General features: G+C 73.3%; 52 protein-coding genes and 2 pseudogenes (1 of these 54 running past the window's edge). 30 read left to right on the top strand and 24 right to left on the bottom strand.

All coding sequences use genetic code 11. The features are described 5' to 3' along the window. The 6 genes from VFZ92_RS06490 to VFZ92_RS06465 form a co-directional block, all read right to left on the bottom strand. Positions 1-1,898, bottom strand: partial view of an ATP-binding protein gene (locus VFZ92_RS06490; RefSeq protein WP_330874866.1) — the 5' portion only. 814 nt of this gene lie to the left of the window's left edge; 1,898 of the gene's 2,712 nt are visible here — the first part of the coding sequence; its start codon is at positions 1,896-1,898; its stop codon lies off the left edge, out of view. 62 nt (positions 1,899-1,960) lie between these two features. Next, entirely contained in the window at positions 1,961-2,566 is a 606-nt protein-coding gene (locus VFZ92_RS06485) for a VOC family protein (protein WP_330874865.1), read from the bottom strand. 171 nt (positions 2,567-2,737) lie between these two features. Next, entirely contained in the window at positions 2,738-3,919 is a 1,182-nt protein-coding gene (locus VFZ92_RS06480) for a cation:proton antiporter (RefSeq protein ID WP_330874864.1), read from the bottom strand. 4 nt (positions 3,920-3,923) lie between these two features. Beyond that, positions 3,924-4,397, bottom strand: a complete 474-nt coding sequence (locus tag VFZ92_RS06475; protein ID WP_330874863.1) for a cation:proton antiporter regulatory subunit — start codon at positions 4,395-4,397, stop codon at positions 3,924-3,926. A gap of 43 nt (positions 4,398-4,440) precedes the next feature. Then, positions 4,441-5,091 carry a response regulator transcription factor gene (locus VFZ92_RS06470; protein ID WP_330874862.1) on the bottom strand — a complete coding sequence of 217 codons (651 nt, stop codon included), beginning with the start codon at positions 5,089-5,091 and terminating at the stop codon, positions 4,441-4,443. Then, the gene (locus VFZ92_RS06465; RefSeq protein ID WP_330874861.1) at positions 5,088-6,047 is read right to left on the bottom strand and encodes a HAMP domain-containing sensor histidine kinase; all 960 of its coding nucleotides are present in this window, start codon (positions 6,045-6,047) and stop codon (positions 5,088-5,090) included. The genes VFZ92_RS06470 and VFZ92_RS06465 overlap by 4 nt, the downstream gene beginning before the upstream one ends. 217 nt (positions 6,048-6,264) lie before the next feature. On the opposite strand from VFZ92_RS06465, the gene VFZ92_RS06460 reads away from it, so the two are divergent. The 7 genes from VFZ92_RS06460 (at position 6,265) to VFZ92_RS06430 (ending at position 13,326) form a co-directional block, all read left to right on the top strand. Continuing rightward, a complete protein-coding gene (locus VFZ92_RS06460) occupies positions 6,265-6,435 on the top strand; it encodes a hypothetical protein (protein WP_330874860.1) in 171 nt (56 codons plus the stop codon). Positions 6,436-6,549: 114 nt separating this feature from the next. Then, entirely contained in the window at positions 6,550-7,056 is a 507-nt protein-coding gene (locus tag VFZ92_RS06455; protein ID WP_330874859.1) for a CBS domain-containing protein, read from the top strand. Between the two features lie 107 nt (positions 7,057-7,163). Then, entirely contained in the window at positions 7,164-8,450 is a 1,287-nt protein-coding gene (locus VFZ92_RS06450; RefSeq protein WP_330874858.1) for an ArsB/NhaD family transporter, read from the top strand. A gap of 121 nt (positions 8,451-8,571) precedes the next feature. Beyond that, positions 8,572-9,333, top strand: coding sequence for a dienelactone hydrolase family protein (locus VFZ92_RS06445; protein WP_330874857.1), 762 nt, complete (start codon positions 8,572-8,574; stop codon positions 9,331-9,333). A 533-nt stretch (positions 9,334-9,866) separates the two neighbouring features. Further along, a complete protein-coding gene (locus VFZ92_RS06440) occupies positions 9,867-10,469 on the top strand; it encodes a DUF4956 domain-containing protein (RefSeq protein ID WP_330874856.1) in 603 nt (200 codons plus the stop codon). Further along, a complete protein-coding gene (locus tag VFZ92_RS06435) occupies positions 10,466-11,278 on the top strand; it encodes a polyphosphate polymerase domain-containing protein (RefSeq protein ID WP_330874855.1) in 813 nt (270 codons plus the stop codon). Before VFZ92_RS06440 ends, VFZ92_RS06435 begins: the two co-directional genes overlap by 4 nt. Beyond that, on the top strand, positions 11,269-13,326 hold the full coding sequence (locus tag VFZ92_RS06430) for a CotH kinase family protein (protein WP_330874854.1): 2,058 nt from the start codon (positions 11,269-11,271) through the stop codon (positions 13,324-13,326). Before VFZ92_RS06435 ends, VFZ92_RS06430 begins: the two co-directional genes overlap by 10 nt. 16 nt (positions 13,327-13,342) lie before the next feature. On the opposite strand, the gene VFZ92_RS06425 is transcribed toward VFZ92_RS06430, so the two are convergent. Next, positions 13,343-14,524 (bottom strand): acyl-CoA desaturase, encoded by a 1,182-nt coding sequence (locus VFZ92_RS06425; RefSeq protein ID WP_330874853.1) that lies wholly within the window; start codon positions 14,522-14,524, stop codon positions 13,343-13,345. Between the two features lie 26 nt (positions 14,525-14,550). Then, the gene (locus VFZ92_RS06420; RefSeq protein WP_330874852.1) at positions 14,551-15,633 is read right to left on the bottom strand and encodes a ferredoxin reductase; all 1,083 of its coding nucleotides are present in this window, start codon (positions 15,631-15,633) and stop codon (positions 14,551-14,553) included. Positions 15,634-15,725: 92 nt separating this feature from the next. On the opposite strand from VFZ92_RS06420, the gene VFZ92_RS06415 reads away from it, so the two are divergent. Next, complete coding sequence (locus VFZ92_RS06415; protein ID WP_330874851.1) at positions 15,726-16,898, top strand: helix-turn-helix domain-containing protein; 1,173 nt, start codon at positions 15,726-15,728, stop codon at positions 16,896-16,898. Here the strand turns inward: VFZ92_RS06415 and VFZ92_RS06410 are convergent. Further along, a complete protein-coding gene (locus VFZ92_RS06410) occupies positions 16,884-17,066 on the bottom strand; it encodes a hypothetical protein (protein WP_330874850.1) in 183 nt (60 codons plus the stop codon). The two genes, VFZ92_RS06415 and VFZ92_RS06410, sit on opposite strands and share 15 nt — an antisense overlap. Positions 17,067-17,353: 287 nt before the next feature. After that, positions 17,354-17,845: a metallophosphoesterase family protein gene (locus VFZ92_RS06405; RefSeq protein WP_330874849.1), complete on the bottom strand. Its 492-nt coding sequence runs from the start codon at positions 17,843-17,845 to the stop codon at positions 17,354-17,356. 86 nt (positions 17,846-17,931) lie between these two features. Between VFZ92_RS06405 and VFZ92_RS06400 the strand changes: the two genes are divergently transcribed. The 5 genes from VFZ92_RS06400 to VFZ92_RS06380 all read left to right on the top strand — a co-directional run bounded on the left by VFZ92_RS06400 (position 17,932) and on the right by VFZ92_RS06380 (position 23,071). Continuing rightward, positions 17,932-18,573 carry a TetR/AcrR family transcriptional regulator gene (locus VFZ92_RS06400; protein ID WP_330874848.1) on the top strand — a complete coding sequence of 214 codons (642 nt, stop codon included), beginning with the start codon at positions 17,932-17,934 and terminating at the stop codon, positions 18,571-18,573. Then, complete coding sequence (locus tag VFZ92_RS06395) at positions 18,570-20,231, top strand: FAD-binding dehydrogenase (protein WP_330874847.1); 1,662 nt, start codon at positions 18,570-18,572, stop codon at positions 20,229-20,231. Before VFZ92_RS06400 ends, VFZ92_RS06395 begins: the two co-directional genes overlap by 4 nt. Then, complete coding sequence (locus VFZ92_RS06390; protein WP_330874846.1) at positions 20,228-21,031, top strand: SDR family oxidoreductase; 804 nt, start codon at positions 20,228-20,230, stop codon at positions 21,029-21,031. Before VFZ92_RS06395 ends, VFZ92_RS06390 begins: the two co-directional genes overlap by 4 nt. 481 nt (positions 21,032-21,512) lie before the next feature. Next, positions 21,513-21,890 (top strand): STAS domain-containing protein, encoded by a 378-nt coding sequence (locus tag VFZ92_RS06385; protein WP_330874845.1) that lies wholly within the window; start codon positions 21,513-21,515, stop codon positions 21,888-21,890. An 11-nt stretch (positions 21,891-21,901) separates the two neighbouring features. Beyond that, positions 21,902-23,071, top strand: coding sequence for a glycosyltransferase (locus tag VFZ92_RS06380; protein WP_330874844.1), 1,170 nt, complete (start codon positions 21,902-21,904; stop codon positions 23,069-23,071). 37 nt (positions 23,072-23,108) lie between these two features. On the opposite strand, the gene VFZ92_RS06375 is transcribed toward VFZ92_RS06380, so the two are convergent. Further along, complete coding sequence (locus tag VFZ92_RS06375) at positions 23,109-24,317, bottom strand: GNAT family N-acetyltransferase (protein WP_330874843.1); 1,209 nt, start codon at positions 24,315-24,317, stop codon at positions 23,109-23,111. Between the two features lie 64 nt (positions 24,318-24,381). Here VFZ92_RS06375 and VFZ92_RS06370 point away from each other — a divergent pair, with 64 nt between their 5' ends. Further along, on the top strand, positions 24,382-25,659 hold the full coding sequence (locus VFZ92_RS06370) for a cysteine desulfurase-like protein (RefSeq protein WP_330874842.1): 1,278 nt from the start codon (positions 24,382-24,384) through the stop codon (positions 25,657-25,659). Between the two features lie 122 nt (positions 25,660-25,781). Here VFZ92_RS06370 and VFZ92_RS06365 read toward each other — a convergent pair whose 3' ends face one another. Beyond that, positions 25,782-26,084, bottom strand: a complete 303-nt coding sequence (locus tag VFZ92_RS06365) for a DUF3040 domain-containing protein (protein ID WP_330874841.1) — start codon at positions 26,082-26,084, stop codon at positions 25,782-25,784. A 469-nt stretch (positions 26,085-26,553) separates the two neighbouring features. Here VFZ92_RS06365 and VFZ92_RS06360 point away from each other — a divergent pair, with 469 nt between their 5' ends. The 4 genes and pseudogenes from VFZ92_RS06360 to VFZ92_RS06345 all read left to right on the top strand — a co-directional run. Then, positions 26,554-26,757: a hypothetical protein gene (locus tag VFZ92_RS06360; RefSeq protein WP_330874840.1), complete on the top strand. Its 204-nt coding sequence runs from the start codon at positions 26,554-26,556 to the stop codon at positions 26,755-26,757. A 25-nt stretch (positions 26,758-26,782) separates the two neighbouring features. Continuing rightward, positions 26,783-27,328 (top strand): GNAT family protein, encoded by a 546-nt coding sequence (locus tag VFZ92_RS06355; RefSeq protein ID WP_330874839.1) that lies wholly within the window; start codon positions 26,783-26,785, stop codon positions 27,326-27,328. A 148-nt stretch (positions 27,329-27,476) separates the two neighbouring features. Then, complete coding sequence (locus tag VFZ92_RS06350) at positions 27,477-27,776, top strand: hypothetical protein (protein WP_330874838.1); 300 nt, start codon at positions 27,477-27,479, stop codon at positions 27,774-27,776. 30 nt (positions 27,777-27,806) lie between these two features. Continuing rightward, a pseudogene (locus tag VFZ92_RS06345) lies at positions 27,807-28,130 on the top strand (amidase family protein); the annotation flags it as partial. On the opposite strand, the gene VFZ92_RS06340 reads toward VFZ92_RS06345, so the two are convergent. Beyond that, positions 28,114-31,773 carry a family 78 glycoside hydrolase catalytic domain gene (locus VFZ92_RS06340; protein WP_330874837.1) on the bottom strand — a complete coding sequence of 1,220 codons (3,660 nt, stop codon included), beginning with the start codon at positions 31,771-31,773 and terminating at the stop codon, positions 28,114-28,116. The pseudogene VFZ92_RS06345 and the gene VFZ92_RS06340 sit on opposite strands and share 17 nt — an antisense overlap. Positions 31,774-32,144: 371 nt before the next feature. Between VFZ92_RS06340 and VFZ92_RS06335 the strand changes: the two genes are divergently transcribed. Both VFZ92_RS06335 and VFZ92_RS06330 read left to right on the top strand, forming a co-directional pair. Continuing rightward, positions 32,145-34,463 (top strand): glycosyl hydrolase, encoded by a 2,319-nt coding sequence (locus VFZ92_RS06335; RefSeq protein ID WP_330874836.1) that lies wholly within the window; start codon positions 32,145-32,147, stop codon positions 34,461-34,463. 42 nt (positions 34,464-34,505) lie between these two features. Next, positions 34,506-34,856, top strand: a complete 351-nt coding sequence (locus VFZ92_RS06330; protein WP_330874934.1) for an MmcQ/YjbR family DNA-binding protein — start codon at positions 34,506-34,508, stop codon at positions 34,854-34,856. An 876-nt stretch (positions 34,857-35,732) separates the two neighbouring features. On the opposite strand, the pseudogene VFZ92_RS06325 reads toward VFZ92_RS06330, so the two are convergent. The 4 genes and pseudogenes from VFZ92_RS06325 to VFZ92_RS06310 all read right to left on the bottom strand — a co-directional run. Continuing rightward, positions 35,733-35,891, bottom strand: a pseudogene (locus VFZ92_RS06325) (carboxylesterase family protein); the annotation flags it as partial. Then, positions 35,891-36,796: an MBL fold metallo-hydrolase gene (locus tag VFZ92_RS06320; protein ID WP_330874835.1), complete on the bottom strand. Its 906-nt coding sequence runs from the start codon at positions 36,794-36,796 to the stop codon at positions 35,891-35,893. The pseudogene VFZ92_RS06325 and the gene VFZ92_RS06320, both read right to left, overlap by 1 nt. 74 nt (positions 36,797-36,870) lie before the next feature. Continuing rightward, positions 36,871-37,707 (bottom strand): NmrA family NAD(P)-binding protein, encoded by an 837-nt coding sequence (locus VFZ92_RS06315; RefSeq protein ID WP_330874834.1) that lies wholly within the window; start codon positions 37,705-37,707, stop codon positions 36,871-36,873. Further along, positions 37,700-38,137, bottom strand: a complete 438-nt coding sequence (locus VFZ92_RS06310; RefSeq protein WP_330874833.1) for a nuclear transport factor 2 family protein — start codon at positions 38,135-38,137, stop codon at positions 37,700-37,702. Before VFZ92_RS06310 ends, VFZ92_RS06315 begins: the two co-directional genes overlap by 8 nt. Before the next feature lie 90 nt (positions 38,138-38,227). On the opposite strand from VFZ92_RS06310, the gene VFZ92_RS06305 reads away from it, so the two are divergent. Continuing rightward, a complete protein-coding gene (locus VFZ92_RS06305; RefSeq protein ID WP_330874832.1) occupies positions 38,228-38,827 on the top strand; it encodes a TetR/AcrR family transcriptional regulator in 600 nt (199 codons plus the stop codon). Here the strand turns inward: VFZ92_RS06305 and VFZ92_RS06300 are convergent. Beyond that, a complete protein-coding gene (locus tag VFZ92_RS06300) occupies positions 38,805-39,830 on the bottom strand; it encodes a magnesium and cobalt transport protein CorA (protein WP_330874831.1) in 1,026 nt (341 codons plus the stop codon). The genes VFZ92_RS06305 and VFZ92_RS06300 overlap by 23 nt on opposite strands. Before the next feature lie 126 nt (positions 39,831-39,956). On the opposite strand from VFZ92_RS06300, the gene VFZ92_RS06295 reads away from it, so the two are divergent. Then, the gene (locus VFZ92_RS06295; RefSeq protein ID WP_330874830.1) at positions 39,957-40,664 is read left to right on the top strand and encodes a FadR/GntR family transcriptional regulator; all 708 of its coding nucleotides are present in this window, start codon (positions 39,957-39,959) and stop codon (positions 40,662-40,664) included. Here VFZ92_RS06295 and VFZ92_RS06290 read toward each other — a convergent pair. Further along, positions 40,644-41,489 carry an alpha/beta hydrolase gene (locus VFZ92_RS06290; RefSeq protein ID WP_330874829.1) on the bottom strand — a complete coding sequence of 282 codons (846 nt, stop codon included), beginning with the start codon at positions 41,487-41,489 and terminating at the stop codon, positions 40,644-40,646. The genes VFZ92_RS06295 and VFZ92_RS06290 overlap by 21 nt on opposite strands. Positions 41,490-41,615: 126 nt before the next feature. Between VFZ92_RS06290 and VFZ92_RS06285 the strand changes: the two genes are divergently transcribed. The 7 genes from VFZ92_RS06285 (at position 41,616) to VFZ92_RS06255 (ending at position 46,848) form a co-directional block, all read left to right on the top strand. Then, entirely contained in the window at positions 41,616-41,945 is a 330-nt protein-coding gene (locus tag VFZ92_RS06285; protein WP_330874828.1) for a 2Fe-2S iron-sulfur cluster-binding protein, read from the top strand. Positions 41,946-41,947: 2 nt separating this feature from the next. After that, positions 41,948-42,859: a catechol 2,3-dioxygenase gene (locus VFZ92_RS06280; protein ID WP_330874827.1), complete on the top strand. Its 912-nt coding sequence runs from the start codon at positions 41,948-41,950 to the stop codon at positions 42,857-42,859. Beyond that, complete coding sequence (locus VFZ92_RS06275; RefSeq protein WP_330874933.1) at positions 42,859-43,638, top strand: 2-keto-4-pentenoate hydratase; 780 nt, start codon at positions 42,859-42,861, stop codon at positions 43,636-43,638. The genes VFZ92_RS06280 and VFZ92_RS06275 overlap by 1 nt, the downstream gene beginning before the upstream one ends. After that, on the top strand, positions 43,635-44,552 hold the full coding sequence (locus VFZ92_RS06270) for an acetaldehyde dehydrogenase (acetylating) (RefSeq protein WP_330874826.1): 918 nt from the start codon (positions 43,635-43,637) through the stop codon (positions 44,550-44,552). Before VFZ92_RS06275 ends, VFZ92_RS06270 begins: the two co-directional genes overlap by 4 nt. Further along, complete coding sequence (gene dmpG, locus VFZ92_RS06265; protein WP_330874825.1) at positions 44,549-45,559, top strand: 4-hydroxy-2-oxovalerate aldolase; 1,011 nt, start codon at positions 44,549-44,551, stop codon at positions 45,557-45,559. Before VFZ92_RS06270 ends, dmpG begins: the two co-directional genes overlap by 4 nt. Before the next feature lie 14 nt (positions 45,560-45,573). Further along, on the top strand, positions 45,574-46,545 hold the full coding sequence (locus VFZ92_RS06260) for a zinc-binding alcohol dehydrogenase family protein (RefSeq protein ID WP_330874932.1): 972 nt from the start codon (positions 45,574-45,576) through the stop codon (positions 46,543-46,545). Between the two features lie 87 nt (positions 46,546-46,632). After that, positions 46,633-46,848, top strand: a complete 216-nt coding sequence (locus VFZ92_RS06255; protein WP_330874824.1) for a hypothetical protein — start codon at positions 46,633-46,635, stop codon at positions 46,846-46,848. Here VFZ92_RS06255 and VFZ92_RS06250 read toward each other — a convergent pair. After that, positions 46,769-47,629, bottom strand: coding sequence for an alpha/beta hydrolase (locus tag VFZ92_RS06250; RefSeq protein WP_330874823.1), 861 nt, complete (start codon positions 47,627-47,629; stop codon positions 46,769-46,771). The two genes, VFZ92_RS06255 and VFZ92_RS06250, sit on opposite strands and share 80 nt — an antisense overlap. Further along, a complete protein-coding gene (locus VFZ92_RS06245) occupies positions 47,626-47,994 on the bottom strand; it encodes a DUF1330 domain-containing protein (RefSeq protein WP_330874822.1) in 369 nt (122 codons plus the stop codon). Before VFZ92_RS06245 ends, VFZ92_RS06250 begins: the two co-directional genes overlap by 4 nt. Before the next feature lie 81 nt (positions 47,995-48,075). Here VFZ92_RS06245 and VFZ92_RS06240 point away from each other — a divergent pair, with 81 nt between their 5' ends. Continuing rightward, entirely contained in the window at positions 48,076-48,705 is a 630-nt protein-coding gene (locus VFZ92_RS06240; RefSeq protein WP_330874821.1) for a TetR/AcrR family transcriptional regulator, read from the top strand. A gap of 41 nt (positions 48,706-48,746) precedes the next feature. On the opposite strand, the gene VFZ92_RS06235 is transcribed toward VFZ92_RS06240, so the two are convergent. The 3 genes from VFZ92_RS06235 to VFZ92_RS06225 all read right to left on the bottom strand — a co-directional run. Further along, a complete protein-coding gene (locus VFZ92_RS06235; RefSeq protein ID WP_330874820.1) occupies positions 48,747-49,880 on the bottom strand; it encodes a hypothetical protein in 1,134 nt (377 codons plus the stop codon). 503 nt (positions 49,881-50,383) lie between these two features. Further along, positions 50,384-51,619, bottom strand: a complete 1,236-nt coding sequence (locus tag VFZ92_RS06230) for an MFS transporter (RefSeq protein ID WP_330874819.1) — start codon at positions 51,617-51,619, stop codon at positions 50,384-50,386. Next, positions 51,616-56,609: amino acid adenylation domain-containing protein (locus tag VFZ92_RS06225; RefSeq protein WP_330874818.1), on the bottom strand; the 4,994-nt coding region annotated here is incomplete at its 5' end. The genes VFZ92_RS06230 and VFZ92_RS06225, both read right to left, overlap by 4 nt.

Genomic DNA, 56,609 nt, shown 5'->3' with positions numbered 1-56,609 from the left:
GGGTCGAGGGGCAGTCCCGTGGCCTGGCCGAGCGCGGTGGCCTCGTCCACCAGGTCCGACGCGGCGGTGAACCCACCCGCGAACACCAGGGCCCCGGCGCGGAAGGCCAGTGCCGGGGGCAGCAGCGACAGCGCGCCCGTGCGGCGGGCGACGGCGACGGCCCGCTCGGTCAGGCGGTGCCAGGCGGCGTCGTCCCACACCTCGACCGCGGCGGGCGCGGCCAGCCACAGCAGGTGCGGGTCGTCGTCCCCGGCCAGCGCGCGGCGCAGGAGCGGGACGGCGGGCGCGTACCCGTCCAGGGTCCACGCCGTGAGGCCGGTCAGCAGCGCGCCCGCGGGTTCCTCGCCCTCGGGCACGCCGCGGGCGGCGCGGGCGGCCTCGCGCGGGTCGCCGCCGAGCCGACCCGCGTGCACGGCGGCGCCGAGCGCCGAGAGGTAGGTCTCCCGCGCCGCGGCCAGGTCCAGCTCTTCGAGCTGGCGCGCGGCCGCGAGCAGCGGCGGACCGGCCGCCGCGCCCCGGTTGAGCGCGAACGCGATCTGGGCGCGCAGCCGTTCCGCCCCGGCGCGCCCCAGCGGGTCGAGCGGACCGAGTTCGGCGGCGGCGAGCAGGCCGGTCGCCTGGTCGAGGGCTCCGGTGTCGAACCGGGCCCGCGCGGCGGCCAGCGCACGCGCGGCGCGGGTCTTCGGGTCGAGCGTGAGTTCGGCCGCGCGCTCCAGGAACGACGCCGCCGCGGCGCGGCCACCGCGGGCGAACGCCCGGTCGGCCGACGACTCCAGTTCGGCGGCGACCTCCTCGTCCGGGCCGAGCGCGGCGTGCGCCCGGTGCCAGGCGCGGCGGTCGGGGTCCTGGTCGGGGTCGGTCACGTCAGCCAGCGCGCGGTGCGCGCGGCGCAGGTCCGCGGGCCCGGCCGCGCGGCGGCTCGCCGAGCGCGCGAGCGGGTGGCGGAAGCGGACCGCGGCGCCGAACTCGACCAGTCCGGCGGTCTCCGCGGCCTCGGCCGCCTCCGGTCCGACACCCAGCCGGTCGAGCGCGCGCCACAGCAGCGTCACGTCGCCGGTCGGCTCGACGGCGGCGGTGAGCAGCAGCAGGCGGGTGTCCTCGGGCAGGGCGGTGACGCGCCGCCCGAACTCCTGCTCCACCCGACCGACCACGGGCGTCGCGCCGGGCGAGCCGAACCCGAACGCCAGCTCCGCGGCCGTGAGGCCGTGCGGCAGTTCGAGCAGGGCGAGCGGGTTGCCCCGCGTCTCGGCGACGATGCGGTCGCGCACGCGGTCGTCGACCGGTCCGGGCAGCACCGAGTCGAGCAGCACCCGCGCGTCCGCCGCGGGCAGCCCGTCGACGCGCAGTTCCGGAAGCCCGGCGAGGATCGCCTCGTCACCGGGGCTGCGGGCGGCGCAGACCAGCGCGACCGACTCGGCGTCCAGCCTGCGGGCGACGAAGGTGAGGATCACCTCGGACATCCGGTCCAGCCACTGCACGTCGTCCACGACGCAGACCAGGGGCTGCTCCGATGCGGCCTCGGCGAGCAGGCCCAGCACCGCGAGGCCGACGAGGAGGGCCTCCGGCGGGTTGCCGGGGCTCAGGCCGAACCCGGTGGAGAGCGCGGCCCGCTGCGGTTCGGGCAGCCGGTCCAGGTGCCCCAGCAGCGGTGCGCACAGCTGCTGGAGCGCGGAGTAGGCGATCTCGGTCTCCGGCTCGACGCCAGCCGCCCTGACCACCCGCCCGGTCCGCACGTGCTCGGCCAGGTGGTCCAGCAGCGCGGTCTTGCCCGCGCCGGCCTCGCCGCGCAGCACCAGCACCCGGCTCCGGCCGGACCGGACGTCGCGCAGCAGGCCGTCGAGCGCCTCGCGCTCGCGCCGCCTGCCGCGCAGCACCGGGTTCCCGCTGTCGCTCCGCACCTTTTCCTCCCAGCGGAGGCTACACCGGAGCTGGATCTCCGCCGGGCGGGAGAACCGCCGCCTCAGGGCAGGAGCCCGGCCGCCTCGGCCATGTGCGCGGCGTACCACGCGGGCCAGTCCTCGTCCTCGTGCCCGAGCTCCGCCTCGTGCTCGCCGTGCGCCGCCGCGGCGTCGCGCAGGGCCTGCTCCAGCTCGGCCACCGAGCCGTGGACGACGTGGCTGATCCGGCCGGGCCGCCTCTCGGTGACCTCCTGGAGCACGAACTCGTTGCCGTCCGGGTCCTCGAAGGACAGGAACGAGCCGTAGGACTGCCGCGTCGGGTGCGGCCCCTCGACGCGGGCCAGCTCACCCGCGTGGTGGAACACGCCGCCGCGGTCGTGGAAGACCTCGCTGGTCTTCACGCCCTTGGCGGCGAGGTCGGCCCGCGCCGCGACGATGTCGTCCACGACCAGGTGCACACCGCGCACCGAGCCGGGCGCCGCGTCGGTGACGCCGTCGCCGACGATGATCGACGCCGACGAGCCGGGCGGGGTGAAGTGCACGACCCGGAGGCCGTCGGCACCGGTGAGGTCGACGTCCTCGCGGAAGCCGAGCCTGCTGTAGAACTCCTTCGACCTGTCCACGTCCGACACCGGCAGGACAACGATCTCGACCTTGTAGTCCACCATCATCAGCTCCTCCGCCCACCGGGTCCCGTTCGGTTCCCGGTGACCACAGCATGCGACCGGAGCAGGGCGGTTCGCCCCGGGGTGACCCCCCTGGGCACCCCCCGGTGCCGGTGTCCGGGGGGGTGCCCAGGGGGGTCCGGGCCCCGCTGCGGCGGCGGCGCGGGCCGACCGTCACGGCGTGGCGGTCGCCGTCCGCTTCCGCAGCAGGAACTCGCTGAGCGGCTCCACGTACTTCGCGACGATCGGACCGATGATCGCCATCAGCAGCACGTACGCGGTGGCCAGCGCCGCGAGTTCACCGCTCACGTGCCCGGACGCGACGGCGAGCCCGGCGATCACGATGGAGAACTCGCCGCGCGCGACCAGCGCGGCACCGGTCCGGGCGCGGCCCATCGCGGCGATGCCCTGGCGCTTCGCCGCCCACCAGCCGGTCGCGATCTTCGTGACCGTGGTGACGACCGCGAGCGCGGCGGCGACGCCCAGCACGGGCGGGATGGTCTTCGGGTCGGTGTTCAGGCCGAACACGACGAAGAACATCGCGGCGAACAGGTCGCGCAGCGGCTCCAGCATCCGGGTCGCGTTCTCCGCCGTCGAACCGGAGATCGCGATGCCCAGCAGGAACGCCCCGACGGCCGCGGACACCTGGAGCTGCGAGGCGATGCCCGCGACCAGCAGCGCCGAGCCGAGCAGCTTGAGCAGGAACACCTCGTGGTCGGGACTGTCCACGATGGCCGAGATGAACCGGCCGTACCGCAGGGCCACCACCAGCACGATGGTGACCGCGAGCAGCGAGATGCCCACCGACGTCAGGCCGCCGAGGAAGCTCGCGCCCGCGAGCACCGCCGTCAGCACCGGCAGGTACACCGCCATCGCGAGGTCCTCGAACACGAGCACCGAGAGGATGACCGGTGTCTCCCGGTTGCCGAGGCGGCCGAGGTCCCCCAGGACCTTGGCGATGATGCCCGAGGACGAGATGTAGGTGACGCCCGCCATCGCCAGGGCGCCGACCGGCCCCCAGCCGAGCAGGAGCGCCGCGACGGCGCCCGGCGCGGCGTTGAGGACGATGTCCAGCACGCCCGCCATCCACGACTTGCGCAGGCCGGTCGTGAGCTCGGACGCCGAGTACTCCAGCCCGAGCAGCAACAGCAGCAGCACCACGCCGATCTCGCTGGCGAGGTGCGCGAACTCCTCGATGCCGTGCAGCGGGACCAGCCCGCCGGAGCCGAAGGCGAGGCCCCCGACGAGGTAGAGCGGGATGGGCGAGATCCCGAACTTCCAGGCGACCCTGCCGAGCAGGCCGAGCCCGAAGAAGACCGCACCCAGTTGGATCAGCGCGATTGTGGTCTCCGGCACGCGCTCAGCCGCCTGTCAGGATGTCGGCGGCGGCGTCGAGGCCCTCCACCGTGCCGACCACGACGGCGAGGTCGCCGTTCTCGAACAGGAACTCCGGCCCCGGCGACGGGTGCGCGACACCCACGCGGATCACGGCGACGACCGACGCGCTCGTGCGGGTGCGCAGGGCCGTGTCGCCCAGCGTGCGGTGCGCGAACGCGGTGACCGGCAGCTGGCGGGTGCTGATCCCGCTGATGTCGCGGTGCTGCTCGCTCAGCCGGGCGACCAGCTGCGGGGAGCCGAGCAGACCGGCGAGGGTGCCCGCCTCCTCCGGGGTGAGCGGTATGGACACGCCCGCCGCGTCCGGGTCGTCCTGTTTGGACACCATCAGCTCGAACTTGCCGTCCCGGTAGGAGATCACTCCGACGCGGCGGCCCGCGCGGATGACGAAGTCCTCACGGACCCCGATGCCGGGCAGCGGCGTCACTTCGACGTTCACGGTTGGTCGTTCCTCTTTTCGCACAGGGACTTGCACGCGGGGTCTACGGTTCGATGAGTCCGGCGCGGATGGCGTACCGGGTGAGTTCGAGCCGGTCCTTCAGCCCGAGCTTCTGCAACAGGTTGGCGCGGTGCCGCTCGACCGTCTTCACGCTGATGAACAGCAGGTCGGCGATCTCCTTCGAGGAGTTGCCCTCGGCCACGAGCTTGAGGATCTCCTCCTCGCGGTCGGTGATCGCCTTGGCGGGGATGCTCTCGCCGTCGCGCACGCGGTCCAGGTAGTTGCGGATCAGCGAGGCCACCGCGCCGGGGTACAGGAACGGCTCGCCCCGGATCGCGGCGCGGCAGGCCTCCACCAGGTCGCGGTCGGCGACCGACTTGAGCACGTACCCGGAGGCGCCCGCCTTGAGCGCCTCGAAGAAGTACTGCTCGTTGTCGTACATCGTGAGGATGAGGATGCGCAGGTCCGGTTGCAGGCGCGACAGCTCGCGCGCGGCTTGCAGGCCGGTCAGGCGGGGCATGGCGATGTCGAGGATGGCCAGGTCGGGCCGCTCGGCGCGGGCCATCGAGATCGCCTCGGCGCCGTCGCCCGCCTCGGCGACCACGGTCAGGTCCGGCTCGTTGTCGAGGATCAGCCGGACCCCGCGCCGGACCAGCGCGTGGTCGTCCGCGAGCAGGATGCGCACGGGTGTCACCGGCTCTCCCCCGCGGGCCGCACGACGAGCCTGACCTCGGTGCCCCGCCGCGGCGCGGGCCCGACGGTCAGATCGGCTCCGACCAGGAGCGCCCGTTCGCGCATCCCCCGGATCCCCGAGCCCTCCGCCGAGTCGCCCATCCCCCGCCCGTCGTCGCGGACGCACAGCTCGACCCCGGCCGACGTCGACCGCAGCAGCAGCTCGACCTGGTGGGCGCCGGAGTGCCGCACGGTGTTGGTCAGCCCCTCCTGCGCGACGCGGTACACGACCAGCTCGGTCTCCTTGTCCAGGTCCGGGAGGTGCCGGTCGAAGGTGCGCCGCACCACGACGTCGGCGTGCTCGGAGATCTCCGACACGAGCGCCTTCAACGCGCTGACCAGGCCCAACTCCTCCAGGACGCCGGGTCGCAGGCGGCGCGCGATCCGCCGCACCTCGTCCAGCGTGCTGCGCACCGTCTCCTGCACCTGCGGCAGCTCGTCGCGCACCGGGGCGGGCGCGTGGTCGGCGACCCGCTTCAGCTCCAGGAGCACGGCCGTCAGCGACTGGCCCACCTCGTCGTGCAGCTCCTGGGCGACGCGACGCCGCTCGGCCTCCTGCGCGGACAGCGCGCGGGCCGAGCTGAACCCGCGCTCGGTCTCCAGCCGGTCGAGCATCCCGTTGAAGGTCGTGATCAGGTCGGCGATCTCGCCGTGGCCGGTCGCGTTGAGCCGCGGGCCGGGCTTGAGGAGGTCGATCGTCGTCATCGCCCTCGTCAGCCGCTCCAGCGGTGCCAGCCCGAGCCTGATCAGGGCGGCGTTCGCCACCAGCAGGACCGCCAGCCCGGCGGTGAGGATCAGGATCTCGGTGAACAGGGCGGGCGTGGACACCGTGAGCGGGCCCAGGACCAGCAGCGCGGCGGCGGCGACCAGCGCCACGGCGTTGAGCAGGAAGATCCTGCCGAACAAGGACACGCGCATTGCCTCCTGGTGATCACTTCCCGCCACGCCTGCGAGGGTCGCCCGAAATCCGCGCCGTGTCCATCCGTGGCAACACCCATGTTCGTCGCGATCCGCCCCTCCCGCCACGCGGCGGGTGGACGGCGGCACCCGCCGGGAATGGGCGTGCCGCCCGATGGTCCGGACCCCCTCCCGAGGGACATCGTGGAACCACACCCCCGAGACCAGGAGGAGCCACGTGGTCCGACACGATCACCCGCAGCCGATCCGACGCAAGCCCAGGACGACGTGGACCCTCGTCGCGGTCGCGGTGGCGCTGCTGATCGCGGGCGTCGTCGTCCCGCACGCGCTGCTCATCGCCGCAGGCCTGATCCTGGCGGGTTCCACCGGCCTCGGCGGCAGCCGCTGACTGCATGGTGCTCCCACCCCTCCTTGGTGTCGCCACCGATGGTCCGGACGGCCCCCGACGGGCGAGGCTCGTGGTGACCACGCAACGCCGGCTCGGAACGGAGGACCCGACACCATGACCTCACCGGGACGACTGGCCAGGCGCACCGAACGGGCTGATGAGATGCAGGCACGCGACATCGCCGTGAACGTCCCGACCGTCACGGTCGACGACCCGGTGGCGAAGGCCGTGCGCGTGATGGCCGTGAGCAGGCTCCCCGGCCTGGTCGTCGTGGACGAGCTGTCCCGGCCGTGGGCCGTGCTGCCGGGCACGCAGGTGCTGCGCCTGGCCGTGCCCGGCGCCTACCAGGAGGACCCGGCTCTCGTGAGGACGGTCGACGAGGACCACGCCGACGTGTTCTGGCAGGAGCTGGCCGACCGCACCGTCGGCGACTGCGCGTCCCGGAGGCTGACCAAACCGGTCACCGTCCGCGCCGACGCCACGCTGCTGGAGGTCGCCGCGCTCATGGCCCGCCAGCACAGCCCGCTCGTCGCCGTCGTCGACGACTCCGGCGTGCTCGTCGGCGCCATCACCCTCGACCGGCTGATCACCAGCCTCGCGGTGTTCAACTCCGACGACTGACCCTCCCGACCACCTGTCGACGTCGCCGCCCGCTGCCGTGCCGCGGGCGGTGACACCCCTCGTTCGGAGGTCCCGCCCGTGCGCTCCGCCGCCACCCCCGGCCCGCCGTGACCGCCCTGCTCGCGCTCGCGATCTTCCTGGTCGCGTTCTTCTTCATCGCCACCGAGAAGGCGGACAAGGTCAAGGTCGTCCTCGTCGCCGCGGGGCTGATGGCCGTGCTCGGCCTCGTCCCCGGCTCCGAGGTGTTCTTCTCCGAGCACGAGGGGATCGACTGGAACGTCATCTTCCTGCTGTTCGGGATGATGGTGATCGTCGGGATCGTCAAGCAGACCGGCGTGTTCGACTTCCTCGCCATCTGGGCGGCCAAGAGGGCCAGGGGGCGGCCGTACCGGCTCATGGTGATGCTGATGGGCATCACCGCCGTCGCGTCGCCGTTCCTGGACAACGTCACCACGATCATGCTGGTGGCCCCGGTGACGGTCGTGGTGTGCGACCGGCTGCGCATCCCCGCCCAGCCGTACCTGATCGCCGAGGTGCTGGCGTCCAACATCGGCGGCGCGGCCACGCTGATCGGCGATCCCCCGAACATCATCATCGGCAGCCGGGCCGGGTTGACCTTCGTCGACTTCCTCGTCCACATGACACCGGTGGTCGTGGTCGTCTTCGTGGCGTTCGTGCTGCTGACCAAGTTCCTGTTCCGGAAGTCCTTCCAGCACAACGAGGAGCACGTGGCCTCGGTGATGGCGTTGCAGGAGCGGCGCGCCATCACCGACCCGGTCATGCTGCGCCGCTGCCTGGTGGTGTTCGCGGGCGTCGTACTCGGTTTCGGCCTGCACGCCGTGGTCCACGTCGACCCCGCGGTCGTCGCCCTCGTCGGCGCGGGCGTCATGCTGCTCGTCACCCGCGTGGACGTGGCGGACGTGCTGGCCGAGGTCGAGTGGCCGACGCTCGTCTTCTTCATGGGTCTGTTCGTGATGGTGGCCGGGCTCGTGCACACCGGCGTCATCGGCACCATCGGCGGCTGGACCGCCGGGGCCTTCGGCGACGACCACTTCCTCGCCGCCACGGCCCTGCTGTTCGGGTCGAGCGTCCTCGGCGCGTTCTTCGACAACATCCCCTACGTGGCGACGATGGCACCCGTGGTCGAGGGGATGGTCGCGGGCGTCCCGGACGCGGCCACGGGCGAGGCGCTGTGGTGGTCCTTCGCGCTGGGGGCCGACTTCGGCGGGAACGGCACGGCCGTGGCGGCGAGCGCGAACGTCGTGGCGGTGGGCATCGCCGCCCGCACCGGTCACCCGATCAGCTTCTGGCAGTTCACCAGGTACGGCATCGTCGTCACGGCGCTGAGCACGGCGATGGCGTGGGTGTACGTCTGGCTGCGGTACTTCTCGTGACCCGGCGCCCGGTGGTGCCGCGGAAGATCGAATACGCTGGTGGCTCCAGCCCCCGTCCTCGGCGGACCCGACCCGGTGGAGGTCGTGCGCGGGTGCGGGGGAACGCCAGGGAGGACCTGCCATGCCCACCGAGACGACGCTGCTGATCCCCACCGAGGACGGCCGGGCCGACGCGTTCGCCGCGTTCCCCGACGACGGCGAGCGGCACCCGGGGGTGCTGCTGCACATGGACGCGTTCGGCGTGCGGCCCGTGCTGCTGGACCTGGCCCGCGAACTGGCCGGGCACGGGTACTACGTGCTCGTCCCGAACGTGTACTACCGGCACGGCCCGACGCCCGTGGTGGACCTCCCCGAGCACATCACCGCCGAGGTCAGGCCCGAGCTGTTCGCCCGGCTGGTGCCGCTGATGCGGGCGCACACCACCGAGCACGCCCTGCGCGACGCCGACGCCTACCTGTCCTTCCTCTCCAGCAGGCCCGAGGTCGCCGCCGGACCGGTCGCCGCGGTCGGCTACTGCATGGGGGCCGTCCTCGCGATGCGCACCGCGACGGCCCACCCGGACCGGGTGGCCGCCCTGGCCGGGTTCCACCCCGGCGCGCTGGTGACCGACGAGCCGGACAGCCCGCACCTGCGCGTCGGCGACCTCACCGCCCGCGTCCACCTCGGCCTGGCCGAGAACGACCTGTCGCCCGAGGCGCTCGGCGTGCTGGAGAGGGCCCTGGACGCCGCGGGGGTCCAGCACGCGTGCGAGGTCTACCCCGACGCGGTCCACGGCTTCACGATGTCCGACACCGACGCGTTCGACGCCGCCGCGCTGCGCCGCCACTGGGACCGACTGCTCCCCCTCCTGGAGCAGTCGCTGGGCGGCCGGGACCCGCGCTGAGGCACGGTGTCCGCGAGCTCCTGGCGCCACGTCGGGTCGTAGCGCCCCCGGCACGGCGACCACGGAGAAGCAGCCCTTCGGGGATCCGGCACGGGCGACCGGGCCGACGGCGCGGCCCGCCGTGCCGGAGGCGCGGTGAAGCCCGGCGGGGAGGGGCCGGTGACCTGGCGGGCGTCCCGGGAGCACCTGAACCGGGTTCCGCAGGACGAGTCGTGACCCAGCGTCAGGCCACTGATCGCCGACTGGCCGAAAGTTTCGATAATTTGTCCTGGAAAAGACCATCCCACGCCTCCGCCCCCTCTCCACGACGAAGGCCACAGGAATTCGCCTCCAGGCAGGAAACTCCCCGCCAAGTGATACGCGACCACGCCGTGGAATTCATTGACGCGACACCGCGACAGCCCCTATTGTTTTCCCTGGGTTCCCGAAAGTTTACCTGATATGCCGAAAGTTTCGGGAACCGCATTTCGGACCTCCTGCCGGGGAGTGACGGCGCTCGGCCGACCCTGTAGCGGCTCAGGAGGAACGCACGAATGCAACGGATCATCCTGTTCGCCATCGACATCTGCGCGGTGGTGCTGCTCGTCTTCGGGCTCTACTTCCCCCGGCACCGGCGGCGCGACCTGGTCGTCGCCTACCTGGGGGTCAACGTCGGCGTCCTCGCGGTGGCGAGCGCGCTCAGCTCCAGCAACGTCGGCGCCGGACTCGGGTTGGGACTCGCGCTGTTCGGCGTGCTGTCGATCATCCGCCTGCGCTCGACGGAACTCGACCAGCACGAGGTCGCGTACTACTTCTCCGCGCTGGCGCTCGGGATCCTCGGCGCGCTGAGCACCACCTCGGTGTGGCTCAGCGGCGGGCTGATGGCGCTCATCATCACCGTGATGTACCTCGGCGACCACCGGCGGCTGTTCCGGCAGTACCGGCACCAGGTGCTGGTGCTCGACTCGGCCGTCACGGACCACACCGCGCTCCTCGCGCACCTGGAACGGCTGCTCGACGCCAGGGTGCACGTGGTGACCGTCCAGCGGATCGACCTGGCCAACGAGACGACCGTGGTCGACGTCCGGTACGCGCTGACCGACCGCCGCGCGGCCGTCGAACCCGGCACGCCCGCGCACGCCGGAGCCCGTCGATGAGCGCGGACCCGGTGTCGCGCCTGGCCCCCGTCGGCCTGGCCGAACTGGTCGAGCGCGCGGCCCTCCAGACGAGGGTCGACCGCAAGTACCTCGTCCCGACCTCCGCGCTGCCGCGCCTGCTGGACCAGCTCGTGCCGTGCGCCCGCGTGCTGGACATCGGCGGTGTGCGGACCTTCCGCTACGAGTCGGTGTACTTCGACACGCCGGGGCTCGCCAGCTACCACGGCGCGGCGCACCGCAGGCGCAGGCGGTTCAAGGTGCGCACCCGCACCTACCTCGACTCCGACCAGTGCTGGCTGGAGGTCAAGATCAGCGGTGCGCGCGACAGCGTCACCAAGCACCGCCTGCCCCACCACCCGAGCGACCGCCGCACCGTGCGCCCCGGCCGCGACTTCGTCGACGAGGCGCTCGCCCGCGAGTCGTTCGGCACCGCGGGCGAGCGCTTCGACGAGGTCCTGGTCACCGCGTACGACCGCACCACCCTGCTGCTGCCGGACACCGCGAGCCGGGTCACCGTCGACACCGGGCTCACCTGGCGGGACGCGGACTCCGTGCTGCGCCTGCCCGGTCTGGCCGTGGTCGAGACCAAGAGCACCTCGGCGGCCACACCGGTCGACCGGATGCTGTGGCAGGCGGGCGTGCGGCCGACGCGCATCTCCAAGTACGCCACCGGTCTGGCGGCCCTGCGCCTGACCCTGCCGGACGTGCCGTGGCGGCGGACGCTGCGCCGCCACTTCCGCGACACCGTCGCACGGGCGGCCACGGCGGCCGCCTCCCACCGACCCGAACAGGAGCCATCGTGCGTCTGACCTCTCGCGGCGACGGCGCCGCGTCGACCCGCCGCACCACCGGGGTCGCGGTGGTCGCCGTGCTCCTCGCCGGACTCCTCGTCCCGCTCACGCTGGTCGCGGGCACCGCGCCGGTGTCCCACGCCGCGCCCGCCGGCACCACGGCGGCCGACGCCGCCACCGCGGCGGCCTCCGCGGCCGACCTGGTGGGCGACATCGTCTTCTCCGTGCCCAGCGGCACGTTCCAGGGCCAGGTGTCGGTGTCGCTGAGCACCGCGGTCGCCGGGGCCCGGATCCGCTACACCACCGACGGGACGCCACCCACCGCGTCGTCCCCGCTCTACCAGGACGCGCCGCTCCAGTTCACCCGCACGACGCAGCTTCGGGCGCAGGCGTTCGTCGACCAGACCGCGTCCGGCGCGCCGGGGACGGCGATGTACACCGCCCGCGCCACCTCCACCGCCCACGACCTGCCGGTGGTCCTGATCGACTCCTACGGCGCGGGCAAACCGGGCCGGGAGTACGTCGACGCCACCACCATGATCTTCCAGCCACCCGCCGGGGGGACGACGTCGCTCGCCGCGACGCCCGCGGTGGCGACCCGGGCCGGGTTCAAGCTGCGGGGCCAGTCGTCGGCCACGTTCGAGAAGACGCCGTACCGGCTGGAGTTCCGCGACAACACCGACGACGACGCCGACCACCCGGTGCTGGGGATGCCCGCCGACTCCGACTGGGTGCTGCGCGGACCGTTCACCGACAAGGCGCTGATCCGGGAGGCGCTGCTCTACGACCTCGGCCGCGAGATGGGACTCCAGGCGCCGCGGTACTCGTTCGCCGAGTTCTACCTCAACACCGACGCGAGCCCGGTGGCGGCGAGCGACTACATGGGCGTCTACATGATCGTCGAGACGATCAAGAACACCGAGAACCGCCTCGACCTGAAGAAGCTGGACGAGGCCGACACCACCCTGCCGAAGATCAGCGGCGGGTACATCTGGAAGTTCGAGTGGATGGCGGCGGAGGAGCCCACCCTGCCGTGCACCGGCCCGTCGAACACCTGCTGGAACTACCTGGAGGTGGCCGACCCGTCACCGCTGAACTCCGCGCAGCGGGACTGGTTGCGCGGACACGTCCAGGAGTTCCACGACGTCCTGCGCGCCCCGAACCACGCCGATCCCGTGACGGGCTACCAGAAGTACATCGACGTCGGGTCGTTCGTGGACCACATGATCATCAACGAGCTGGGGCGCGGGATGGACGCCTACGTGCGCAGCGCCCACTTCTACAAGGACCGGGACTCGAAGATCTTCGCCGGTCCGCTGTGGGACTTCGACCTCACGTTCGGCGTGGGCGGGTACTTCCAGAACGAGCAGACGTCGGGCTGGCAGCACCAGCAGACCCGCCAGCCGACGGCCAACGACTGGTACGCCCAGCTCCTGCGCGACCCCGCGTTCGTCAACCAGCTCAAGACCCGCTGGCAGACGCTGCGCCGCGGCCTGCTCGCCGACTCCGCCCTGCTGGGCAGGGCCGACGCGCTGGCCCGGCCGCTGACCAACGCCGCGCAGCGCAACTTCCAGCGCTGGCCGAACCTCTCGACGCAGTACATCGGCCCGTTCATCACGCCGACCGCGTCCACCTGGCAGGGCCAGGTCCAGTACCTGAAGGACTGGATGACGCGGCGCACGGCGTGGCTGGACTCGACCTCCGGCTGGGGCGGCGGGACGACCACTCCCCCGACCACGACCACCACCACCCCGCCGCCGAGCGGGTCGCGGTGCACCGCGACCTACACGGTGACCAGCAGGTGGCAGGGCGGTTTCCAGGGCGAGGTCAAGGTCACGGCGGGCTCGTCGGCCATCGGCTCCTGGTCCGTGTCCTGGCCGCTCGCGAGCGGCGAGGCCATCACCCAGTCCTGGAACGCGACCGTCACGACCCAGGGCACGACGGCCACCGCCCGCAACGCCGCCCACAACGGGTCGGTCGCGGCGGGCGCCGCCACCACGTTCGGGTTCCTCGGGTCGACCGCGGGCACACCCGCCACCCCGACACCGACCTGCACGGGGAGCTGACCGCGGAGACCCCCGGTCAGGACCCGGCGACCGCCACCCGCGCGGGCTCGGCCACCTCACGACGGGCGGCCGGGCGCGCGGGCGGCGCCGACGCGGGCGCCTTGGCCAGGAAGTCGTTCGGCAACGCCAACCGGATCACCTTCCGCCACGCCGACACCACCTGCTTGGGCAGCGACCCGGTCGTGTAGGTCAGCCCGTACCGCTCGAACAGGTCCCGCACGTGCGGCGCGATCTCCTGGTACCGGTTGCTGGGCAGGTCGGGGAACAGGTGGTGCTCCACCTGGAACGACAGGTTCCCGGTCATGAGGTGCATCAGCGGACCGCCGCTGATGTTGGCCGACCCCAGCATCTGCCTCAGGTACCACTCGCCGCGCGTCTCGCCCTCGATGGACGTGCGCTCGAAGGTCTCGACGCCCTCGGGGAAGTGGCCGCACATGATCACCGAGTGCGTCCACAGGTTGCGGATGAGGTTCGCGGTCAGGTTCGCGGCCAGCGTCGTGGGTGCCGACGGGCCGGACAGCAGCGGGTGGACCACGTAGTCCTTCGTGGCCTGGCGGCGGACCTTGCGCAGCGTCGCGGACAGGCGCGCCTTGAACGCGGGGTTCTGGCGGCGCTTCCTGGTGGCGAGGTTCTTGCCCAGTTCCAGGTCGTAGGCGGCGATGCCGTACTGGAAGAAGATGGCGTTGATCAGGTTCCACAGCGGCTGGCCGAGGTGCGCGGGGTGCCAGCGCTGGCCCTCGTCGACGCGCATGATGCCGTAGCCGAGGTCGTTGTCCTTGCCCAGGACGTTGGTGTAGGTGTGGTGCAGCTCGTTGTGCGAGTGCTTCCACTGCTCGGCGGGCGAGGCGTGGTCCCACTCCCAGGTCGTGGAGTGGATCTTCGGGTCGCGCATCCAGTCCCACTGGCCGTGCATGACGTTGTGGCCGATCTCCATGTTCTCCAGGATCTTGGCGACCGACAGCGCGGCGGTGCCGACGAACCACGCCGGCTTGTAGCGGGAGGCGAGCAGCACGGCCCTGCCGCCCATCTCCAGCACCCGCTGCGTCTTGATGACCCTGCGGATGTAGGCGGCGTCGCTCGCGCCGCGGCTCGCGATCACCTTCTCCCGCAACGCGTCCAGCTCGCGACCGAGGTTCGCGATGTCCTCGGCCGTCAGGTGCGCGATCGGGTTGTGGTCCTGCTTCTGGATCGTCGTCATGGTGTCCTCGAAGAAGTCGGGTGGGGTCAGATGCCGAGTCGGCAGGGACCCGCGGCGGCGGAGACGCACGTCTGCACCGGGATGTCGTCGCCCGCGACGGCGGTGGTCACCGCGCCGTTGCGCAGGTCCCGCACGGAGCCCTCGCGCAGCGGGATGACGCAGCCGAAGCAGATGCCCATGCGGCAGCCGGACGGCATGAGCACGCCGTTGGCCTCGCCGGTGTCGAGCAGCGAGGTGGCGCCGTCGGCGTCGGCGGTCACCGCGGAGTCGGCGAACGTGACCGTGCCGCCCTCGCCCACGGCGACCACGGCGGGGCGGAACCGCTCGGTGCGCAGCCGGTCGCCGCGCCCGGCGGCGTCGTAGGTCTCCCGCAGGGCGTCGAGCAGGTCGTTCGGGCCGCACGCCCACGTCTGCCTCGACGTCATGTCCGGCACCAGCTCGGCGAGCTGCTCGGGGGTGATCCGCCCCTCGGTGGCGGTGTGGCGCTCGACCAGGCGCAGGCCGCCGCGCTCGGCGAGGCCGCGCAGCTCGGCGCCGAAGATGACGTCCTCCCGGCGGGGCGCGGAGTGGACCAGCACGACGTCGTCGAGCCCGCCCGCGCCGTCGCGGAGCATCCCCACCACCGGGGTGATCCCGCTGCCCGCGGTGACGAACAGCGCCTTCGCGGGCCGGACCAGCGGCAGGGTGAAGTCGCCCTGCGCCTGGTCGAGGTGCACGAGGGTGCCGACCGCGGCCCGGCGGACCAGGAAGCTCGACACGACGCCGTCCGGCACGGCCTTCACCGTGACGGTGATGGTGCCGTCGGGGCGCGGCGGCGAGGTCAGCGAGTACGAGCGCCACTGCCGGACGCCGTCCACGTCGACGCCGAGCCGCACGTACTGGCCCGCGGTGTGACCGGCCCAGCCGCGTCCCGGCCGGATGACCAGGGTGGCGGCGTCCCGCGTCTCGGGCCGCACGGCCACGATCCGCCCGCGCGGGTTCGCCCCGCCCCGGAGCGGGTCGAGGACCTCCCAGAAGTCGCTGGGCACCAGCGGCGTGGTGGCCAGCTCGACGAACCGGCGCGCGCGGGAGCGCAACGAGCTCCGAGCCGGTGTCCGTGTTGTCGCCATGCCTCCAGCGTGTCAACATCAGGAGGTAAATTCCTGTGCCCCTGACGTGAATCGAGACCACTTCTTTGTCTTCCGCGAACAATTCGTCGAACTTGGGTGAGTTTCGCCTGCCCAAGTCGGTGGCGGCGGCGATGCGGGCGGGTCTGGCGTCGGTCGCCGAGCACACGGTGGCCGCCGTCGTCCAGGAGGTGCCCGCCTACGCCGAGGTGTTCACCGGCGGGACGGGCAGGACGATCGAGCGGGCCGTGGAGCTGGCGCTGGCGGGTTTCCTGGAGCTGACGGCGGGCACCGGCGGCACGGACGCGGGCACCCCCCTGGGCCCGGCGCTCGACGGCGCCTACGCGCTCGGTCGGGGTGAGGCCCGCAGCGGGCGGTCGATGGACGCGCTGCTGGCCGCGTACCGGGTGGGCGCGCGGATCGCGTGGCGAGAGCTGAGCGCCATCGCCGCGCCCGGCGACCTGTCGGCGGGTGAGATGGCCCGGTTCGCCGAGCTGCTGTTCGCCTACATCGACCAGCTGTCCGCGCTCAGCGTGGCCGGGCACGCCGACGAGCTGGCCACGACGGGCCGGGTCCGGCAGCACTACCTGGAACGGCTGGCGCAGGGCCTGCTGACCGGCGGGAAGCCGGACGACCTCGTGGCGGCGGCGGAGCGCGCGACGTGGGAACCGCCGCGCTCGCTGACCGCCGTGGTCGTCCCGGAGGCGAGGGCCCGCGGCGCGCTCGTGCGGCTCCACCCGCGCACATTGGAGGCGGTCGAGGACGAGCCGGAGGGGCGGATGACCGTGCTCCTCGTCCCCGACGCCGAGGGCCGCTCCCGCCCGTCGCTCACCGGCGCCCTGCGGGGTGTGGACGCCGTGGTCGGCCCGGCGCGGCCGTGGACGCTGGTCAGGTCGTCCTACCTGCGCGCCCGGCGGGCCGTGCGGCTGGGACTGACGACGCCGGACGACGCGCCGCTGGACACCGAGCAGCGGCTGGCCGACCTCGTGCTGCGCTCCGACGTCGAGGCGCTTGAGGACCTGCGCGCCCAGGTCCTCGCCCCGCTCGGCGGACTGCGCCCCGGACCGAGGGCCAAGCTCGTCGAGACGCTGCGGTCGTGGCTGCTGCACCACGGGCGGCGCGACGAGATCGCGGCCGACCTGTTCGTGCACCCGCAGACCGTGCGCTACCGCATGAGCCAGCTGCGCGAGCTGTACGGCGACCGGCTGGAGGACCCGACGACCGTGCTGGAGCTGACCATCGCGCTGGGGGCGTCACCGACGGGGTGACGCGTCCGGCGGTCGCGGAACCGGTCCCGCCAGGCGGAGGTCGACGGCCGCGTCGACGCACCGGGCGTCGACCGGTGCCCGCGGCACGGGCAGCCGGTGGCGCGGGGGCGCGAAGACGAGGTCCAGCGCGGTGTTCGCGGCCACGTCGGGGCGGACCTCGCCGTCCACCCGCGCGGCGACCGCGCCCGTGCCACGGCGGGTCGCGGCGGCGGTGGACCGCCAACGGGCTGGTACCCGGCCCGCACCGGGCCCGTGACCAGGCCGAACGCGAGCGCGGCCACGCGACGAGGGTCGGGGAGCCAGTCGTGGGGCCGTGGTGGCACCGGCTCGGCCGCGTGGAGGACCCGCGGCGGGGCTTCGGGCCCGAGGACCCGTGGGACGAGCCGTACCGCGTCCTCACCGACACGCCGCGACCGAGACCGACCACCGGCCGGTCGGCGACGTCCTCCGCCGGGTCACGTGACGGGCACGATCCGGGCCTCCACCAGTTCGCCGTCCTCGACCCGCCAGAGGCCGACGGTGCCGTGCGGCTGCCGCCGCCGGTCGGTCGGCGAGCCGGGGTTGAAGATCCGCACGCCGTCACCGGTCACGTCCATCGGGATGTGCGAGTGCCCGAACACGACCACGTCCGCGTCGGGGAACCTCCGGCGCATCCGCGCGGTCCTGCCGGTGGCCTGGCCGCTGTCGTGGACCATCGCCACCCGCAGGCCCTCGACCTCCAGCTCCTGCGTCTCGGGCGCTCCCCAGTCGGCCACGTCCGGCCCGTCGTTGTTGCCGAGCACCGCGCGCACCGGGGCGTACTCCGCCAGTTCCGCCAGCACCGGTGCGACGCAGACGTCACCCGCGTGCAGCACGAGGTCGGCGCCGCGCAGGTGCTCGGCGACCGCGGGCGGGCACGACTTCCAGTAGCGGGGCGCGTGCGTGTCGGACAGGACGACCACTCTCATCCGACCAGTGTCGCCCGTTCGATACATTTCTGCATCCGATACGCCGGTGTATCTGCTACCTTCCCCCCGACACCGGAGGTGCGCCCGTGACGAAGTCGGCTGCCGAGACGGGTTCGCGCCCGTCCAGGCGGCGCACCGAGACCAGGAGGCGGCTGCTGGACGCCGCCGCCGAGGTGTTCGCCGAGGAGGGCTTCGGCCGGTCGACGGTCGAGCAGGTGTGCGGCAGGGCGGGGTTCACGCGCGGGGCGTTCTACTCGAACTTCGCGTCGCTGGACGAGCTGTTCCTGGCCATGTGGGAGCAGCGGTCGCACGACCTGGTGGAGGCGATGCGGACGGCGTTCGAGAACGCCGGGAGCGCGGACGTCAGCGACGTGCGGTCGGTCGTGGAGCACCTGCTGCCCGCGATCCCGGTGGACGACGTCTGGTTCCGCGTCAGCGCCGAGTTCACCGCGCACGCCCTGCGCAACCCCGGTCTGCGCCGGGTCATGACCGCCCGCGAGGACGCGATCGTGGAGGCCGCCGCGCCGTTCGTGGAGGACCTCCTCGCGCGGATCGGCCGCGAGGTCCCGGACCGGGCCGCGCTCGGCCAGGCCCTGATAGCCGTGCACGACGGCACTGCCGTGCAGTGCCTGATGGAACCGGACAACCCCGCCGTGCGGCAGCGCCGCGCCGATCTGGCGACGCACGTCATCACGGCTTACAGCACCGAGACCAAGGGACGGTCATGACTTTCGAACCCGACGTCATCGTCGTCGGCGCGGGCCTGGCCGGCCTCGTCGCGACCCACGAGCTGGTCAAGAGCGGCCGCCGCGTGCTGGTGGTCGAGCAGGAGAACCGGGCGAACCTGGGCGCGCAGGCGTTCTGGTCGCTGGGCGGGCTGATGTTCGTGAACAGCCCCGAGCAGCGCAGGCTGGGGATCAAGGACTCCTACGAGCTGGCGATGCGGGACTGGACGGCGTCGGCGGGCTTCGACCGCGACGACGAGGACCACTGGGCGCGGCAGTGGGCCGAGGCCTACGTGCGGTTCGCGGCCACCGAGAAGCGCAAGTACCTGCACGACCTCGGCCTGCGGATCACGCCGCTGGTCGGGTGGGCCGAGCGCGGCGGCAGCGCGTCGGGCCACGGCAACTCGGTCCCCCGCTTCCACCTCACGTGGGGCACCGGGCCCGAGGTCGTCCGCGTGTTCGCCGAACCCGTGCTGGCGGGCGAGGAGCGCGGCCTCGTCCGGTTCGCGTTCCGGCACCAGGTCGACGACCTGGTCGTGGAGGACGGCGCGGCGGTGGGCGTGCGCGGCACGGTCCTCGTGCCCAGCGACGAGGAGCGCGGCAAGGCGTCCTCGCGGGAGAAGGCGGGCGAGTTCGAGCTGCGGGCGAAGGCCGTCGTGGTCACGTCGGGCGGCATCGGCCACAACCACGAGCTGATCCGCCGCAACTGGCCGACCGAGCGGCTCGGCGCGTGCCCGACGACGATGATCTCCGGCGTCCCGGCGCACGTCGACGGCCGGATGATCGCCATCTCGCAGGGCGCGGGCGCGAACGTCGTCAACGCCGACCGGATGTGGCACTACACCGAGGGGATCCACAACTGGGACCCCATCTGGCCCGACCACGCCATCCGGATCATCCCCGGCCCGTCGTCGATGTGGTTCGACGCGACCGGGCAGCGGCTGCCCGCGCCGAACTTCCCCGGCTTCGACACCAACACGACGATGAAGGCGATCCTGGCCACCGGCCACGACTACTCCTGGTTCGTGCTGACCCAGACGATCCTGGAGAAGGAGTTCATGCTGTCGGGGTCGGAGCAGAACCCCGACTTCACCGACAAGGACCTCAAGAAGACCATCGGGAACCGGGTGAGCAAGGGCGCTCCGGGCCCGGTGGACGCGTTCAAGCAGCACGGCGTGGACTTCGTGGTCGCGCGGACGCTGCCGGAACTGGTGCAGGGCATGAACAAGCTGTCGCGCGGCCCGCAGGTCGACGAGGCCGAGCTGCGGCGCCAGATCGAGGCCCGTGACGGCGAGGTCGCGAACCCGTACTCCAAGGACCTCCAGCTGATGGCGATCGGCAACGCCCGCCGCTACATCGGCGACAAGCTCGCGCGCGCCGTCAAGCCCCACCGCTTCCTCGACCCGGCGCACGGCCCGCTGATCGCCGTGCGGCTGAACGTCCTCACCCGCAAGACCCTCGGCGGCATCCAGACCAACCTCGACTCGCAGGTGGTGCGGCCCGACGGCGAGCCGTTCCCCGGCCTGTACGCGGCGGGCGAGGTCGCCGGGTTCGGCGGCGGCGGCGTGCACGGGTACAACGCGCTGGAGGGCACGTTCCTCGGCGGCTGCATCTTCTCCGGCCGCGCCGCGGGCCGCGCGCTCGCCAGGACGCTGTCGTGACGGGTACCGCGCTGGTCACCGGCGCCTCGTCCGGCATCGGCCGCGCGACCGCCGCCGCCCTCGTCGCGCTCGGCTACCGGGTGATCGGCACCAGCCGCAACCCCGACGCCATCGCGCCCGCCGAGCGGGTCGAGGGCGTGGAGTACCGCGCGCTCGACCTGATGGACGCGCGGGCCGTCGAGGAGTTCGCGCCGGTGCTGGCCGACGTGGACGTGCTCGTCAACAACGCGGGCGAGAGCCAGGTCGGACCGCTGGAGGAACTGCCCACCTCGGCGATCGAGGAGGTGTTCCGGCTCAACGTGCTCGCGCCGGTGCGCCTGACCCAGCTCGTCCTGCCGGGGATGCGCGCCCGCCGCCGCGGCCGGATCGTCATGGTCGGGTCCATGCTGGCGAGCTTCCCGCTCGCCTACCGGTCTTCCTACGTGGCGACCAAGGCGGCGATCAAGGGGTTCGCCGACGCGGCGCGGCTGGAGGTGTCGCCGTTCGGCGTCGGCATCACGACCGTGGAACCCGGCTCGATCAACACGGGCATCAGCGGCAGGCGCACGAAGTACATCGCGGACGACTCGCCCTACGGGGACGACTACCGCACGATGCTGTCCACTTTGGACGCGAACGAGGAGTCCGGCATCCCGCCGGAGAAGGTCGCCGAGACCATCGTCCGCGCGGTGCGGGCCGCGTCGCCGCGACCGCTGTACGCGGTGGGCAGCCGCGCCCCGCTGGTCTTCGCCGTCCGCCGCCTCACGCCCCGGTCGTTCGCGCACCGGCTGACCGCCCGCGCGCACGGGCTCAAGCGGTGAGCGCGCGAGGCTGAGCCGTCGGCCACCGGGAAGGGGTGCCGCCCCCTCCCGGTGGCCGGCGGCAGCCACGCCGAGCAGCCCCGCTCCGCAACGGGCCCCGCACGTCGTCGTGGCGGACTCGGCGCGCCACGACGGTGCCGAGGAGGCCCGGCTCCGAGGTCCGCCCGCACGTCACCGCCCCACACCGAAGCATCGGCCACCGATGCTTCGATCCCTTTCCCCGCACCGTCTTCCGAGTCACCCGATGCGCACGACCGTGCCCCGGCCGGCGGTACCCGTGGCACCGCCGAGGTCCTCATAACACTCATTTCTGGTTGATGCGGCAAATACCTTGTCACTCTTCTGAGTGAAATCCCTGTCCACGTCAGTGCAGCTCCCCTACCGGCGGTGGTACGACAACCACAATGCGGTCGAGCAGCCAGCCGTCGCCCGATCGGTCGTGGTCGCCAAGGACACACCTCGGAACGACAGGGAAGCGGTCATGGAAATCCTGCTGAGCGTGGAGAACGCGCCAACCCCCACCGGGGGCGTGGCGGTCGTCGCGAGGGGCGAGGTGGACTTCAGCACGGCGGGCCTGCTCGACGACCGCGTCGTCGAAGCCGACGAGCTGGTCGTCCCGCCCCGCTCCGTCGTGGTCGACCTGAGCGGGGTCACGTTCCTCTCGGCCGCGGGCGTGGGCGTCCTCGTGGCCGCGCACCACCGGTCGCTCCGCCGCGGCGTACCGCTCTGGGTGGTGGTGTCCCACCGCTCCGTCCTCCGCACGCTGACCGCCTGCGACGCGCTGTCGGTGCTGCGCGTCGTGGACCGCTCCCCCGCGCCCGGCACCGGGCACCCGAACAGCAGAGCCCGGCACGCGTGACGGCGGCGGGGATGCGGGTCGACATGGTGGCGGCGGCGTGGGAGGCCGAGCCCGCCGAGCACGCGGCGTACGTCGAGGACCTCGCGGCGGCGCTGAGCAGGCAGGGCCACGAGGTCACGCTCCACGTCCGAAGGCACACCCCCGACCTCCCCGACGTCGAGCGCACCCGGCGCGGCTACGACCTGGTGCGGGTGCCCGCGGGGCCGCCCGTCCCGCTGTCGAGGGTGGAACTGCTCCACCACCTCGACGAGTTCGCGACCTTCCTCGACCGCGACTGGGCGAGGAACGCGCCCGACGTGGTGCACCTGCACTCCTGGATGTCCGGGCTCGCGGTGCGCGAGTCGCCCGCCCCGCTGGTGCAGTCGTTCCACGGCCTCAAGTTCGTCGAGCACCGCCTCCACCGGCTGGTCGTGCGGGGGCGGACCGACCTGGAGCGGCTGGTGGCCCTGGCCGCCGACCGGGTCGTGGCGACCAGCAGCGAGGAGCTGTTCGGGCTGGTGCGCCTCGGCGTGCCCAGGAGGAAGATGTCGCTGGTGCCGTGGGGTGTCGACGCGGAGCGGTTCAGCCCGGACGGCCCCGTCGCGCCGCGCGGTGACCTGCGCCGGGTGCTCGCACTGGGGGAAGTGCTGCCGCACAACGGCTTCCACACCGCGATCACCGCGTTGGCGACCGTGCCCAGGGCCGAACTGGTGATCGCGGGCCCGATCCGGTCCGCCACGCCCCGCGAGGACCCGGAGGTCGCGCGGCTCGTGGGCCACGCGCGCAAGCTCGGCGTCGCCGACCGGGTGCGCTTCACCAGCCTGGTGGCTCCCGACGACCTGCCCGCGCTCGTGCGCTCGGCGGACGTCGTCACGTGCGTGCCGTGGCACGACCCGTGCGGCGCGGGCGCGATGCAGGCCATGGCGTGCGGCGTCCCGGTCGTCGCCTCCGCCGTCGGCGCCCTGACCGACATCGTCATCGACGACCTCACCGGTGTGCTGGTCCCGCCCCGCGACCCGGTGGCGGTCGCCAGGGCGGTGCGCAGGCTGCTGGAGGACCCCATCAAGCGGGACGTCTGCGCGCTCACGGGTACCGACCGCGCTCGGACGCGCTACGGGTGGAGCCGCATCGCGACCGAGGTGGTCGGCGCCTACCGGAAGACGACGCGCACCCGCCGCGGCGGAGCCAGCGCCGAGCGGTGACCGCGGGCGTGCCACCAGCCCACCGGGGTGGTGCCCGTCAGAACAGCTCGGGGCAGTGCGGGGCGTGCTCGGCGAGGAACGCGACCGACAGCGCGCCGACCGACCCGGAGGTGTGCTCGCGCACCCGGCCCGCTCGGGCGAGCACGCTCAGGCGGGTGCCGCCGAGGAAGGCCGACCCGAGCGCGGCCACGTCCGCGCTGACGTCCGGCTCGTCGTCCGTCCTGCGCACCGAGGCGCGGCCCTTCTCGACGGTGAACCGCCACCGGCCCGCGTTGCGCGGGAGGAGCGGGTCGTCCACCTCGATCACCACGTCCACGTCGGACAGGTAGCGCCGCTGCTCCAGCGCGCGGTCGAGGTGGACGAGCCGCACCCACAGCGCGTCGTGGCGCCGCCGGACCGCGGCGCGCGGGTTGGCGAGCAGGTGCGGGATCGGGTCGTCGGCCGCCGTGTGGTGCGTGACCTCGCCGCCGAGGCCCAGGTCGAGCAGGTGGCGGTAGAGCGCGGCGTGCGCGACGTCGGTCTCCGCGACCAGCTCGTGCACGTGGAGCTCGTCGCGCGGCCCGCGCTCGTCCCACGCGGTCTTCACCCGGTAGACGACGTACCCCCGCGGGTGCAGGGCGTAGCGGAACGCCGAGAGCCCGTCGCGGTACCGGTCCTCGTCGGCGAGGTGGAACTCCCACGAGCCGTCCGTCCGGCCGAGCCACCCGACGCGCGAGGTCCGCACCCGCTCGTAGACCTCCTTCAGCACCGGGAGCGCCTGTTCGCGGGTGACCTCGCGGACCACCGCGTCGCCGACGTCGACGCCCGCGTGGAACGCCGCGCCGTGCGGGAGGGCGACGTGCACCAGGTCCGACGCCAGCGAACCGCAGCCGAAGCGGCCGTAGATCGCCCCGTCGGAGGCCCACAGGACCGCGAAGGCCTCGGGCACGCCGTCCACCAGGCTCGCCACCAGCCGGTTGAGCGCTCCCCTCCGCTGGTAGCCGGGCCGCACCCCGGCCGCCGTCAGCGCCGCGGCGGGCGCCACGACGCCTCCGGGCAGGGTGATCTCGCGGGTGAGCACCGCTCCGACGCCGACCATCTCGTCGCCGTGGAAGACGCCGCGGGCGCGGTCGAACTCGATCACGTGCTCCACCCGCTCGGGCCGGTCCTCGTCCAGGTCGGTGAGGAAGGCACCGGCGAGGACGCGGCGCAGCGGCACCACGTCGTCGACCGTGAGAACACGGACTGTGAACGGGTCATCACCCATGAGCTGTTCCTTCACACCGTTGACCACCGGAAAGACAGCGAAGGCTAACCTAACTTCACGTCCTGTGACATCCCTTCGCCCGGATCGCCACTTCCGCGCGAGCCTCGACTGGACGAGGCTGGCCGTCATGACCTTCGACATCGCCGCCGTCCGTTCCCGGTTCCCCGCGCTGAGCGACGGGTACAGCTACCTCGACGGCGCGGCGGGCACGCAGACGCCGACCTCCGTGATCGACGCCATCTCCTCCGCCTACCGGGTGGGCATCGGCAACGTCGGGGGCCCGTTCCCCGCGAGCGGCCGGTCGACGGCGATCGTCGCCGACGCGCGGCAGGCGGTGGCCGACCTGGTGGGCGGGGAGGCGTCCGGGGTCGTGCTCGGGCCGAACAGCACGACGCTGGTCTACCGGTTCGCCCACACCCTGTCCGCGGACTGGCGCGAGGGCGACGAGATCGTCCTGTCGCGGCTCGACCACGACGCCAACGTCCGCCCGTGGGTGCAGGCGGCGGCCCGCGCGGGAGCCGTGGTCCGGTGGGCGGAGGTCGACGTCGACACCGGCGAGCTGCCCGCTGACCAGTACGACGCGCTGCTCGGCGACCGCACCAGGCTGGTGGCCGTGACGGCGGCGAGCAACATCCTCGGCACCCGGCCGGACGTCGCCGCGATCACCGCCAAGGCCCGTGCCGCGGGCGCCCTGACGTTCGTCGACGGTGTCCACTCGACCCCGCACGACCTGCCCGACGTCCGCGAACTGGGCGCCGACTTCTTCATCACCAGCGCCTACAAGTGGGCGGGCCCGCACATCGGCGCCCTCGTCGCGGACCCGGCGCTGCTGGAGACCCTGCACCCGGAGAAGCTGGTGCCGTCGCCGGACCGGGTGCCGGAGCGGTTCGAGACGGGCACCTCGCCGTTCGCCGACCTGGCCGGGGTCACGGCCGCCGTCGAGCACCTGGCCGGGCTGGCGCTCCCGCTGCCGTCGCTGTCCCGCCGCGAGCGGCTGCGGGTGTCGATGGACGCCGTCGCGGCGCACGAGGGCGAACTCTTCGAGGTGCTGCTGGGCGGACTCGGCGGCCTGCCCGACGTGACGCTGTACGGCAAGCCCGCCCGGCGGACCGCCATCGCGTACTTCCGCGTCGCGGGCCGCACGCCCGCCGAGGTGGCGGAGCACCTGGCGGTCAGCGGCGTGAACGTGTGGCACGGGCACAGCTACGCGTGGGAGCTGACCGGCGCGCTCGGCCTGCGGGACTCCGGGGGCGCGGTGCGGGCGGGGCTGGCGCACTACAACAACCGCGAGGACGTCGACCGCCTGCTCGCGGCGGTGGCGGAGCTGACCGGGGCCGGGTGAGGGCCGGGTCAGCGCACGTCTCCGCGCCGCGCCATCGTCGATGCCGTCTCGACGATGGTCGGCCCGGGGTGCGCGCGGGCCGTCGACCGCGGTCGACGGCCGCCCGCGTCACGGGCCGGGCGTCAGCCCGCCCGCTCCCGCCGCCACGCGCGGTAGGCCCGGTAGGCCACCAGCGCGGGCATGCTCGCGGTCACGACCGCGCCCACCGCCACGAGGACGACCGAGGACCACCACGTGCCGAGGACGATCACGGCCAGTCCGACCAGGTAGGTCGCCAGCAGCACGAGGACGCCCCGGACCGCACGGGGAACCCGCGACGTGCGCCCGTTCAGCTTGCGCACCGTGGCGGCGAACCGGGGATCGCCTTCGGTCAACCCCCGTTCGATCTCGGCGAGTTGCCGTATCTCCTGATCGCGCAACGCCACTCGTCAGCCACCTCCGCGCTGTGCCCGCTGGGGACTCGGACCCCGACCGACCCCAGTATTACCCAGGATTCGGCCGACGGCCACGAAATCCACCGTGGCACGAGCGCGGTCCAGACCAGTGGAGACACGACGGCGCGGAACTGGGACCGCTCCCAGGACTGGTCGGTCCGTTCGGGGTCCTCGGGATGGCGAAGATCCTCATCACGGGCGCGTCGGGCACCGGCGGGTCGACGGCCCCGCGGCTGCCAGTCCCGCGCGGTCACCGGACGGTCGACACCGACACCGACCGGTGGAGCCGCGGGACCACCGGGCCGGACGGTTCGCCGGACCGGGTGTGGCGCGAGGAGGCGATGACCGACCTGCTCACCGGCCACGACGGCGATCACCTCTTCGTCGCCGGGTGCCGGACCGACCAGGGCGCCTCCTCCCCGCTGTTCGACCACGTCGTCCTGCTGAGCGCCCCGCCGACGTGCTGCCTGCCCGCATCGCGGCCCGCACCGACAACCCCTGCGGCAAGCGGCCGGAGGAGAGGGCGAAGGCACCGGCCGACCTCGCCGCCGCGGAACCGCTGCCGCGTGCGACCGCCACCGCGGAGGTCGACGCCTCCGCGGCCCCGCACGACGTCGTTCGACGCCTGGAGGCCCTGGCGCGTGCGAAGATCGCGCCCGGCTGATCGGGTTCGACCGCGGAGGTTGCCTGTGTACGCGAAGTCCCTCGGCGACGACGGCGCGGAACTGCGGCCGCTCACCCCCTGGCACGCCGAGGAGTTCCTCACCCACGTGGACCGCGGGCGCGAGTACGTCGGGCGGTACGTCGGCCTGCCGGACGCCGTCACCGACCTGGCGTCGAGCCGGGCCTACCTCCGGTCGTACGCGGAGAGGGCGGCGGCAGGCACCGGCCGGATCGACGGCATCTGGGTGGACGACGTCCTGGTGGGCGGCGTGCTGTTCCGGACGATGGACCTGTCGCTCGGCCTCGCCGAGGCGGGGTGCTGGCTGGAGCCGTCGGCGACCGGGAGGGGACTCGTGACCAGGGCGGCGCGGGTGATCATCGACTGGGCGGTCCACGAGCGGGGCGTGCACCGGGTGGAGTGGCGGGCGGCGACGGGGAACACGGCCAGCACCGCCGTGGCCGAGCGGCTCGGGTTCACCAGGGAGGGCGTGCTGCGGCAGAGCTACCCGCACCGGGGCGAGCGGCACGACATCGAGGTCTGGTCCGTCCTCGCGCCCGAGTGGCGGGGGTAGGGCCGTCCTCGGCGGACCGGGCGGTGCGCGCCGGTGAACCAGAACTCGCCGACCGCGCAACTGACTCCACCGCGGGTGTCCTTGGCGTCGGTGGGGTGGAGCGACTGGACGAGTGCCTGGAGCGGGCGAGGTCGCCGACCCGCGGCGAGTGGATCAGCGTCGCCCCGAGGTCGCGCGTGCCGCGCCGGCGGACGCGGGTGCCCGGCTCGTCGACCCGGACGTCCACGACGACCTCGCGGTGGGCGCGGGGCCGGGTGTCGACCTGGTGCTGTTCGAGGCGGCGGGGCTGATCCGCCCTGGACTCGCGGCACCGCTGGCGACCGCGCCCGTGCGGGAGCGGGCGGAGCTGGTCGGGTCGCCGGACGTCCGCGCGCTCGTGGAGCTGATGGCGTCCTCCCCGTCACGCCCGAGCGCTGCCGGGCCGCACGGCAGGCGCGCCGGCGGCTGAGGCGCGGCGTTCGCGCGGGCCGAGGTCGACGTCCTGATCGGGCCCACCGCGCCGATCCCGCCTCCCCTCCTGGGCGAGAGCGAGACCGTGGTGCTGAACGGCCGCGCCGTGCCGGTCTTCGCGACCGCCACCCGCGGCACCGGGTCGGGCACCGTCGCGGGCCTGCCGATGGTGTCGCTGCCCGCCGGGACGACCGGTGCCGGACCGCCCGCGGGGATGCGCCTGGAGGGCCGCCCCTTCGACGACGCCCGGCTGCTCGCCACCGCGAGCGCCGTCCGGGCCGCGTTCGGCGACCTGCCCGAGGGGAGGGCACCGGTGGCGCCCTCCCCTCCGCCGGCTACGCCGGAGCGGTGAAGGTGTGGTTACCGGCGGGCAGGCGGTAGGCGGCCGAGCCGCCGCCGTAACCGAACGGCACGGCCTGGGCCGGAGCCGTCACGGCCGCGGCCGACGCCGCGGGGACCCGAACGGTCGCCGACGTCCCGGCGGGCACCGTGACCCGCAGGGTCAGCACGCCACCGGAGACGGACCAGTCGCTGACCGCCTTCCCGTACGGCGTCTCGTAGGCGGACCTGGCGGACGTCAGCCCACCACCGGGCTTGGGCGCGACCAGCTGCGACCGGTACCCCGGCGACGCCGGGCCGAGGCCGCCGACCTGGCGGTAGAGGAAGTCGCCGACCGAGCCGAACCCGTAGTGGTTGAAGGAGTTCATCCCCTTGTCCTGGAGGCTCCCGTCCGGCCGGATGCCGTCCCAGCGCTCCCAGATCGTCGTCGCTCCCCTGTTCACCATGTAGCCCCAGCCGGGGTAGTCGGGCTGGAGCAGCACCTGGTAGGCGACGTCGGCGCGACCGTGGTCGGCCAGCACCGGCAGGAGGTTCTCCACACCGAGGAACCCGACCGTCAGGTGTCCGCCGGACGCGCCGATCCTCGCGACCAGCTTGTCCACCAACGACTGCACGCGGTTCTGCGGCACGAGCCCGAACGCGAGCGCCAGCACGTACCCGGTCTGCGTGTTCCCGGACACCGTGCCGTCGGCCGCCACGAACCGCGAGGTGAACGCCGCCGCGACCTGGTCGGCGAGCGCGCCGTACCGCGCGGCGTCGGCGGTCCGCCCGGTCGCCTCGGCCATCCGCGACACGAGCCGCGCCGACCAGCTGAAGAACGCCGTGGAGATGATGTTGCGGGCCGTGTCGTCCTGGACGTTGAGCCAGTCCCCGAAGCCGCCGTCGTCGCGGATCAGGTTCGCGTCCGCGGTGGAGCGCAGGTACTCGACCCACCGGGTCATCGCCGAGAAGTTCTCGTCGACCACGCGCACGTCGCCGGAGCGCTGCCAGAGCGTGTGGGGCACGATCACCCCGGCGTCGCCCCAGCCCGCGATCCCCTGTCCCGCACCGAGGTCCGGGGCGGTGTTGGTGAAGGCGCCGTCGGCGTGCTGGGCGTCGGTGAGGTCGTCGGTGAACTTGTCGAGGAACGTCGACATGTCCATGTTGAACGTCGACGTGGCCGCGAACGCCGCGATGTCACCGGTCCAGCCCAGCCGTTCGTCGCGCTGCGGGCAGTCCGTCGGCAGGGACAGCATGTTGGAGCGCTGGCCCCACACGATCGCCTGCTGCACCCTGTTGAGCATCGGGTTGGACGTGCTCAGCGTGCCCGCCTCCGGCGCGGCCGTCCACGCGGTGCGGCCGGTGACGGCGGACGCGGTGGGCGTGCCGGGGAAGCCGGTCACCTCGACGTAGCGGTAGCCGTGCACGGTGAACCGGGGCTCGTAGGTCTCCGTCCCGTTGCCGGACAGCGTGTAGGTGTCCGTGCCGAGGCCGTCGATCCTCAGGTTCTCGGTGTACAGCGTGCCGTCGGCGTTGAGGATCTCGCCGTGCCGCATGGTCACCACGGTGCCCGCCGGGCCCGCGACGCGCAGCCGGTTCCAGCCGGTGGCGTTCTGCCCGAGGTCGAAGATCCACACACCGGGCCTGGGCTGGGTGATCGCGACCGGGGTCCGGTCGTGCCGCACCCGCACGCCCTCGTCGACCTGGGCCACCAGATTCGGCGGCGCCTCGGCGCGCACGCCGACCGCGCCCCAGGAGCTGTCGTCGAACGCCGCCCCGTCCCAGCCGCCGGGGAGCTTGCGGGCGTCGTAGCGCTCGCCCATCTGCATGTCGTCGGCGGTGATCGGGCCCGCGGTGTACTTCCAGCTGCCGTCGGTCGCGACGACGGAGGTGGTGCCGTCGGTGTGGGTCAGCCGGAGCTGGGCCGAGTACCACGGCTTGGGGCCGTAGTTGCCGCCGCCGTACCAGGCGACGGTGCCCGCGTACCAGCCGTTGCCCAGCCACGCGCCGAGCGCGTTCGTCCCCTGGACGATCCGGTCGGTGACGTCGTACTCCTTGTACTGCAAGCGCTTCCGGTAGTCGGTCCAGCCCGGCGCGAGCACGTCGTCACCCACCTTGGCGCCGTTCAGCCTCGTCTCGTGCAGGCCGAGCGCGGTGGTGAACAGCCGGGCCTCGGCGATCGGCTTGCCGACGGTGAAGGCCTTGCGCAGCAACGGGGACGGGGTGGTCTGCGGAACGCTGACCCCGCTCCCCCACGGCCCCGTGCCGTAGGCCGCGGCGACCTTGGCCGCGGGCCAGGCCGAGTCGTCGAAGCCGGGCTGCTCCCAGCCGGGTGGCGCGGACCGGGAGGACTTCCAGCTCGCGTCGGTGTCCGCGACGGCGGTGCCGGCCACCACGAGCCGGGCGATGACGCCCGCGGGCGACTGGCTGGTGTTCTGGCCGGACAGCGCGATGGTGTTGGCGCCCGCGCGCAGCCTGCTCGCGACGTCGACGACGGCCGCCGTCCTCCACGAGTCCACGACCCGCGGCGAGGTGCTGACCTGCGTGCCGTTGATCCACACGTCCACGGTGTCGTCGCCGGTGACGACCAGGCTCGCGACCCGCGGCGCCGAGGTGAGGGTGGCGGTGGTGCGGAAGTAGCGGGTCGCGGCGGGCACGCCCGCGGCCGGATCGCCCTCGGAGTACCAGATCCAGTTCGCCCCGCCCAGGCCCTGCGGGGTGCCGGGCTGCCCGATGAACGCCCCCCGCCACTCCGTCGCCGGGGCCAGCAGGCCGGTTTCGAACGACCGCACGGCGCTCCAGCCGCTCGCCCGTCCCTGGGTGTCCCAGATCCGGACGCGCCAGAAGTAGCGGGTGTGCGACGCCAGCGCGCCGCCCGCGTGGACGACGTCGACCGACCGGCCGCTCGCGACGGGCCCGCTGTCCCACACGTCGCCGGTCGCGGCGCTCGGACCGGTGCTGACGAGCACCTGGTAGGCGCCCTGCGCCTGGCCCGCGCCACCGGTCAGCTTCCAGCCGAACCGGGGCCGGGGCGTGTCGATCCCGAGCGGGTCGACCCGGCGTTCCGTGGTCGTGGCGCCGACGCCGAGCGGTGACGGGGCGTTCGGGTCGGGTGCGGTGACCCGGTTGCCCCACGGTCCGGTGCCGTTGGCCCCGAGGTCGGCCGCCGCCGACCAGGGGCCGTCGCCGAAGCCGGGCATCTCCCAGCCGTCCTCCGGGGTGCGCGAGACCTTCCAGGCGCCGTCGGTGGTGAGGTCGACCGTGCCGCCCGCCGTGACGACGCGCACCCGTCCGAGCAGGCCGGCAGGCCCTGCGGAGGAGTTGCGCGACACGACGGCGAGCGTGTTCGCGCCGGTGGTCAGCGCGGACCGCAGGTCGACGTGCAGGGCCTTCGTCCACGAGTCGACCTCGCGGGCGGAGGAGGCCAGTGGCGTGCCGTTGAGCCAGACGTCGACCGTGTCGTCGCCGGTGACGACGAACTGGGCCTCCGCGACCGCGCCGGTCGGAACGGTGAACGTCCGGCGGAAGTACCGGTCGCCCGCCGGGGCGGACACGGCGGGGTTGCCCTCCGGGAACCAGACCCAGTGGGCTCCGCCGAGGCTGACGGGGATGGCGGCGGCCGAGGCGGTCGGCCCGGCCAGGGTGGTGGAGATCAGGAGGAGGACGAGGCTCGCCACGAGGACGTGGAGACGTCCTCGCCGTGCGGTTGGTGCGCGTCGCATGCTGGGCTCCGCGGGATGTCGAGGGCAGGGACCCGATCGATTAAAACGTTTCAATTCCGCTGGCACGACGAAGTTAAGTGATCGGCGTCACAGCCGTCAACCGCCAGGTCGACCAGCCCCGGAGATCCCCGCCGACCAGGACGACGCCGTTCGGCCCAGCGGCCGCTGGCCGATACGTCACTTTCACGGTTAAGCAACAGGACTCTTCGTGACATCAACCCTGAGTCATGAAACGTTGACAGACAGCGAGAATGCTCCTATGGTCCAGATGCTTATCCGGTTAAGCAACACGGTCACCACCCCCTGTGAACCAAGGAGGCCGTCCCATGCGCTCCACCCAGCGAAACCCCGGAGAACACCGAGGACCACCGGTCCGGCGGCGGTTCGCGACCGTCGCCGTGCTCCTGCTGGTCACGTCCCTGCTCACCCCCCTGTCGGCGCGGGCGTTCCCCGCCTCCACCCGCGCGGCCCTGATCGACTACCTGTCCGGCATCTCCGGCCGGTACACGCTGTCCGGCCAGCACAACCGCGAACCCAACTCCGACCCGACGAAGTACACCCGCGTCGCCCAGGGCATCACCGGCCAGACGCCGGGGCTGTGGGGCGGTGACTTCCTGTTCCTGCCGGACGACGTGAACCACCGCCAGTCGATGGTCGACGAGGCGATCCGGCAGTGGCGCGGCGGCTCCGTGGTCGCGCTGACGTGGCACCTCTGCCCGCCCACCAAGGGGTCCACCTGCGACTGGGCCAACGACATCAACTCCAGCCTCGACGCGGGCCAGTGGAGCCAGATCGTCACCGACGGCAGCGCGCTCAACACGGCGTACAAGAACCGGCTGAACGAGGCCGTCCCCTACCTGCGCCAGCTCCAGAACGCGGGCGTTCCCGTGCTGTGGCGGCCGATCCACGAGATGAACGACGGCTGGTCGTGGTGGGGCGGCAAGCCCGGCGCGGCGGGCAGCCGCAAGCTCTACCAGATCGCCCACGACTTCTACACCAGGACCCAGGGCCTCACGAACCTGGTGTGGGTGTGGAACGTCAAGGACGTGAACATGGGCTCGATCGGGGAGTACTGGCCGGGAGCGTCCTACGTGGACGTCGCCAGCCTCGACGTGTGGGCCAAGTACGACCCGAGCGCGTCGGACTACCAGGCGATGCTCGCCGTGGCGGGCGGGAAGCCGATCGCACTGGCCGAGGTCGGCCGCGTGCCGAGCCCGGCGCTGATGGACGCGCAGCCGCGCTGGGCGTGGTGGATGGTGTGGGCGGAGTGGCTCACCGACCCGGCGTACAACAACAACGCCGCCGTGCAGGCGTCGTACTTCTCCCCCCGCGTGCTCAACCGCGGCGAGTTCACCGTTCCGGCGGGCGGCGGGGGCGGTGGCGCGCGGGTCGGCCCGATCACCGGTCTCGGGGGCAAGTGCGTCGACGTCGCGGGCGCCAACCCGGCGAACGGCACCAGGGTGCAGCTCTACCCGTGCGACGGCGGCAGCGCGCAGCAGTGGACCGTCGGCGCGGACGGCACGGTCCGGGCGCTGGGCGGGTGCCTGGACGTCAACGGCGGCATCAACGCCGACGGCACGGGGGTGCAGCTCTGGACCTGCCTGGCGGGCAACGAGCACCAGCGGTGGACGGCGAACGGGAGCACCCTGGTGAACCCCGAGACCGGGAAGTGCCTCGACGCCACCGGGCAGTCGAGCGCCGACCGGACCCCGTTGCAGATCTGGACCTGCAACGGGCAGACCAACCAGAACTGGGTGCTGCCGGGGAGTTCGGCGCGGTGCACGCGCGCCGTCGGTCCCGGCGAACGGATCCTGCCGGTCACGTTCGCCGGGACCACCTACCAGGTCACCGCGTACGTGCCCGCGGGCGCCGACGGCACCCTCCCCCTGGTGCTGAACCTGCACGGCAGCACCGGAACGGGCGCGGGCCAGCTCGCCTACAGCGACATGAAGGCCGCGGCGGACCGAGACCGGTACCTCGTGGTCGCGCCGAGCGGCGCGATCCCCAGCGGCGGCGGGTACGTGTGGAACGTGCCCGGTGTCGGCTCCCCTCCCGCGGGCGCTCGGGACGACGTGGCCTTCCTGGACCAGGTCGTCGCCACCCTGGCCGGTCCCCTGTGCGCCGACACGACCCGCGTCCACGGCACCGGGTACTCCGGCGGCGGCCGGATGATCTCGGCCTACGCCTGCGCCCGTCCCGACCGGATCGCCGCCGTCGCGCCGGTGGCCGGGCTGCGCGCGGGCCGTCCCGACCCGCAGGACGCCTCCCGGCCGGAAGCCGGTTCCTGCCAACCGGGGCGCGGTGTGCCCGTGATCGCGTTCCACGGTCAGCAGGACGCCACCAACCCGTACGCGGGCGGCGGCGGCGACGTGTGGCGGTACTCCGTGCCCGCGGCGCAGCAGCGGTGGGCGGTGCTCGGCGGCTGCGGCGCGAGCCCGACCACCACGCAGGTCTCCGCGCACGTGGGCCGGTCCGCCTACACCGGCTGCGGGGCGGGCGTGGAGGTCGTCCTCTACTCGGTCTCCGACGGCGGGCACACGTGGCCCGGTTCGCCGACCGGGTCGGCGGGCAACGGCTCCACCACGCGGGAGATCTCGGCGAACTCCCTGATGTGGCAGTTCTTCCAGCGCTTCCAGCGTCCCTGACGCGGCGGCCTATACTGCGCTCCCAGTACTTTGGGGGTCGCGGTGGCTGTGGACAGTGACGAGTTCTTCGAGGTCGTCGGCGGGCTCGTCGACGTGACGCGCGCGGAGGGCGAGCAGTACAGCTCGTTCAGCGTGAGCGGCAAGCGGTTCGGCTACCACTGGCCGCGCACGCGCACGGTCGGCCTGAAGCAGACCGTGTCCGAACAACTCGCCCTCGTGGCCGAACGCCCGGACGTGTTCGAGCCGCAGTTCACCTCGGGCGGGTTCGGCTGGGTGGTCGTCCACCTCGACGGGATCGAGGTGGACGAACTCACGGAACTCGTGTTCGAGGCGTGGCGGCTGTCCGCGCCCGAGTCGCTCATCGCCGAGGTACCCGACCTGGCCCAGCGCTAGGAGCGCACCGACGTCGGTGCGCGGGACCGACTCCCGGCACGGGAATCGGCCACCGGTTCGTCCGGACCACGACCACCGACGAGGCTCTCGGTCCTCACCCGGCTCCTCGACGGTGGTGCCGGGCCGGGTCCGCACCTGGACACCGAGGCCACGCGCGGCGCAGGGGTCCACCAGGGCGGGCACACCCCCGGAGGTCACCGGCCCGACGACCTCGGCCGCCGCGATCGTCGGTGTGCCCGCGTCCCCGTGGGGAACGTCGAGCGGTCGTCGTCGAGCCACCGGGCGGTGGTGCGGCTGGCCGACCAGGTCCCAGGTCGAGCCGATCCGCCGCACCACCCGCCTGCCCGGTTCGGACCGGGGCCAGCCCGGATCGCCGGTCGTGGCGAAGTCCACCCGCGCCCGGTGCGTCCGGGTGGCGAGGTCGGCGGGTGGGGCGGTCGTGCCGAGCAGGGCGTTCGGCCCGTGCGGCGACGGCAGGTCGACGCGGTCGAAGACGAACGGCAGCTCCACCACGTGGCCCGCGCCGAACCGGCCGTCTAGGGCGTCGGACCGCCAGGTGAACTCGCGGACGAACGTCGGCGAGCCGGTCGCGGCGTGCGCGTCGGCCAGGCGCCGCGTTCCCGCGCCGAGCAGGCCCTCGCCCAGGACGGCGGTCCGCGGCTCCCACTCCGCGGCGTTCGGCCGCTCGGCCCGGTGCCGCCGCACCACGTCGTCCGGTCGCTCGTGGAAGCGGGCCGCGAGGGTCGGCACGTCCTCGGCGGGCCGCAGGTACAGGCTCCCCTCGTGGAGGTTGGTGCCGATGAGCAGGTCGATCCCGCCGCGCACGGCGTCGGCGGGCTGCTGGTCCAGCACCAGGCTGAACGGCGTGGTGCCTGCGTCCCGGACCTCCGTCCACGGCTCGTGCGGCCGGGGCGGGGCGAACCGCAGCGCGCTGACCGGGGGTGCCGCGTACGGCACACCGAGGAACTCCGTGCCGTGCGCGGCTCTCCGGCGGCGCACCGGCCCCGAGGTCGTGCGCACCACCGGGGTGCCCATCACGCGCCGTACCGCGGGAACGGGGCCCACCCGGAGATGGCGAACGAGGAACCCCGGTGCTCGACGGTGAACGCGCTGTGGCCGCTGATGTGCGCGGGCAGCACCAGCGCGCGCTGGTCGGCCGCCCAGGCGAGCAGGTGCCGCCGCGTCCGGCGCGACCCCGCGGCGTCCTCGCAGAAGCAGCTGTTGTGGTCGGGTTCGGCCACCTGCCACGGCGTGTGCACCAGGTCGCCCGCGAACAGCGCCTGCTCGCCGCCGGAGCGGAGCTTGAGCACGCTCGACCCCGGCGTGTGGCCGGGTGCGGCCTCCAGGGTCAGGTTCGCGTCGATCCGGTGCTCGTCCTCCCACAGCACCACCTGCCCGTTCGCGTGCACGGGCGCGACGCTGTCCTCGAACACGTTCTCGTTGACCCCGCCCGCGACCGCGGGGTTGTTCGCGGGGTTCCAGAACTCGAAGTCCGCCTTCGGCACCAGGTACGTGGCGTTCGGGAACGTCGGCTCCCACTCGCCGTCGCGCAGCCGGGTGTTCCAGCCGACGTGGTCGACGTGCAGGTGCGTGTTCACCACGACGTCCACGTCCTCCGGCCGCACGCCCGCCCGGTCGAGGTTCCCGAGGTAGTCGAGGTCCAGGTGGTCCCACCAGGCGACGGCGGGCCGCGACTTGTCGTTGCCGACGCCCGTGTCCACCAGGATCGTGCGGCCCCCGCTGCGCAGCAGCCACGTCTGCATCGCGACCTGCACGACGTTGTCGGCGGGGTTCAGGTGGTCCGGCACGAGCAGGTCGTGCCGGTCCCGCCACGCCTTCTCGGGCGAGCCGGGGAAGAACTGGTCCGGTGTCATGCCCACCGGCCCGTGCATCTCCTCCACGCGCGCCACCACGACGTCGCCCACCGTGATCTCGTCCACATCAGCCTCCGGATTTCGTTGTCCCACAACGAATCCTGAGGTTCCGGAGCGGCGTTATCCACACCCCGCGGGGGCTAGGCACGGCCGGGTCGGGGGACCTCCGCCTCCACGAACTCGCGGAACGCGCGGGCGGGCCGCCCGGTCACGCGGTCGACGGCGTCGGTGACCCGGTCCTCCGACCCGCCCCGGACGTCCTCGTCCAGCGCGGCGAGGAACGCGGCGAACTCGGCGGGCAGCCCCGACGCCGCGAGGTGCCGGGTGAGCTCCTCCGTGCTGAGCGACCGGTGCCGCACGGGGGTGCCGGTCCACTTCCCGATGATCTCGGCGGCCTCCGCGTAGCTCACCGCCTCCGGCCCCGTCAGCACGTGGTCGGTGTTGTGCGGCACGGCGTCGGTCAGCGCGTGCCCGGCGACGGCGGCGATGTCGCCCGCGTCGACGAACGCGACCCTGGCACCGCCCGTCGCGCTGACGATCTCCCCCGTCCGCACACCCGCTCCCACCTGGTGGGCACCGGTGAAGTTCTGCATGAACCAGGACGGCCGCAGCACCGTCCACTCCGGAACCTCGGCGCGGACGAGGGAGTGCAGCGCGCCGAGCGGCCGGTCGCCCTCCTCCATCGCCGACGAGCTGAGCAGCACCACGCGCCGCACCCCCGCCGCCAGCGCGTCGGCGAGGAACGGCTCCACCACCGGCACGGGGTCGACCACCCCGATGGGCGCGACCAGGTAGACGGCCGACGCCCCGGACAGCGCCGCCGCGTGGGTGGACCGGTCGGCCCAGTCGAAGCGGACCTGCCCGGCCTCCCGGGGCGTGCGCGTGGCCCGCCGGACCGGGGTACCTCGGCGCTGGAGGAACTCGACGACCCGCGAGCCGGTCGTGCCGGTCGCCCCGAGCACCAGGACCTCAGACATCGGCGTTCCCGGCGAACGCGCCCGCGGTCTCCCCGGCGCCGCTCAGGACGTCGGCGGCGGCGGCCGGGCTCCAGTAGTCGCGGTAGTGCCGGATCTCGCCGTCCCGCACGGTGATCACCGCGATGTACGACATCGAGTAGGCCTTGCCGGTCGGCACCACGACCCCGTTGGCCGTGAACTCCGCGACCACCACCTCCGGGTCGGTGGTCACGTGCACGACCGGCTCGGGGATCTCGCGGATGTCGAGCACGTCCGGGTACCCCTTCAGGTACTCCCGCACGGCCGCGCGACCGTCCAGCCGCCGAGGGGCACCGGGTTGGGCGAACGGGAACTCCAGCACGCCGTCCTCGGCCCACAGGTCCGCGAAGGCGGCCGTGTCGCCCTTCAGCAGCAGCTCCGTGGCGTGGGCGACGAGTTCCTGGGGTGTCATCTGACGATCTCCTAAATAGGACGAGACGGTAGCGTCCCGACCAACGTAGCACAGGACGGGACGGCACCGTCTCGTCGCTACACTCTTCGCATGACCCGTCGCGCGCCCACCGGGGCGGCCCTGCTGCAACCCGGTGTCACCAAGGCCATCACCGACGCCGTGCTGGCCGAGTGGGCCGAGCAGGGCTACGCGAGGCTGTCGATGGAGTCGGTCGCCAAGCGGGCGGGCGTGGGCAAGAGCGCGCTCTACCGCCGCTGGCCCTCCAAGCAGGAGATGGCGATGGCGGTGCTGGCCGACTTCAGCGTGGCGCTGGCCGCGACCCCGGACACCGGCTCACTGCGGGGAGACCTGCGCGAGGCGCTGGACAGCGTGCTCACCTGGCTGACCGACCCCAGCTTCTCCAGGATCATGCCCGACCTCGCGGCGGAGGCGACCCGCAACCCGGAGCTGTGCGCGTTCATGAAGAACATGATCGGCACACCGAGGCGCGAGCGCTCGGCCGTGATGCTGCACCGGGCGGTGGAGCGCGGCGAACTGCGCGCGGACGTGGACCTGGAACTGCTCCAGGACCTCCTGGCCGCGCCGGTCTACTGGCGCCTGAGCGTCCGGGGCTTCCCGGTGGAACCGACCTACCTGGACGACCTGACGGACCTGATCCTCCGCGCGGTCACAACCACCGGTTCCGCTTGAACGTCCGGTGCAGCACCAGGCACCCCACCGCCACGAACCCCAGCACCCCGTGGTACCCGTACTCCCACCCCAGCTCTGGCATGTGCTCGAAGTTCATCCCGTACAACCCGAACACCATCGTGGGCAGCGCGACGATGGCGGCCCACGACGTGATCTTCCGGACGTCGTCGTTCTGCCGCAGCGTGATCCTCGCCAGCGTCGCGTACAGCAGGCTCGTCAGCAGCTGGTCGAACGACTCGATCCGCTCCGACACCACGGCCAGCCGGTCGAGCAGGTCCCGGAACCCCTCCCGCACCTCCCCCACCACCTCCGGGCTCTCCACCGCTTCCCGCAGCACGACGGCCAGCGGCGTGACCGACCGGTTCAGCTCCACGACCTCGCGCTTCATCAGGTACATCTGCTCGGCCCCCACCAGCACGCCGGGCGCGAACACCAGCGCCTCGATCGCGTCGATGTCCCCCTCGAACGCCGACACGACCTCGACGTGGCTGTCCACCACGTGCCCCGCGACGGCGTGCAGCACGGCCGACGGCCCCAGCGCCAACCGCTCGGGCGAGGCCTCCAGCTCCTCCCGCAACCCGTGCAGGCTCGAATGGGCCCCGTGCCGGACGGTGATGACGAAGTCGTTCCCGAGGAACGCCATCACCTCGCCGGTCTCCACGATCTCCCCGCCACCGCCGGGTGCGGGGTGGGCGACGTGCCGCGCCGTCTTGAGCACCAGGAACGTGACGTCCCCGTACCGCGCCGCCTTCGGCCGCACGTACCCGGCCACGGCGTCGCGCACCGACCGCGCGGGCAGCCCGAACACCTCGGCGACCGACCGCACCTGCTCGGCCGTGGGCTCCAGCAGCCCGAGCCACACGAACCCGGTCCCCCGCCGGCGCACCTCGGCCGCCGCGCCCCGGTAGGTCCACTCCCCCGGCAGCCGCTCACCGTCGACGTAGACCGCGCACCCGACCACAGCGCCGCGCACCCCGTGCCCCTCGGCCGACGCGTCAGTCATGTGTTCCTCCCCCTCGCACCGCGATGCCGACCGCCATCCCACCGCACGGCCGATCCGCGGCTCCCGACGCCCCACGACACGGACGACCTCGACCGCCCGGACCCGCGGTTGTGGGAGACTCCGGCCATGTCGTCCATCCCCGAACGGATCGCCGCCGACCTCGAACAGGAGATCCTGGAGCGGCGGTTGGACTCGGGCGCGCGCTTCGCCCTCAGGACGGAGCTGATCGAGCGCTTCGGCGTCAGCGCCAACGCGATGAACGAGGCGCTGCGGATCCTGCGGGAGCGGGACGTGGTGCACGTCAAACCGGGCGCGCAGGGCGGGGTGTTCATCTCCCAGCCGCCCCCGCAGGTGCGGCTGGGCGTGATCGACCTGTGGTTCCGCGGTCTGCTCGTGGACGCCGTCGACCTCTTCGAGGCCAGGTCGCTGATGGAGGACGGCTTCGCGAGCACGGCGGCGGAACGGGCGACGCCGGAGGACGCGCGCGACCTCGCGTGGGCGCTGGAGGAGCTGCGGAACGCGCGGGAGGACGCGAGGGCCTACCTGGAGGCGAACATGCGCTTCCACAGCGCCGTCGCGAGGGCGGCGCGCGTGCCGGTGCTGGCGGGCATGTACGAGTCGATCGTGACCCTGGTGCGCGGCACGCTGGTCCGGGCCGAGTTCTCCGGCCCGGACGTGTGCGAGGTGATCGACCGCAACGTCGAGGTGCACGCGCGCCTGGCGAGGGCGATCACGACCCGCGACCACGGCGCGCTCGCCAAGGCGCTGGTGGAGCACCGGGCCGACCTGGTCCGGATCTCCGAGCCGTCGCGGTCACCGGGCCGCAGCGCCTGACCCCTCCGCCAGGAAGCCCTCCACGAGCGCGGCGAACCGCGCGCCGTGCTCGATCTGCACCCAGTGGCCGCACCGCGCGAACACGTGCAGCTGCGAGCGGTCGATGAGGTCGAGCAGCCGCAACGAGGTGGCCATCGGGATCACCCGGTCGTCGCGGCCGTGGACGATGAGCGTCTCGTGCGGCAGGGCCGCGATCACCTCCTCGTCGAGCGCCATCGCGTCGACGCCGTCCTGCCGGGGAGCGGGGAACATGCGGGAGTAGGCCTCGTGCACGCCGGGGCGGGTGGCCGCGTCGAGGCGCAGGCGCGCGAGGTCGTCGCCCACCGCGGCCCCGTCGTGGGTGAACACCCGCATGAGGTCGCGCATCGCGTCGAGCGACGGCTCGAACCCCCAGACGGCGTCGAGACCGGGCGTGAGGTCGAACGGGACGCCGACGCTGCCCATGAGGACGAGCCGGTCGACCCGCTCCGGGGCCCTGGCCGCCAGGCGCAGCGCCAGCGCGCCGCCGAAGCTGTTGCCCACCACGGAGACCACGGGCAGGTCCAGCGCGTCGAGGAAGCCGAGCAGGTGGTCGAGCCAGACGTCGGGGCCGTAGGCGACGTCCGGAGGTCGTTGCGTGTAGCCGAATCCGAGGACGTCGGGCGCGACGACGCGGTGGTGCCGGGACAGCTCGGGCAGCACGGTGCGCCAGTTCGCCCACGCCGAGACCCCTGGACCGGACCCGTGGACCAGCAGGACCGGCGGCCCTCCACCGAGGTCGTGGTAGTTGGTCGCCACGCCGCCGACGGCGACGGTCCGGCCGATCTCGTCGTTGTTCTCACCCATCGCTCGATAGTTCCACAAGAATCTGGAAGATTCTAGGAAGTTCAGACTTGAACAATCGGCAGAGCTGGTCATACACTTGCCGAACTAGTGGAACTTTGCGCAACAAGCGGTCGGGAGGCCAACGCGATGCCCAGCGTCACCGTGGTGCCGCACGACGTCCGCGCCGAGGCGCGGACCGGTGAGTCGGTGGTCGACGCGCTGCGCCGGGCGGGCTGGCGGAGCCCGTACCGGTGTCGGCGCGGGGGCTGCGGGGCGTGCAAGGCCCGGCTGGTCGAGGGGCGCGTGCGCTACGCGCACCCGGTCGCCGACTCGGTCCTCGACGCGGCCGAGCGGGCGGCGGGGCTGTGCCTGCCCTGCCGCGCCGAGCCCGTCACCGACGTCGTGGTCGACCTCGGTCCCGCACCGCTGCGCGCGGTTCTGGTCAGCACAGCGCTCGCGGACGAGGAAGGACGGTGACCATGGCGGTCATCAGGTTGGGGTACGTGCACGTGCGCGTCACGGATCTGGCGCAGGCGCGGCGGCACTACCGGGAGACGCTCGGGATGGACGTCGTGCACGAGGAGGGCGGCCGGGTCTACCTCAAGTCGTGGGACGAGGACGACCACCACTCGGTCGTCCTGGAGGAGGGCGGTGTCGGCCTGGTCAAGTTCGGCTACAAGGTCACCGGCGACGGCACGCTCGACGCGGTCGAGGACCGGGTGCGCGCGTTCGGCGCCACCTGCGAGCGGATGTCCGAGGGGGACAACGCGGGCGTGGGCGACGGGCTGCGCGTCACGCTGCCGTCCGACCACGTGCTGGAGCTCTACTCCGAGGTCGAGCACCTGGGCACGAAGGTCGGCAAGCTCAACCCCGACCCGTGGCCGCGGGGGCTGCGCGGGATCGGGGTGCCGCGGATCAACCACGCGCTCATCACCACCGAGGACCCGGCGCTGCTGGAGCGGTTCTTCCAGGAGGCGCTGGGGTTCCGGCCCGCCGAGCGGCTGGTGGCGGGCGACGAGGACTCCGACCTGGTCGGGTCGTGGATGTACTGCGGCGACCAGCCGCACGACATCGCGTTCGTCAAGGGCGCCAACGGGAAGCTGCACCACTTCGCCTACGAGGTAGACGACTGGAGCGCGCTGCTGCGGGCGGGCGACGTGATGTCGATGGACGACGTGCCGATCGACTTCGGGCCCACCCGGCACGGCATCACCCGCGGCGGGACGATCTACTTCTTCGACCCGTCCGGCAACCGCAACGAGGTCTTCTCCGGCGGTTACCGCACCGGGCCGGACTTCCGGCCGATCACCTGGACGATGGACCAGGCGGCGCGCGGCATCAACCACACCCACCGCGAGATCGACCAGGCGTTCCTGGAGGTCGTGACGTGATGGAGCGGCTGGCGGCCGACCTGCTCCTCGGCGCGCACCGCGACCGGGTGCCGTGCGCCCCGGTGCGCGACCTGATCGGCGCGGCCGACGTCGTCACCGCCTACGAGGTGCAGCGCCTGGTGACCGCCGCCCGGTGCTCAGCGGGGGCGGCGGTGGTGGGCCGCAAGATCGGTCTGACGTCCGAGGCCGTGCGGACGCAGCTCGGCGTGGACAGCCCCGACTTCGGGGTCCTCCTCGACGACATGGCGATGACCGAGGACTGGCCGATCCCCCTGGACCTGCTGCTGCAACCCCGGATCGAGGCCGAGGTCGCGTTCGTGCTGTCGGACGACGTGGACGACCCGGACGTGGACCTCGCCGGGGTCGTCGCCTACGCCTCGCCCGCGCTGGAGGTCGTGGACAGCCGGATCGCCGGGTGGGACATCACGCTCGGCGACACGATCGCGGACAACGCGTCCAGCGGGCTCTTCGTCCTCGGTCGCGCCAAGGTCCCGCTCGCCGAGTTCGACCCGGTCGCCACGCGCATGGTCATGACGCGGGGCGGCGAGGTGGTCTCGCGGGGCACCGGTGCCGACTGCCTCGGCGATCCGCTGGCGGCGCTGCGGTGGCTGGCGGTGACGGCCTGCGAGACCGGGTCGCCGCTGCTCGGCGGGCAGGTGGTGCTGTCGGGAGCGCTGGGTCCGATGGTCGCCGTCCGCGGCGGCGACGCCTTCCGGGCGCACCTGACCGGTCTCGGCGACGTCAGCGCCTCGTTCACGACGCGGGAGGACCGGGCATGAAGGTGGCCGTCATCGGCTCGGGCAACATCGGCACCGACCTCGTGGTGAAGGTGACCCGGCTGTCGAAGACCCTCGACGTGGGGGTGGTGGTCGGCATCGACGCCGCGTCGGAGGGTCTCGCCCGCGCCGCGCGGATGGGGGTCGCGACCACCCACCGCGGCGTCGAGGGGCTGCTGGCCGTGGACGGGTTCGCCGACATCGGGATCGTGTTCGACGCGACCTCCGCCGAGGCGCACCGCACCAACGCCCGGCTGCTCGCACCGCACGGCAAGAGGATGGTGGACCTCACGCCCGCCGCCCTCGGCCCGTTCGTGGTCCCGTCGGTCAACCTGGAGCAGCACCTCGACGCGGTCGACGTGAACATGGTGACGTGCGGGGGCCAGGCCACCATCCCGGTGGTCGCCGCCGTGTCCGGGGTGGTCCCCGTGCCGTACGCGGAGATCGTCGCCTCGATCGCGTCGCGGTCGGCCGGACCCGGCACCCGCGCGAACATCGACGAGTTCACCGAGACCACCGCGCGCGCGATCGAGGCCGTCGGCGGGGCCGCGCGCGGCAAGGCGATCATCGTCCTCACACCCGCGCAGCCGCCGCCGATGATGCGGGACACGGTGCTGTGCCTGGTGGACGCCCCCGACCCGAGCGCGCACGACGTGGTGCGCGCCGCGGTCGGCGCCATGGTCGAGCGGGTCGCCGCGTACGTGCCGGGGTACCGGCTCACGCGGCCGGTGCAGATCACCCCGGTCCCGGACGGGCAGCCCGTGCGCACGCTGACCGGCGGGGCGCGGGCGACCCACCAGGTGACGGTGTTCCTGGAGGTCGAGGGTGCCGCCCACCACCTCCCCGCCTACGCGGGCAACCTCGACATCATGACGTCGGCGGCGCTGCGGGTGGCCGAGCGGATGGCGGCGTCGTGACCGGGGTCTTCGTGCAGGACGTGACGCTGCGGGACGGGATGCACGCCGTGCGGCACCGGATGGACCCGGACGTGGTCGGGCGGGTCGCGGCGGCGCTGGACGCCGCCGGGGTCGACGGCATCGAGGTGTCGCACGGCGACGGCCTCGGCGGGAGCAGCCTCACCTACGGGCCGGGCAGCCACGGCGACCTGGAGTGGATCGAGGCCGCGGCGGCGAACGTCCGGCGCGCCAGGCTGACCACGCTGCTGCTGCCGGGGATCGGCACGGTGGCGCACCTGCGGGAGGCGCACGCGCTCGGCGTCCGGTCGGTGAGGGTGGCGACGCACTGCACGGAGGCCGACATCTCCGCGCAGCACATCGCGACCGCGCGCGAACTCGGCATGGACGTGGCGGGGTTCCTGATGATGAGCCACCTGACCTCCGCGCCGGAGCTCGCGGAGCAGGCGAGGCTGATGGAGTCCTACGGCGCGCACTGCGTGTACGTCACGGACTCCGGTGGCCGCCTGACGATGGACGGGGTCCGCGACCGGGTGCGCGCCTACCGCGAGGTGCTGCGCCCCGAGACGGAGATCGGCATCCACGCGCACGAGAACCTGTCGCTGTCGGTGGCGAACTCCGTGGTGGCGGTGCGGGAGGGCGCGTTCCGCGTGGACGCCTCGCTGGCCGGGCAGGGGGCAGGCGCGGGCAACTGCCCGGTCGAGGCGTTCGTCGCGGTCGCCGACCTGCACGGCTGGCGGCACGGCTGCGACCTGTTCGCGTTGCAGGACGCGGCGGACGACCTGGTGCGCCCGCTCCAGGACCGCCCGGTGCGGGTCGACCGCGAGACCCTCACCCTCGGGTACGCCGGCGTCTACGGCTCGTTCCTGCGGCACGCGGAGGCGGCGGCGCTGCTCCACGGCGTCGACACCCGCGCACTCCTGGTGGAGGTCGGCAGGCGCGGCCTGGTCGGCGGCCAGGAGGACATGATCGTGGACATCGCACTGGGCATGTCCACGTCCCCACGATGAACGGACACCGCACCATGCGCGCGATCGTGCTCGACGCCCCCGGCCCGCCGGAGGCGCTGGCCGTCCGGGAACTCCCGGTCCCCGAACCGGAACCCGGTCAGGTCCTCATCAGGGTCGAGGCGTTCGGCCTCAACCGGTCCGAACTGCACACCAGGCTCGGTCTCGCGGAGGGCGTCACGTTCCCCCGCGTGCTCGGCATCGAGGCGGCGGGCGTGGTGGAGCGCTGCCCCGGCGGCGAGTTCCCGGTGGGCGCGCAGGTGTTCGCGATGATGGGCGGCATGGGCCGCACGTTCGACGGCGGGTACGCCGAGTACACGTGCGTGCCCGCGACGCAGGTGCTCCGGTTCCGCAGCGACCTGCCGTGGTCGACGCTCGGGGCGGTGCCGGAGATGCTCCAGACAGCCCACGGCTCGATGACCGTCGGCCTCGGCGTCCGGGATGGACAGTCCATCCTGGTCAGGGGCGGCACGTCGTCGGTCGGCATGGCCGTGGCAGTGCTCGCCCAGCGGCGCGCCATGACCGTGTTCGCCACGACCAGGAACCCCGCCAAGGCTCGGGCGCTGACCGACCTCGGCGTGGACCACGTGCTCCTCGACGACGGCGACGTCGCCGCGCAGGTCCGCGCGGTGCTGCCGGAGGGCGTCGACACCGCCCTGGAACTCGTCGGCACGCCCACCCTCCCGGACACGCTGCGCGCGACGCGGGTGGGCGGGGTCGTGTGCTTCGCCGGGATGCTGTCGAACGAGTGGACGGTGCCGGACTTCTACCCCATCGGCTACCTGCCGCGGGGTGTGCGGCTCAGCGCGTACGGCGGCGACGCGAGCGACCTGCCTGCCGAGGTCCTCCAGGAGTTCCTGGACGCCGTCGCCGACGGCAGCGCCGTCGTCCCGGTCGACCGGGTGTACCCGTTCGACCGGATCGTGGAGGCCCACACCAGGATGGAGGCGGGCGAGGCGACCGGGAAGATCGTGGTCACGACCCGGTAGTCGGTCCATTCGAGACGAGTCGGGTTTCGGCGGCGGCGCGGGCGGCAACTCGCCGGGAGCAGTGGTCATCGCTCCAGGGAGGTACTCGTGAACGGCGGTTCCCGGTGGCACGTCGTCCCCACCAGCGCCCGCGCCTGCTGGCTCAGCCTGCTCGTGGGGGTCATCGTGACCGTCAGCACGACCGTGCGGATGGTCTCGGCGGGTGAGGCGGCCGTGCTGCCCGTCATCTCCCTCGTACTGGGTGTGCTGGTGATCGCCCTCGGCACCGCGGGCCTGGTGTCGCCGAGGCTGCGCGGCCGGTAGTCGAGCCGTCGGCGGTCGACCGCCGGTCCGGCACCGACGCCCAGAACGAGGTCAGCACCTCGGCGGCGCGGGCCGGGTCCTGGACCATCCACCAGTGCCCTAGCCCGTCGAGGACCCCCACCTCGGCCCCGGCCAGCGCCGCCGCCGCGCGGCGCTGGCCGTCCGTGCCGCCCAGGGTGTCGGCACCGGCCAGCACGGCGAGCCCCGGCCGTGCCGCCGCGGCGGGCAGGGTCCGGCCGAGGTCGGCCATCGCGGGCTGGGCGGAGGAGCGGTGGTGCGCCAGGACGGCGCGTCCCATCGCCGCGTCCTGCTCGGGCGCGATCCGCTCCGCCACGGCGCGGCTGATGCCCCGGCCGACGAGCGTCGCCACCCGGTCGGCCGCGGACGCGCCGAACCGCCGCGCCACGTCCACCTCGCCCACCCCGGCCGTCTGCCAGAGCCGGGCCAGGTAGTGCCAGGTGTAGTCGGGGTGGAACAGCCCGATCGCGTCGCTGGCCCAGCTGCGCAGCAGGTCCGGACGGCTCATGGCGACCCGGACCACGTGACCGCCGCCCAGGTCGTGCCCGACGAGGTCGACCGGACCCGCGAACGCCTCCAGTTCACCGACCAGCCAGCGGTGGTACTCCCCCGCCGTCGCGCCGAACCCGTCCGGCAGCGGTGCGCCGAACCCCGGTGGCGACAGGCACGTCACGTCGTCCCGGCCGAGTTCCGCCAGCAGCGGCCCCCACACCGCGGCCGTCTCGGGGTTGCCGTGCACGAACACCGCGTGCGCCACGCTCACCCCTCCCGCGGAACCGTCGCCTGGAGCACGGACTCCACCAGCGCCTCGTCGCGCAGGTGGGCGACCGCGAGGTACTCGGGGTCGCGCGCCATCTCGACGAACGCCCGCCTGCTCGGGTAGCGCACCAGGGCCACCGCGTCCCACGCCTGGCCCTCCTCGGCCACCAGGGCCGGGCCGCACTCGCCCAGGTAGTCCACCGACAGGCCGTACTTCGCGCCCATGCCCGCGGCCACCGCCTCGATGTAGCGCTGGTAGGTCTCGCGCCCGCCGTCGGGCTGGAAGCGCAGCAGGTTGAGCATCACCACGGGGCCGCCGGGGTCCTCGGCGAGCAGGACGTCCAGGGCGTGGTCGGTCAGGTCGTTCACGGGTTCTCCTCGGGTCTCCAGGGAGCGCCAGCCTCACATACTTGTCAACCAACACGCAAGTTAGTGCCCTACACTGGTGCCATGACCGTCGACAGCAGCACCGGAAGGCTGACCCAGCGGGAACGCCGCGAGCGGACCGAGTCCGCGCTGATCACCGCCGCCGCGGAACTCGTGGTCGAGTCCGGCCTGCGCTCGCTCACCCTCGCCGGGGTCGGCGAACGCGCCGGGTACAGCCGCGGGATCGTCAACCACCACTTCGGGTCGAAGCAGGCCCTGGTCGAGGCGCTCGCCCTAGCCACGCAGAGCGGCTTCGTGCCGGGCATGGACGGCCGCGAGCCGGGTCTGGACCGCCTGCTGGCGCTGGTCGACGGCTACGTGGGCAAGCTCGCCGAGGTGGGCGTGACCAACAGGGCGTTCCTGGTGCTGTGGGCCGAGGCGTCCACCGCGCCGGAACTCACCGAGACCTTCCGCCGGCGCGACGAGGCCTTCCGGAGCGACCTCCGCGCCGACGTCGCCGCCGGGATCGCGGCGGGCACGGTCCGCCCCGAGGCCGACCCGGACGACGTCGCCGTCGCGATCGTCGGACAGCTGCGGGGCATCGGTCTGCAACGCCTGCTCGACGGCGACGCCGTGAACACCGAACGACTGCGCCGCACCGTCGCGGACCACTGGCGCCGCGCACTGTCCACCGAGGACCCGACCCGACGGTGAGGGGACCCGCCGCCACGTCCGACGCGGCTGGGTGACGACCGTCAGCTGCCCTGGTTGCCGTCCTCGGACCTCCGGTGTCCCCGCTGGCGCCGGTGTCGTTCCCGGCGTTCCCGCTCGCGGCGGCCGTAGGTCGCGTTGCGGACGGTTTCCTCGTCCTCCAGGCTCGACCCGAGCGCACCGGCGACGATGCCGACCGAACTGCACAGCCACACCAGGTTCAGGTACGAACCGACACCGACCGGGTGGCCCAGGGTTTGGGCGAAGTAGCCGCTGTCGATCAGGACGCCCGCGGCGAGCAGCGCCAGCACGAACAGGATCGCGTACATGAACGCCACGCCGATCGCCAGCGTGGTCGCCGTGGAGACGTTGTACAGCAGCGCCTTGCGTCGCTCGCCAGCCTCGGAAGGCCGGTCCCAGAGGTGGTTGTACACCGTCAGCCAGACCGTCATGATCAGGATGGTGACCACCGTGATCGCGGCCAGCCGCAGCGGGGGCAGCGCGTCCGCCAGCTTCCAGAACGAACTGGTGATGATGCCGTAGGCGGCGGTCCCGGCCGCGGCCGCCGTGGCGCCCGCCAGGTGCGGGACCAGCCGCCACGGTCGGTTGTCCCGCACCATCCCGGCCAGCAGCCGCAGCCTGCCGCGCAGTCCGACCAGGGCGACGTGCGTCGCCGACGACTCGCGGTCATCGGGCAGCCGCTCCGTGGGGGCCAGCGCCTCGCGCAACCTCGCCGCCGCCCCCCGTCCGTCGTGGTCTCCGTCGATCCCGAGCCGTCGCGACACCAGCTGCCGCACCACTCGGACCAGCAACGCCCGCGCCCGCCGCCGCACCAGGACGGCCCCGAGCGCGGGCAGCGAGATCATCGCGACACCGTGGTCGACGTCGACGCTGGCGGCGACCGGTCGCGTTCCCGCGCGGCGGGGCAGATCGGTGACCAGGACCAGCAGGTCCCAGCCCCGGTCCTGCCGCCGCTGCCGCGACAGCGCGCGCATCGGGATGTCACCGTCTTCGTCCAGCGGGAGCTGGACCACCTCGTGCTCCACCCGCCACCGCGTCCGCCCGTCCACCCCGGTGGCGAGGATGCCGGGCAGCTCGTCGGCGATCATCGTGATCACCTGCTCCGGCAGTCCTTCGTCGGACAGCACTCCTACGGCTATCAGGTCTGGTTCGTGCACGGGGTCCACCTCGCTCGTCAGCGGCCGCCCGGCGACGTCGCGTGCGGTCGCCGGGCCGTCAGGGTGTGAGGACGACCCTCTCGCGGTCCTCCTGCTTGTTCTCGACCATCTCGAAACCGCGCTCCGCCTCGTCGAGCAGGCCGCCGATCACCGAGGCCACGCCGCCGCGGCGCGACGTGATCGCCTGGCGCGGCGCGTGCGGACGTCCGGTCTCCGACCGGACCCGCGCGTACCGCGCCTGCCCGCGAAACCACCGGTCAGGTGCGAGCTGCCGAACACCCGGCGACCGGGTGACCGACCACCTTCTCCGCGGTCCTCGGCGTCCGACAGCGGTGGCGCGGGCACTCCTCGCGCACCAGTTCGCCCCACCGGGCACCGTCGGACCGGACCACCTCGCCGGTTCCAGCACCCGCGTGGGCCTGCGTCCTCGGTCACGGCCACGAGTCCGGCTACCCTCCCGACGGTCCGGCCAACCCCCGCACGACGATGTCACCCGATCGCCGCTACACCTCCGACTCCGCAACGGCGGCCGCGGGCTCCTCGCGCGAGAACCTGCGCAACGTCGGGTTCAGGGTGGCGAACACCGTCAACACCGCCGTGCCCGCCGCGCACGTCAGGATCGCCTGCGTCGGCGTCAGCCACTCCACCAGCGCACCGCCCACCGCGGGTCCCGCGATGGCGGCGACGCCGAGCGCCACGCCCATGACGCTGCTCAGCCTGCCGCGCAGCTCGTCCGGCGTGAGCAGCAGCTGGTAGGTCGTGATGGTGGTGTTCGCCGTCGGGGCCAGGAACGCCGCCGCCGCGAACAGCACGCCCGTCGGGATGCCGGGGTCCACGACCAGAGCCAGCGGGATGAGAGCGGTGATCACCCAGAAGACCACGACGATCGACAGGTGCGGCCGGAGCGCGCGGTGCAGGCGGGGCGCCACGAGCGCGCCCAGGATGCCGCCCGCGCCGAGCATGGCGCCCATGACGCCGATCTCGCCCGCGGACACGCCCCGCTGGTGGGCGATGGCGATCATCAGCAGGTAGAACGCCTGGAAGAACAGGTTGAGGCCCACCGCGCAGAACGCCACCACCCGCACGACGGGCTGCGTCCACACCCACCGCAGCCCCTCGCCGACCTCTCGGTGGAAACGGCTCACCGGCGCGGGTTCCCGCTCGCGGGCGGGGATCCGGATGAACAGCAGCGACACGAACGTCGCCACGTGCGTCACCGCCTCCACCGCGAACGGCAGCCAGCGGCCGAACCCGAACAGCAGCCCGCCGAGCGCGGTGCCCGAGAGCTGGCCGAGGTAGCCGCGCGCCGCGTTCATGGCCACCGCGTCCGAGAGCTGCCGCTCGGGCACGATGGCGGGCAGCGCGGCCTCCTCCGCGGGCTCGGACAGCGCGCGGCAGACACCGAGCACGACGACGACCGCCACGACGTGCTCCACGCCCGCGACGCCCCACCACAGGCCCGCCACGAGGCAGCCCACGGCCACCGCCTGCACCGCTTCGCAGACCAGCATCACCGTCCTGCGGTTCCACCGGTCGACCAGCGCTCCGGCGGGCAGACCGACGACGAGCTGGGCCGCCGCGGCGACGCCCAGCACGAGGCCGGACGCCGCCGCGGAGTCGGTCAGCGTGAGCACCAGCAGCGGGAGCGCGATCATGGACGCGCTGGCGCCCGCCTCGGACAGCGCCTGCCCGACCCACAGCAGCCGGTAGTCGCGGTTGCGCGACAGCGACCCGGTCACCGGTCGCCCCGGCAGTCCGCGGCGATGCCGCGCAGCGCGTCGAGGAAGTCCTCCGCGACCCGCCGCACGGTGGCCTCCTCGTGCCGGTCCGGCTGGTAGTACCAGGTGAAGCGGAGTTCCCCGGCGGCGACACCGCCGACGACCTCCAGGAGGTGCGGTCCCCGGTCCGTCGGGTCGCCGTCCTGCCCGACGGGGTCGAGCACGTCCCGGTACAGCCCGCCGTCGGCGTGCTCCGCGGTGCTGCCCGACTGGCCGAGGTAGTTGAACACCACCTGCGGTCCCGGTCCGGCCAGTCGCCGCCGCGCCTCCGGCGGTCCGAGGTGGCGCAGCGCCCCGAACCCGAACCCGTTGCCGGGAACGGTGCGCAGCTGCCTCCGGACCGCCTTGACCAGGTCGCGCCACGCGGGCCGCTCCTGGTCGGGCACGGTGAGCCCGACCGGGTAGAGGGTGGTGAACCAGCCGACCGTGCGGGACAGGTCGGCGCCGAGGACGTCCTCGCGGCCGTGGCCCTCCATGTCGAGCGACACGGTCGGCCGCCCGGTGAACCGGGACAGGGCACGGGCCAGCGCGGCGAGCAGGACGTCGTTGACCCGCGTGCGGTAGGCGGTGGGGGCGTCGTGCAGGAGGGCGTCGGTGTCCTCCGCCCCCAGCACCACGTGCACCGTCGCCGCGGGCGTTCCCGGTGTCGGCCGCTCGTGGTCCACGGGCAGGGGCGCCGCGTCGAGCGCCGCCGCCCAGTGGTCCAGCTCGTGGTCCAGCGCTCCCCCGGCGGCGTGCCGGTCGAGCTTCTCCGCCCACTCGCGGAACGACGTCGACTTGGCGCCCAGCTCCACGTCCTCGCCGCGAGCGGCCTGCCGGTACGCGGTGTCGAGGTCGTCGAGCAGGATCCGCCACGACACGCCGTCCACGACGAGGTGGTGGGCGGCGAGGAACAGCAGCGGCGACGGCCTGTCGTCGGCGTGGAACAGCACGGCCCGCAGCAGCGGACCGGTGGCGAGGTCGAAGCCCGCGTGCACCTCGTCGGCGATCTTCACCAGGTGCGCCTGCCGCTCCGGTTCCGCGATCGGGGTGAGGTCGTGCCGCTCCAGCACGCCACCCGGCTCGACCGGGGCGTTGTGCTGGCGCCACTCGCCGTCGACGTGTGCGAAGCGCAGCCGCAGCGCGTCGTGGTGGGCGAGCACGGCGGTCAGCGCGCGGTCGAGCGCACCCTCGTCCAGGTCGGTGGTCAGCTCCAGCAGCATCGACTGGTTGAAGTGGTGCGGGGCGACCGCGCGGGTCTCGAAGAACCACCGCTGGATCGGGGTGAGCGGAACGTCGCCGACGACCTCCGCAGTGTCGGCGGGTCCGGTCTCGACCTCGGTCACGACCGGCGCGAGCGCCTCGATGGTCTGGTTGCGGAACAGGTTCTTGGTGGTCAGGGCGAGGCCCGCCTTCCGGGCGCGGGAGACGACCTGGATGACGAGGATGGAGTCGCCGCCCAGCTCGAAGAAGTTGTCCCGGACGCCCACGCGGTCGGCGCCCAGCACGCTCGCCCAGATCTCCGCGAGCGCCTCCTCCACGGGGGTTCGCGGCGGCACGTGGCCCGCCCCGTCCTCCGCGGTCGGCTCGGGAGCGGGCAGCGCTGCCCGGTCGAGCTTGCCGTTGGCCGTCACCGGCAGCGCGGGCAGCGGCACGAACGCCGAGGGCACCATGTACGCGGGCAGGTGCTCGCCGAGGAACGCGCGCAGGTCGGCGGCCCGCTGGTGCTCGTCGGTGACGACGTAGGCGACCAGGCGGGCGTGGCCCTGGCCGGTGTCCCTGGCCACCACGGCGGCCTCGGTCACCGAGGGGTGCCGGAGCAGCGCGGACTCGACCTCGCCCGGTTCGACGCGGTGCCCGCGGATCTTGACCTGGTCGTCGATCCGGCCGAGGTACTCGATCCGGCCGTCGCCGAGCCTGCGGACCAGGTCGCCGGAGCGGTACATCCGCTCCCCCGGCGCACCGAACGGGCAGGCGACGAACAGCGCCGCCGTCAGGCCGGGCCGGTTGAGGTACCCCCTGGCCAGCCCGCTCCCGGCGATGCACAGTTCGCCGGGCACCCCGACGGGCACCGGGCGCAGCTGGGCGTCCACGACGTAGAGGCGGGTGTTCCAGGCCGGGTGGCCGATCGGCACGGGTCCGGGGTCCAGCGGCGCTCCGGGTTCGATCCGCTGCTCCATGCAGCCCACGGTCGTCTCGGTGGGGCCGTACTCGTTGATCACCGTGGCGGTGGGGTTGGCCCGCCGCCACTCGTCCACCGCCGCGCCGAGCAGCTGCTCCCCGCCGACGACCAGGTCGGAGGTCGGCGAGAGGTCCGGGGAGACGGTGCCCAGCAGGGTCAGGTGGCTGGGGGTGGCCTTGAGGAACGCGGCCCGCTCCGCCGGTGCGGCGTCCTCGTCCAGGTCGTCGACCGCGATCCGGCCGCCGACCAGCAGCGGACCCAGCAGGGTGGTGACGGTGAGGTCGAACGAGACCGGCGAGTGCAGGACCGCCGAGCCCCGCAGACCGGGGTAGACCTCGCAGGCCCACGCGAGGTAGTTGACCACCGACCGGTGTTCGACCACCACGCCCTTGGGGCGGCCGGTGGACCCGGAGGTGTAGATCACGTACGCCGGGTCGTGCGGGGTCAGCGGTCCGGTCCGGTCGTGGTCACCGGGGTTCTCGGCCGAGCGGCCGTCGGTGGCGCGCAGCGGTTCCGGGTCGTCCAGCACCAGGACCGGGCGGGCGTCGTCGAGCACGAACGCGACCCGGTCCTCGGGCTGGTCCGGCTCGACCGGCACGTACGCGGCGCCCGACTTGAGGACCGCGAGCACCGCAACGACCAGGTCGGCGGAGCGCGGGAGGGAGATGGCGACGTAGCGGCCGGGGCCGACGCCGCGCGCGATCAGCGCGTGCGCCGCGTGGTTGGCGCGGGCGTTGAGGTCCGCGTAGGTCAGGGATTCGTCGCCGTCCACCAGCGCGACGGCGTCCGGCGTCCGCGCCACCTGTGCCTCGACCAACGCCGGCAGGGTGGCGTCCGGCACGGCGTGGGCGCTGTCGTTCCACGCGTGCAGCACGTGCCGCCGCTCGTCGGCGTCCATCAGCGGCAGGTCGGCGAGCGGCCGGTCGGGATCGGCGACCACGCCGCCGAGCAGGACGCCGAGGTGTCCGGCCATCCGCTCGACCGTCGCGGCGTCGAACAGGTCGGTGTTGTAGTTGACCGCTCCGTGCAGGGCGTCCTCGGTCTCCTGGAACTCCACGGTGAGGTCGAAGTTGGACGCCACCACCGGCAGCGGCAGGTCCTCGACGCTCAGGCCGGGCAGGTCCGGTGCGGGTTCCGGGGTGTTCTGGAGGACCACCATCGCCTGGAACAGCGGGGTGCGGCTGGTGTCGCGCTCGGGTCGCAGCTCGTCCACCACGCGCTCGAACGGCACGTCCTGGTGCGCGAACGCGTCCAGGGCGGTGGCCCGCACGTCGGCGAGGAACTCGCGGAACGTGCGGTCGCCGTCCACGGTGGACCGCAGGACCAGGGTGTTGACGAAGAACCCGACCAGACCGGCCAGGTCGGCGCGTTCCCGGCCGGAGGCCACGGTGCCCACCGCGACGTCGTCCTGCCGCGACCAGCGGGCGAACAACACCTGGCACGCGGCGACCAGCGCCATGAACAGGGTGCCGTCCTGCTGCCGGGCCAGGGTCTTGAGCCCGCGCGCGACCTCGGCGGGAACGGTGAACACGTGGATCGCGCCGTGGTTGGTGCGCTCCGCGGGCCGGGGCCGGTCGGTCGGCAGCTCCAGCGGCGGAACGCCGGTGAGGCGGTCCCGCCAGTACGAGAGCTGCTCGTCGAGCAGCGGTCCGGTCAGCCGTTCCCGCTGCCACACGGCGAAGTCCGCGTACTGCACCGGCAGTTCGGGCAGCGTCGGGTCCTCGCCCGCCCGCAGCGCGCGGTACAGCGCGTTCAGCTCGCTGGTCAGCACGCCGTTGGACCAGCCGTCGGTGATGATGTGGTGCGCCAGCAGGAGGAGCACGTGGTCGTCGGCGGCGACGCGCAGCAGCAGCGGGCGCAGCAGCGGACCGCGGCCGAGGTCGAACGGCCGGGTGCTCTCCCGTTCCAGCGCCTCCGCCAGCCCGTCCTCGCCCCCCGCCACGTCCAGCACCGGCAGCTCGACGTCGTGCGGCGGGTTGACGACCTGGACCCCGTGCCCCTCCACGGCGTCGAACGTGGTGCGCAGCGACTCGTGCCGCGCCACCAGAAGGGTCAGGGCCGTGCGCAGCGCCTCGACGTCGAGGGCGCCGCGCAGCCGCAGCAGCGACGGCGACAGGTAGTCGGTGCTCCCCGGCTCGAACTGGTCGAGGAACCACAGCCGCTGCTGGGCGAACGACAGCGGCAGGACACCGCCACGGGGAACGCGCGGGATCACGTCCTCGCCCGCGCCGGTCTCGGCGGCGACGGCCTCGACCAGCCGGGCGACCGTGGGCGAGCTGAACAGCACCCGCGGCGACACGGGGGCGTCCAGTTCGGCGCGCAGCCGGGACACGACCCGGATGCTGAGGATGGAGTCGCCGCCCAGCTCGAAGAAGTTGTCGTCGAGCCCGACGCGCGGCACCCCGAGCACGTCCGCCCAGATGCGGCAGACCCGGTGCTCGACCGGTGTGCGCGGAGCGCGGTAGGTCGCGGCGTCGGCCGCCAGGTCGGGTGCGGGCAGGGCCCTGCGGTCGACCTTCCCGTTGGAGGTGACCGGAAGGGCGTCCAGTCCGACGAACGCCGACGGCACCAGGTAGTCCGGCAGCCGCTCGGCCAGCCACGACCGCAGGTCCGTCGTCGCGGCGGGCACGACGTAGGCGACCAGCCGCCGGTGGCCGTCGTCCTGCCGGGCGACGACCACGGCTTCGCGGACGTCGGGGTGGCGGAGCAGGGTCGCCTCCACCTCACCCGGCTCGATGCGGAAGCCGCGGATCTTGACCTGGTCGTCGGTCCGGCCCAGGTAGTCCAGCG

Source organism: Umezawaea sp. (genome assembly GCF_036375055.1).
Classification (GTDB): domain Bacteria; phylum Actinomycetota; class Actinomycetes; order Mycobacteriales; family Pseudonocardiaceae; genus Umezawaea.
The sequence above is the reverse complement of the archived record's forward strand: the minus strand, read 5'-3'. Positions and strand labels throughout refer to the sequence as shown.

What these genes read in the sequence shown, in the direction of transcription:
- VFZ92_RS06485 (WP_330874865.1), bottom strand. Translation starts at nt 2,566, where the DNA reads ATGGTGGACTACAAGGTCGAGATCGTTGTCCTGCCGGTGTCGGACGTG.
- VFZ92_RS06465 (WP_330874861.1), bottom strand. Translation starts at nt 6,047, where the DNA reads ATGCGCGTGTCCTTGTTCGGCAGGATCTTCCTGCTCAACGCCGTGGCG.
- VFZ92_RS06455 (WP_330874859.1), top strand. Translation starts at nt 6,550, where the DNA reads ATGACCTCACCGGGACGACTGGCCAGGCGCACCGAACGGGCTGATGAG.
- VFZ92_RS06445 (WP_330874857.1), top strand. Translation starts at nt 8,572, where the DNA reads ATGCCCACCGAGACGACGCTGCTGATCCCCACCGAGGACGGCCGGGCC.
- VFZ92_RS06440 (WP_330874856.1), top strand. Translation starts at nt 9,867, where the DNA reads ATGCAACGGATCATCCTGTTCGCCATCGACATCTGCGCGGTGGTGCTG.
- VFZ92_RS06435 (WP_330874855.1), top strand. Translation starts at nt 10,466, where the DNA reads ATGAGCGCGGACCCGGTGTCGCGCCTGGCCCCCGTCGGCCTGGCCGAA.
- VFZ92_RS06425 (WP_330874853.1), bottom strand. Translation starts at nt 14,524, where the DNA reads ATGACGACGATCCAGAAGCAGGACCACAACCCGATCGCGCACCTGACG.
- VFZ92_RS06420 (WP_330874852.1), bottom strand. Translation starts at nt 15,633, where the DNA reads ATGGCGACAACACGGACACCGGCTCGGAGCTCGTTGCGCTCCCGCGCG.
- VFZ92_RS06405 (WP_330874849.1), bottom strand. Translation starts at nt 17,845, where the DNA reads ATGAGAGTGGTCGTCCTGTCCGACACGCACGCGCCCCGCTACTGGAAG.
- VFZ92_RS06395 (WP_330874847.1), top strand. Translation starts at nt 18,570, where the DNA reads ATGACTTTCGAACCCGACGTCATCGTCGTCGGCGCGGGCCTGGCCGGC.
- VFZ92_RS06385 (WP_330874845.1), top strand. Translation starts at nt 21,513, where the DNA reads ATGGAAATCCTGCTGAGCGTGGAGAACGCGCCAACCCCCACCGGGGGC.
- VFZ92_RS06380 (WP_330874844.1), top strand. Translation starts at nt 21,902, where the DNA reads ATGCGGGTCGACATGGTGGCGGCGGCGTGGGAGGCCGAGCCCGCCGAG.
- VFZ92_RS06375 (WP_330874843.1), bottom strand. Translation starts at nt 24,317, where the DNA reads ATGGGTGATGACCCGTTCACAGTCCGTGTTCTCACGGTCGACGACGTG.
- VFZ92_RS06335 (WP_330874836.1), top strand. Translation starts at nt 32,145, where the DNA reads ATGCGCTCCACCCAGCGAAACCCCGGAGAACACCGAGGACCACCGGTC.
- VFZ92_RS06315 (WP_330874834.1), bottom strand. Translation starts at nt 37,707, where the DNA reads ATGTCTGAGGTCCTGGTGCTCGGGGCGACCGGCACGACCGGCTCGCGG.
- VFZ92_RS06310 (WP_330874833.1), bottom strand. Translation starts at nt 38,137, where the DNA reads ATGACACCCCAGGAACTCGTCGCCCACGCCACGGAGCTGCTGCTGAAG.
- VFZ92_RS06305 (WP_330874832.1), top strand. Translation starts at nt 38,228, where the DNA reads ATGACCCGTCGCGCGCCCACCGGGGCGGCCCTGCTGCAACCCGGTGTC.
- VFZ92_RS06300 (WP_330874831.1), bottom strand. Translation starts at nt 39,830, where the DNA reads ATGACTGACGCGTCGGCCGAGGGGCACGGGGTGCGCGGCGCTGTGGTC.
- VFZ92_RS06295 (WP_330874830.1), top strand. Translation starts at nt 39,957, where the DNA reads ATGTCGTCCATCCCCGAACGGATCGCCGCCGACCTCGAACAGGAGATC.
- VFZ92_RS06290 (WP_330874829.1), bottom strand. Translation starts at nt 41,489, where the DNA reads ATGGGTGAGAACAACGACGAGATCGGCCGGACCGTCGCCGTCGGCGGC.
- VFZ92_RS06285 (WP_330874828.1), top strand. Translation starts at nt 41,616, where the DNA reads ATGCCCAGCGTCACCGTGGTGCCGCACGACGTCCGCGCCGAGGCGCGG.
- VFZ92_RS06280 (WP_330874827.1), top strand. Translation starts at nt 41,948, where the DNA reads ATGGCGGTCATCAGGTTGGGGTACGTGCACGTGCGCGTCACGGATCTG.
- VFZ92_RS06275 (WP_330874933.1), top strand. Translation starts at nt 42,859, where the DNA reads ATGGAGCGGCTGGCGGCCGACCTGCTCCTCGGCGCGCACCGCGACCGG.
- VFZ92_RS06270 (WP_330874826.1), top strand. Translation starts at nt 43,635, where the DNA reads ATGAAGGTGGCCGTCATCGGCTCGGGCAACATCGGCACCGACCTCGTG.
- VFZ92_RS06260 (WP_330874932.1), top strand. Translation starts at nt 45,574, where the DNA reads ATGCGCGCGATCGTGCTCGACGCCCCCGGCCCGCCGGAGGCGCTGGCC.
- VFZ92_RS06240 (WP_330874821.1), top strand. Translation starts at nt 48,076, where the DNA reads ATGACCGTCGACAGCAGCACCGGAAGGCTGACCCAGCGGGAACGCCGC.